Origin of the sequence: Halomonas colorata (assembly GCF_014897985.1) — a bacterium.
Lineage (GTDB): Bacteria > Pseudomonadota > Gammaproteobacteria > Pseudomonadales > Halomonadaceae > Vreelandella > Vreelandella colorata.
In genome coordinates this window covers 1-57,671 of sequence record NZ_JABUZA010000022.1, presented here as the reverse complement: position 1 = coordinate 57,671, position 57,671 = coordinate 1, and the positions used below count along the sequence as shown (strand labels likewise).

47 protein-coding genes (1 of these 47 running past the window's edge) are annotated in these 57,671 nt (G+C 55.4%); 23 read left to right on the top strand and 24 right to left on the bottom strand.

From position 1 onward, the window contains the following. Both INT33_RS12170 and INT33_RS12165 read left to right on the top strand, forming a co-directional pair. Positions 1-795: the 3' portion of an NADP-dependent oxidoreductase gene (locus tag INT33_RS12170; protein ID WP_018917924.1), read on the top strand. 210 nt of this gene lie to the left of the window's left edge; only the last 795 of its 1,005 coding nucleotides appear in the window; its start codon lies off the left edge, out of view; it ends in the stop codon at positions 793-795. A gap of 253 nt (positions 796-1,048) precedes the next feature. After that, positions 1,049-3,574: a glucose/quinate/shikimate family membrane-bound PQQ-dependent dehydrogenase gene (locus INT33_RS12165; RefSeq protein ID WP_192537543.1), complete on the top strand. Its 2,526-nt coding sequence runs from the start codon at positions 1,049-1,051 to the stop codon at positions 3,572-3,574. A gap of 102 nt (positions 3,575-3,676) precedes the next feature. Here the strand turns inward: INT33_RS12165 and INT33_RS12160 are convergent, their stop codons facing one another. Next, positions 3,677-5,725, bottom strand: a complete 2,049-nt coding sequence (locus tag INT33_RS12160) for a TonB-dependent receptor family protein (protein WP_192537544.1) — start codon at positions 5,723-5,725, stop codon at positions 3,677-3,679. Between the two features lie 182 nt (positions 5,726-5,907). On the opposite strand from INT33_RS12160, the gene INT33_RS12155 reads away from it, so the two are divergent. Then, positions 5,908-6,081: a YqaE/Pmp3 family membrane protein gene (locus tag INT33_RS12155; RefSeq protein WP_192537545.1), complete on the top strand. Its 174-nt coding sequence runs from the start codon at positions 5,908-5,910 to the stop codon at positions 6,079-6,081. Positions 6,082-6,221: 140 nt separating this feature from the next. Here the strand turns inward: INT33_RS12155 and INT33_RS12150 are convergent, their stop codons facing one another. Together INT33_RS12150 and INT33_RS12145 are read right to left on the bottom strand one after the other, a co-directional pair. Beyond that, positions 6,222-6,695 carry a nucleoside deaminase gene (locus tag INT33_RS12150; protein WP_192537546.1) on the bottom strand — a complete coding sequence of 158 codons (474 nt, stop codon included), beginning with the start codon at positions 6,693-6,695 and terminating at the stop codon, positions 6,222-6,224. Between the two features lie 26 nt (positions 6,696-6,721). Continuing rightward, positions 6,722-7,996, bottom strand: coding sequence for a dicarboxylate/amino acid:cation symporter (locus INT33_RS12145; protein ID WP_192537547.1), 1,275 nt, complete (start codon positions 7,994-7,996; stop codon positions 6,722-6,724). A gap of 320 nt (positions 7,997-8,316) precedes the next feature. Between INT33_RS12145 and INT33_RS12140 the strand changes: the two genes are divergently transcribed. Then, positions 8,317-9,927: an ABC-F family ATP-binding cassette domain-containing protein gene (locus INT33_RS12140; RefSeq protein ID WP_192537548.1), complete on the top strand. Its 1,611-nt coding sequence runs from the start codon at positions 8,317-8,319 to the stop codon at positions 9,925-9,927. Here the strand turns inward: INT33_RS12140 and INT33_RS12135 are convergent, their stop codons facing one another. Continuing rightward, positions 9,928-10,782, bottom strand: coding sequence for a helix-turn-helix transcriptional regulator (locus INT33_RS12135; RefSeq protein WP_192537549.1), 855 nt, complete (start codon positions 10,780-10,782; stop codon positions 9,928-9,930). A 136-nt stretch (positions 10,783-10,918) separates the two neighbouring features. On the opposite strand from INT33_RS12135, the gene INT33_RS12130 reads away from it, so the two are divergent. Both INT33_RS12130 and INT33_RS12125 read left to right on the top strand, forming a co-directional pair. Then, entirely contained in the window at positions 10,919-12,082 is a 1,164-nt protein-coding gene (locus INT33_RS12130; protein ID WP_192537550.1) for an MFS transporter, read from the top strand. Between the two features lie 272 nt (positions 12,083-12,354). Further along, positions 12,355-12,561, top strand: coding sequence for a cold-shock protein (locus INT33_RS12125; RefSeq protein WP_018917934.1), 207 nt, complete (start codon positions 12,355-12,357; stop codon positions 12,559-12,561). 137 nt (positions 12,562-12,698) lie between these two features. Here the strand turns inward: INT33_RS12125 and INT33_RS12120 are convergent, their stop codons facing one another. Together INT33_RS12120 and INT33_RS12115 are read right to left on the bottom strand one after the other, a co-directional pair. Then, positions 12,699-13,574 carry a putative RNA methyltransferase gene (locus INT33_RS12120; RefSeq protein WP_192537551.1) on the bottom strand — a complete coding sequence of 292 codons (876 nt, stop codon included), beginning with the start codon at positions 13,572-13,574 and terminating at the stop codon, positions 12,699-12,701. Positions 13,575-13,719: 145 nt separating this feature from the next. After that, on the bottom strand, positions 13,720-14,466 hold the full coding sequence (locus INT33_RS12115) for a helix-turn-helix domain-containing protein (RefSeq protein WP_192537552.1): 747 nt from the start codon (positions 14,464-14,466) through the stop codon (positions 13,720-13,722). A 137-nt stretch (positions 14,467-14,603) separates the two neighbouring features. Here INT33_RS12115 and INT33_RS12110 point away from each other — a divergent pair, with 137 nt between their 5' ends. Next, positions 14,604-18,086 carry an acyl-[ACP]--phospholipid O-acyltransferase gene (locus INT33_RS12110; protein WP_192537553.1) on the top strand — a complete coding sequence of 1,161 codons (3,483 nt, stop codon included), beginning with the start codon at positions 14,604-14,606 and terminating at the stop codon, positions 18,084-18,086. A 247-nt stretch (positions 18,087-18,333) separates the two neighbouring features. After that, positions 18,334-18,933, top strand: a complete 600-nt coding sequence (locus INT33_RS12105) for a nitroreductase family protein (protein ID WP_192537554.1) — start codon at positions 18,334-18,336, stop codon at positions 18,931-18,933. A 112-nt stretch (positions 18,934-19,045) separates the two neighbouring features. On the opposite strand, the gene INT33_RS12100 is transcribed toward INT33_RS12105, so the two are convergent. Continuing rightward, positions 19,046-20,941, bottom strand: coding sequence for a mechanosensitive ion channel family protein (locus INT33_RS12100; RefSeq protein ID WP_226940173.1), 1,896 nt, complete (start codon positions 20,939-20,941; stop codon positions 19,046-19,048). A 195-nt stretch (positions 20,942-21,136) separates the two neighbouring features. Next, a complete protein-coding gene (locus INT33_RS12095; RefSeq protein ID WP_193091993.1) occupies positions 21,137-22,792 on the bottom strand; it encodes an FMN-binding glutamate synthase family protein in 1,656 nt (551 codons plus the stop codon). Positions 22,793-23,021: 229 nt separating this feature from the next. Between INT33_RS12095 and INT33_RS12090 the strand changes: the two genes are divergently transcribed. Further along, positions 23,022-24,806 (top strand): S8/S53 family peptidase, encoded by a 1,785-nt coding sequence (locus INT33_RS12090; protein ID WP_193091992.1) that lies wholly within the window; start codon positions 23,022-23,024, stop codon positions 24,804-24,806. A 53-nt stretch (positions 24,807-24,859) separates the two neighbouring features. Here INT33_RS12090 and INT33_RS12085 read toward each other — a convergent pair whose 3' ends face one another. Next, on the bottom strand, positions 24,860-25,597 hold the full coding sequence (locus INT33_RS12085) for a YoaK family protein (protein WP_318782746.1): 738 nt from the start codon (positions 25,595-25,597) through the stop codon (positions 24,860-24,862). A gap of 286 nt (positions 25,598-25,883) precedes the next feature. On the opposite strand from INT33_RS12085, the gene INT33_RS12080 reads away from it, so the two are divergent. The 4 genes from INT33_RS12080 to INT33_RS12065 all read left to right on the top strand — a co-directional run bounded on the left by INT33_RS12080 (position 25,884) and on the right by INT33_RS12065 (position 30,343). Beyond that, positions 25,884-26,102 (top strand): DUF1656 domain-containing protein, encoded by a 219-nt coding sequence (locus tag INT33_RS12080; RefSeq protein WP_192537557.1) that lies wholly within the window; start codon positions 25,884-25,886, stop codon positions 26,100-26,102. A 12-nt stretch (positions 26,103-26,114) separates the two neighbouring features. After that, entirely contained in the window at positions 26,115-27,023 is a 909-nt protein-coding gene (locus tag INT33_RS12075) for an efflux RND transporter periplasmic adaptor subunit (protein WP_192537558.1), read from the top strand. 3 nt (positions 27,024-27,026) lie between these two features. Then, the gene (locus INT33_RS12070) at positions 27,027-29,108 is read left to right on the top strand and encodes an FUSC family protein (protein ID WP_192537559.1); all 2,082 of its coding nucleotides are present in this window, start codon (positions 27,027-27,029) and stop codon (positions 29,106-29,108) included. 98 nt (positions 29,109-29,206) lie between these two features. Then, positions 29,207-30,343: an MFS transporter gene (locus INT33_RS12065; protein ID WP_192537560.1), complete on the top strand. Its 1,137-nt coding sequence runs from the start codon at positions 29,207-29,209 to the stop codon at positions 30,341-30,343. 35 nt (positions 30,344-30,378) lie between these two features. On the opposite strand, the gene INT33_RS12060 is transcribed toward INT33_RS12065, so the two are convergent. After that, positions 30,379-30,957, bottom strand: a complete 579-nt coding sequence (locus INT33_RS12060) for an NAD(P)H-dependent oxidoreductase (RefSeq protein ID WP_192537561.1) — start codon at positions 30,955-30,957, stop codon at positions 30,379-30,381. A gap of 182 nt (positions 30,958-31,139) precedes the next feature. Here INT33_RS12060 and INT33_RS12055 point away from each other — a divergent pair, with 182 nt between their 5' ends. Further along, positions 31,140-32,042 carry a LysR substrate-binding domain-containing protein gene (locus INT33_RS12055; protein ID WP_192537562.1) on the top strand — a complete coding sequence of 301 codons (903 nt, stop codon included), beginning with the start codon at positions 31,140-31,142 and terminating at the stop codon, positions 32,040-32,042. Positions 32,043-32,061: 19 nt separating this feature from the next. Here the strand turns inward: INT33_RS12055 and INT33_RS12050 are convergent, their stop codons facing one another. From INT33_RS12050 to INT33_RS12010, 9 genes are all read right to left on the bottom strand, one after another. After that, entirely contained in the window at positions 32,062-32,958 is an 897-nt protein-coding gene (locus INT33_RS12050; RefSeq protein ID WP_192537563.1) for an NAD(P)/FAD-dependent oxidoreductase, read from the bottom strand. Positions 32,959-33,084: 126 nt separating this feature from the next. Further along, on the bottom strand, positions 33,085-33,534 hold the full coding sequence (locus INT33_RS12045; RefSeq protein WP_193091991.1) for an Rrf2 family transcriptional regulator: 450 nt from the start codon (positions 33,532-33,534) through the stop codon (positions 33,085-33,087). Between the two features lie 218 nt (positions 33,535-33,752). Next, positions 33,753-34,619 carry an alpha/beta hydrolase gene (locus tag INT33_RS12040; protein WP_192537565.1) on the bottom strand — a complete coding sequence of 289 codons (867 nt, stop codon included), beginning with the start codon at positions 34,617-34,619 and terminating at the stop codon, positions 33,753-33,755. Between the two features lie 40 nt (positions 34,620-34,659). Further along, on the bottom strand, positions 34,660-37,056 hold the full coding sequence (locus INT33_RS12035; protein WP_225736095.1) for a TonB-dependent siderophore receptor: 2,397 nt from the start codon (positions 37,054-37,056) through the stop codon (positions 34,660-34,662). Between the two features lie 84 nt (positions 37,057-37,140). After that, positions 37,141-38,115, bottom strand: a complete 975-nt coding sequence (locus INT33_RS12030; RefSeq protein WP_192537566.1) for a FecR domain-containing protein — start codon at positions 38,113-38,115, stop codon at positions 37,141-37,143. 5 nt (positions 38,116-38,120) lie between these two features. Further along, positions 38,121-38,636 (bottom strand): sigma-70 family RNA polymerase sigma factor, encoded by a 516-nt coding sequence (locus INT33_RS12025; RefSeq protein WP_192537567.1) that lies wholly within the window; start codon positions 38,634-38,636, stop codon positions 38,121-38,123. A 204-nt stretch (positions 38,637-38,840) separates the two neighbouring features. Next, positions 38,841-39,593, bottom strand: coding sequence for an ion transporter (locus INT33_RS12020; RefSeq protein ID WP_192537568.1), 753 nt, complete (start codon positions 39,591-39,593; stop codon positions 38,841-38,843). Between the two features lie 285 nt (positions 39,594-39,878). Next, positions 39,879-41,384 (bottom strand): glycerol kinase GlpK, encoded by a 1,506-nt coding sequence (glpK, locus tag INT33_RS12015; protein WP_192537569.1) that lies wholly within the window; start codon positions 41,382-41,384, stop codon positions 39,879-39,881. A gap of 96 nt (positions 41,385-41,480) precedes the next feature. Then, positions 41,481-42,203, bottom strand: coding sequence for an MIP/aquaporin family protein (locus INT33_RS12010; RefSeq protein ID WP_192537570.1), 723 nt, complete (start codon positions 42,201-42,203; stop codon positions 41,481-41,483). A gap of 461 nt (positions 42,204-42,664) precedes the next feature. Here INT33_RS12010 and INT33_RS12005 point away from each other — a divergent pair, with 461 nt between their 5' ends. Further along, positions 42,665-43,093, top strand: a complete 429-nt coding sequence (locus tag INT33_RS12005; RefSeq protein ID WP_192537571.1) for a DUF2231 domain-containing protein — start codon at positions 42,665-42,667, stop codon at positions 43,091-43,093. Further along, positions 43,090-44,529, top strand: coding sequence for a PQQ-dependent sugar dehydrogenase (locus INT33_RS12000; RefSeq protein WP_192537572.1), 1,440 nt, complete (start codon positions 43,090-43,092; stop codon positions 44,527-44,529). The genes INT33_RS12005 and INT33_RS12000 overlap by 4 nt, the downstream gene beginning before the upstream one ends. A 91-nt stretch (positions 44,530-44,620) precedes the next feature. On the opposite strand, the gene INT33_RS11995 is transcribed toward INT33_RS12000, so the two are convergent. Further along, positions 44,621-45,643 carry an SO_0444 family Cu/Zn efflux transporter gene (locus INT33_RS11995; protein ID WP_192537573.1) on the bottom strand — a complete coding sequence of 341 codons (1,023 nt, stop codon included), beginning with the start codon at positions 45,641-45,643 and terminating at the stop codon, positions 44,621-44,623. Between the two features lie 71 nt (positions 45,644-45,714). On the opposite strand from INT33_RS11995, the gene INT33_RS11990 reads away from it, so the two are divergent. From INT33_RS11990 to INT33_RS11960, 7 genes are all read left to right on the top strand, one after another. Further along, positions 45,715-46,146 (top strand): MerR family transcriptional regulator, encoded by a 432-nt coding sequence (locus tag INT33_RS11990; protein ID WP_018917960.1) that lies wholly within the window; start codon positions 45,715-45,717, stop codon positions 46,144-46,146. Between the two features lie 150 nt (positions 46,147-46,296). After that, complete coding sequence (locus INT33_RS11985; protein ID WP_192537574.1) at positions 46,297-46,815, top strand: hypothetical protein; 519 nt, start codon at positions 46,297-46,299, stop codon at positions 46,813-46,815. A 323-nt stretch (positions 46,816-47,138) separates the two neighbouring features. Then, positions 47,139-49,316 (top strand): ferric-rhodotorulic acid/ferric-coprogen receptor FhuE, encoded by a 2,178-nt coding sequence (gene fhuE / locus INT33_RS11980; protein ID WP_192537575.1) that lies wholly within the window; start codon positions 47,139-47,141, stop codon positions 49,314-49,316. A gap of 95 nt (positions 49,317-49,411) precedes the next feature. Continuing rightward, the gene (locus INT33_RS11975) at positions 49,412-50,404 is read left to right on the top strand and encodes an iron-siderophore ABC transporter substrate-binding protein (RefSeq protein ID WP_192537576.1); all 993 of its coding nucleotides are present in this window, start codon (positions 49,412-49,414) and stop codon (positions 50,402-50,404) included. After that, on the top strand, positions 50,364-51,452 hold the full coding sequence (locus tag INT33_RS11970; protein ID WP_192537577.1) for a FecCD family ABC transporter permease: 1,089 nt from the start codon (positions 50,364-50,366) through the stop codon (positions 51,450-51,452). Before INT33_RS11975 ends, INT33_RS11970 begins: the two co-directional genes overlap by 41 nt. After that, positions 51,449-52,492 (top strand): FecCD family ABC transporter permease, encoded by a 1,044-nt coding sequence (locus INT33_RS11965; RefSeq protein ID WP_192537578.1) that lies wholly within the window; start codon positions 51,449-51,451, stop codon positions 52,490-52,492. Before INT33_RS11970 ends, INT33_RS11965 begins: the two co-directional genes overlap by 4 nt. Beyond that, positions 52,489-53,289, top strand: a complete 801-nt coding sequence (locus INT33_RS11960; protein WP_192537579.1) for an ABC transporter ATP-binding protein — start codon at positions 52,489-52,491, stop codon at positions 53,287-53,289. Before INT33_RS11965 ends, INT33_RS11960 begins: the two co-directional genes overlap by 4 nt. A gap of 92 nt (positions 53,290-53,381) precedes the next feature. Here the strand turns inward: INT33_RS11960 and INT33_RS11955 are convergent, their stop codons facing one another. Genes INT33_RS11955 through INT33_RS11940 form a run of 4 tightly spaced genes read right to left on the bottom strand, consistent with a single transcriptional unit; the run spans position 53,382 to position 57,386 of the window. Further along, positions 53,382-54,557 carry a mandelate racemase/muconate lactonizing enzyme family protein gene (locus tag INT33_RS11955; protein WP_192537580.1) on the bottom strand — a complete coding sequence of 392 codons (1,176 nt, stop codon included), beginning with the start codon at positions 54,555-54,557 and terminating at the stop codon, positions 53,382-53,384. A gap of 17 nt (positions 54,558-54,574) precedes the next feature. Then, the gene (locus INT33_RS11950) at positions 54,575-55,846 is read right to left on the bottom strand and encodes a TRAP transporter large permease (protein ID WP_192537581.1); all 1,272 of its coding nucleotides are present in this window, start codon (positions 55,844-55,846) and stop codon (positions 54,575-54,577) included. Next, positions 55,843-56,421, bottom strand: coding sequence for a TRAP transporter small permease (locus tag INT33_RS11945; RefSeq protein WP_192537582.1), 579 nt, complete (start codon positions 56,419-56,421; stop codon positions 55,843-55,845). The genes INT33_RS11950 and INT33_RS11945 overlap by 4 nt, the downstream gene beginning before the upstream one ends. Beyond that, positions 56,421-57,386 carry a sialic acid TRAP transporter substrate-binding protein SiaP gene (locus INT33_RS11940; RefSeq protein ID WP_192537583.1) on the bottom strand — a complete coding sequence of 322 codons (966 nt, stop codon included), beginning with the start codon at positions 57,384-57,386 and terminating at the stop codon, positions 56,421-56,423. Before INT33_RS11940 ends, INT33_RS11945 begins: the two co-directional genes overlap by 1 nt. Positions 57,387-57,671 lie beyond the last annotated feature (285 nt).

Sequence of the window (57,671 nt, the reverse complement as noted above, 5' to 3'; positions counted from 1 at the left end):
GGCGGTGCGATTGGTGAAGTGATCGCCTCAAACGATGAGCGCCTGAAAGAGGGCGACATCGTGAGCCACATGGGCGGCTGGCGCGATATTGCACAGATTTCTTCGGCAGGCGTTTATCCACTGCCTGATGCCAAGGTGCCCGAGCAAGCGTACCTTGGAGTGCTGGGCATGCCGGGCATGACGGCCTGGACCGGCCTTAATCTTATTGCCGAATGCCGCCCCGGTGACAACGTTCTGGTAAGTGCGGCAAGCGGTGCCGTTGGCTCATTGGTAGTTCAACTGGCCAAGGCTAAAGGTTGTCATGTAGTGGGCATTGCCGGCGCCGCACATAAGCTCGCCTGGCTTGAATCGCTGGGCGTGGAGCCGGTTACCTATAAGGATCGGGGCGCCCAAGAGCTCAGCGACGCTATACAGCTTGCAAGCCCGGAAGGCATCGATGTGTATTACGAAAATGTCGGCGGCATTTGCCTGGAAGCGGCGTTAAGCCAGCTAAATGAAGGCGCTCGCATTGCCGTGTGCGGCATGATCGATACCTATAATGCTGAAAAACCCACGCCGGGGCCCAGCAATCTGTCGCAGATGGTTGTGCGTAAAGCCAGGATGCAAGGGTTCATCGTGGCAGATCACTGGGAGCATTACCCCGAGTTTCTTAAAGAAGTGGCACCGCAGGTAGCCGCAGGCGATATCGATTATAAAGAGACGGTTAAAGAGGGTCTGGAACAGACACCCGATGCGTTTCTGGAACTGTTCCAAGGCGGCAATACAGGCAAGATGCTGGTTAAATTGACAGATTAATACCGCTGTTTCTAAGCGTACGCTGCTTGAGTAATGTGCAGGGCCGCCCTCTTGAGGGACGGCCCTGTTTTTTTTGGCCAAGATTAATTCTCAAATCAGTTCGACCAAAAGCGAATTGATAATTAAAATAACCGTCAAGCCAATGTGTTTTAACCCATCGTTTGCACCGACTGATGGGTTAGCGCACGTTGCCAGCGGTTAGCTGGCGCCATCGCCTGCTAACCCTTAATACGTTGCTAACAGGGGAACTCTCATGGATGAAAACAAGCGAACTCGCGGTAAATGGCCTGCCTTGCTGCTAGGTCTTTTGCTTATTGTTGCTGGCTTGGCACTCGCCATCGGCGGCGGCAAGCTGCTTAGCTTAGGCGGCAGCGCCTATTACCTGATTGCCGGCATTGGCATTGCGGCTAGCGGCATGCTGCTTGCCATGCGCCGCGGCGCTGCGCTTTGGCTTTACGCCCTGATTTTAATTGCCACACTGCTTTGGGCATTGTGGGAAGTCGGTTTGGATTGGTGGCAACTGGTGCCTCGGGTCGCCATTCTTGCCCTCATCGGCATTATCATGCTGCTGCCCTGGTGGCGCAAACCGCTCCACTCACGCGGCGGAAGTCTTGCGCTGACGGCCAGCATTGCCGCCGCCATCGTGGTGGCCATTGCCAGTTTGATGGATGACCCGGCCCAGATAGAGGGCACCCTCGCAGAGAACCGCACAAGTGGCGATGTGAACCCGGCCCAGGTAGCCGGTGACGACTGGCCTGCCTATGGCGGCACCAATGCAGGCACGCACTACTCCTCGCTTAGCCAGATTACCCCAGACAATATCGGTGAACTCGAAGAAGTATGGCGTATTCAAACCGGCGATGAGCCCGGCTCCAACGCTCCGCCTGAAATCACTAACCAGAATACGCCGCTGAAGGTTAACGACAGCCTGTATATCTGCACATCACACAGCCGCGCCATGGCGCTTTCCCCGGAAACCGGTGAAACGATCTGGGAATTCGACCCACAAATCAGCACCCAGGGCGCCGACGACTTCTCCGGCTGGGCGCACATGACCTGCCGCGGCCTGGCCTATTATGATGCAGCCAACTACGCCACCAGTGGTGAAAGCGCCGACGCTGCCATTGACACAGATACTACCGACGAGCTTTCCGCGCTGTTTGCCGACAGCGATGCTTTTGACATCGATGTTTCGCTGCTGGGTGGCTTTGAAACCACCGCTGCGAATGAGGGTGAAAATGCTCCCTCGGCGATCATCAGCCAGACTGACGTCATGTGTCCGCGTCGCCTTTACCTGCCTACCGCCGATGCCCGCCTGATCGCGCTTAATGCGGATACCGGCGAACGCTGCGAAGGGTTTGGTGAAAACGGTGAGGTGGAGCTAACGCGCAATATCGGCGGTTTTGATCCGGGCGGCTACTACTCCACCTCGCCTGCCACCGTGACTGAAAACCTGGTAATTCTAGGTGGTCACGTCACCGATAACAGCTCAACCGATGAGCCGTCTGGCGTTATCCGTGCCTTTGACGTACGCACCGGCGAGCTGGTCTGGAACTGGGATAGCGGTAACCCGGATGACACCACGCCTATCGAAGACGGGGAAACCTATACCCGCAACTCGCCTAATGTCTGGCCGCCGATCAGCGTTGATGAAGAGCTAGGCCTGGTTTATCTGCCCATGGGTAACGCCACGCCCGACCAGTACGGCGCGGATCGTACCGAAAACGATGAAACCTATAGTGCGGGCTTGGTCGCGCTTGAGCTCGAAACAGGCCAGGTGGCTTGGGTCTATCAGTTTGTTCATCACGACCTTTGGGATATGGATATGCCAGCCCAGCCCGTGCTGATTGACCTGGCAACCGATGAAGGCACCCAGCCTGCGGTGATTCAGCCGACCAAGCAAGGCAGCCTGTATGTCCTCAACCGTGAAACCGGTGAAGCCATTGTCCCGATTGAAGAAATCCCCGTTCCTCAAGGCGCAGTAGAGGGTGACTGGACGGCAGAAACACAGCCACGCTCAGCGCTGAACCTATTGCCACCGCCGCTTACCGAGCGCGATATGTGGGGCGCATCGCCCTTTGATCAGATGATGTGCCGTATTCAGTTCAATTCATTGCGCTATGAAGGCCAGTACACGCCGCCGTCGCTGGAAGGCAGCATTATTTACCCGGGTAACGTCGGCGTAATGAACTGGGGCGGCGTCGCGGTCGATCCTGAACGTCAGGCACTGTTCACCGGCGCCAAGTACCTCGCCTTTGTTTCACGTTTGATTCCGCGTGACGAAGTGGAAGAGGGCCAGGGCTCGGCCAGCGAACAGGGCCTTCAGCCCAACGCCGGCGCACCTTATGCTGTTGAGCTAGGCCCGCTGCTGTCGATTTTTGATCTGCCCTGCCAATCACCGTCTTGGGGCGATGTAACGGGTATCGATCTGCAAAGTGCGGAAGTCGTCTGGAAACATCGTAACGGCACCACCCGCGACAGCATGCCCCTTGGCTTGCCGATTGGCCTGCCCGTGGGTGTTCCGGCACTCGGCGGCCCGCTGACCACCGCAGGCGGTGTTACCTTTATGTCGGGCACGCTGGATCAGTACCTGCGGGGTTACGATATCACCACCGGTGAAGAGCTTTATAAAGCTCGCCTGCCTGCAGGTGGCCAGGCCACGCCCATGACCTATACCGGCGCCGATGGCCGTCAGTACGTTGTGGTAACGGCCGGTGGTCACGGAACCTTTGGTACCTTGATGGGTGACTACGTGATCGGTTATGCCTTACCCGAGTAAGGCTTACCGACCGATATAGTCGACCGACACGAAAACGGGCAGACCCAAAGGCTGCCCGTTTTTATTGCCACTTTTATTTTCTGAAAACTATTTTCTGAAAGCTTAAAAGCGTACTTCCAAACCGCCGTAAACACTGCGCCCCGGCGCCGGCTCATAAAAACGCCCAAAGGTGCCGTTCAAGCGCACGTTGGCATAGTGGTCTTCATCAAACAGATTACGCACGCCCACGTAAGCGTTTAACAACGTATCGCCACCCAGTTGCCAGCCATCGCCTACCCGCAGGTTGACCAGCCAATAGCTGTCAATCTCCGTTTCATTGGCATTGTCGGCCACCATGTCACCCACGTACTGGGTTTCAAGCGTGGCAAAGCGGTGTGACAGCCCCTCCCAAGTTAGCTGATTGACCCAGGTCTGCTCGGGTAAGCCGGGGATGCGATTGCCGTCAAAGCGCTCGCTGGGCGTGGCAAACTCGTCAAACTCATAGCGAGCCAGGGTTAACGCGCTGTTCAAACGCCACTGGTCCGCTAACTGCCAGCCAAGGGAAAGTTCCAGGCCATCGCGGTTGGTATCGCCCGCATTCCGGTAGAAGGTACGCCCACCTTCATCAAAAGGTACCAGCTCATCGCGTACGCGCACCGAGAACAGGGCGAGGTCGTAATCCATGGCCAGCGGCTCGATATATCCCCGCGTACCCACCTCACGATTCCAGGCTTTTTGCGGCTCAATGGACGGGTTGAACCCACCGCCAGCCGGGTTGGCGAACTCGGAGAACGTCGGCGTTTCAAACGCAGTGCCGGTGTTGATATACACCTGATGCTGAGGGCGATAGCGATAGCTTAGCCCGGCGGAGCCGCTCCACTCATTAAAGGTACGCTCGCCGCTTTGATCACCATCGGCCAAGTACCGATCATCCACATCCAGATCAACACGATCAAAGCGCGCGCCCAGGGAAAGCGTTACTTGCTCGGTGAGTCCCAAATCACCCTGAGCAAATACCCCGGTAGAGGTTGCCGTTTGGGTTTCATCCGCCACCTGCTCACCTACGCCGCCCTGAGCATTGACGTCGCGCCGGAAGCGATCATCGTCCTGACGGGCCACGTCCACCCCCGCCACATAGCTTAACGGCAGCTCGCCCAGGGCGATTTCATGATGATACTCGGCACTCGCGCCCATATAGTCACGCTGGTAGCCGATACGGCTATCGCCCACATAGGGCAGTTGCTGTTCAAAATCACGCCGAGCGATAAAGCCTTTCAGGTAGAACTCACCTGGCCCTGCGGACAAATCCTCGTACTGCAAGCCGATAAGTTGCTGATCGACATTCTGCCCGGCGTCCAGCGCCAGCGAATTCGGCGCGGCCTGATGCCGACCGCTTGCCACTTCACCAGCATTCAGCGCGCCGGGGTCTTCCGAGCGAGGGTTTTCCAGAAGATTCACAATCGCCGTCAGCGCCCGCTCGCTACCCAGCTCGCGACGCAGCTTGGCATTGAGCAGGTATTTCTCGGTTGAGCTTTGATCGCGGTAGCCATCCACATTGAGCGCTGAAAAACTGACGTTGTGCGACCAGTCGCCCTGCGAACCACCGGTTTGCAGGGACGCCTTACGATACCCGTCGCTGCCCGCCTCCACCCGCAGGCGCGTACCCGGGTTTTCGCGCCCATCGGCGGTGGTCACATCGATCACCCCGCCCGCGGCGTTGCCGTAAAGCACCGACGAAGGCCCACGAATGACTTCGATACGCTCGGCGCTATCCAGATCAATCGCGTCCAGCTGCGCCTGACCATCGGGCAAGGTATAGGGAATGCCATCGACCATCACCGTAATCCCACGCACCCCAAACGGGGCGCGGGCACCAAAGCCCCGAATGGCAATCCGCTGGCCCTGGGCAAAGTTGTCGCGATTCTGAATGAAAACGCCGGGCACACCGACCAGCGTTTCATCCAGCCGAACACGCTGCTGGCCCTGGGCGATGGTTTCCTGGTCCACGGTGGAAACCGCCGCCGGCGTTGCGTAAAGCTCACGCGCCAAACGCGGTGCGCTTACTTCAACCGTAGGCAATGCCTGTACCGATGCTGGCTCGTTTTGCGCCCAAAGGGGGCTTGAGACCGCGAGACCCGTCAGCATTAGCGACGGCGGCAACAGTTTATACATGGATTCCCTTCCCTTTTTTTGATAATCGTTTTTTTGATAATCGGTTTTTTGATAATTCGGCGTAACTCTGGATGAACCACAACCTAAACGTTAAGTCTAACTAACGTGGACGCATTCGCTAAGTGTGAACCCTGCGTCTACACTTGCAAGGAGTAACGTATCGATTAAGCAAAGGAGGCTTTATGGCGTTTACTGCAACAGATCCTATCAAGATGATTTTCGCGATTATTTTGCCGCCATTAGGCGTCTTTTTTGAAGTTGGCCTAAAGGGACATTTCTGGCTCAACATCATTTTGACACTGTTTGGTTTTATTCCAGGCGTCATTCACGCGTTTTATGTCATTCTGAAGCATTAGGAACGCTTACCCCGTTACCCACAGCCCGAGCCAATGGCTCGGGCTGTTTCGTTTGGGCGGTATTTAATTACTAGGGGTTGCACGAAAAAACCACTAGGCGAGCGTAAGCCACTTTCTCGTAAAGCCTAGCCTGCGAAAGCTTAGCCTGCGTGGCGGCGCTGATGCAGGACATGAACCTTTTCATCCAGACCGGCGATGGGGCCTTCTACTTCAAGCGCCGGTACTATCTGACCGATAGGCAAGGCCTTGATCGGCGACGGTGCCACCCCCAGAGCCGCCAGCCAGCGTCCTAACTGCTCGGATGAACTGATATAAACGATGCGACCAAGCCCGGCCCATCCGTGAGCGGCCGCGCACATGGGGCAGTGCTCGCCGGTGGTGTAAACCGTTGCGTTGGCACGCGCCTCGGGCGTCATGTGCTGGGCCGCCCAGCGCGCCAGCGTGAACTCGGGGTGCTGAGTGGCATCACCGCTTGCAATGCGGTTGCGGTCTTCCGCTAGAATTTCTCCCTCGGCGCTGACCAGTACACTGCCAAAGGGCTCATCGCCCGCCTCAAGCGCCTCTTCTGCAAGCGCCAGGGCCCGGTTCAGATAGATCTGCTCGTGTGCCTTCATCGCGGATACTCCTGTAGGTTAGCCGCTCACGCCTTGCTGATGACCGTGGCGGAAGTCTCGTCTGTTTCAACAGGCGTCTCGCTGAGCTGCTCACCTTCACTTCGGGCGATCACCGTGGTGCCTACCAAATCGCCGGTCACGTTCAACGCCGTGGCGCCCATGCCTACCAGAGCATCAATGGCGGTCAGCAGCACCACGGTTTCGATGGGCAGCCCCACCTGGGCAAACACCGTGGCGATCATGATGATCCCCGCCCCGGGCACGCCAGCGGTACCTACCGAAACCAGCGTGCCGACCAGCACGATCTGCACCATGCTGACAAAATCGAGCGGCGCGCCGATCACATTGGCGGCGAAAACGGCGGAAATCGCGATGCGAATCGCCGCGCCGTCCATATTGAGAGTGGCTCCCAGCGGCAGGCTGAACCCGTACACGCTGCGCGAAATCCCCAGCCGCCGTGCCGCATTGATGGTCAACGGCAAGGTGCCGGAGCTGCTCTGGGTGGCAAACGCAGTGGCCATGGGCGTGCGCGCTTCACGAAAGAAGGTCCGAAGCTTTACCCCGAACAGGCGCATGATCACGCAGTAGATTAAAAGCTGCAGGGCCAGCGCGATATACAACACCATCACCATATCGCCCAACGACAGCAGCGTTTCCAGGCCCTGCTGGCTGACCGTCTCGGCCACAATGGCGAACACACCGATGGGCACCACGTGCAGCACGCCGGCCATGACCTTGAGCGTGACGTCGTTCAATCCTTCGATTACTTCATACAAGCGCTCGGCACTGCCTGGCTGGGTGGCTTGCTGGCGAAGTTTCAACAGCGCAAACCCGAACACCAGCGCAGTAAAAATGATGCCCAGCAGATTCTGTTCGGCAAAGGCGCCGATAATGTTGCTCGGCACGATACCGAGAACGACATCGACCAGGCCCGGGTTTTCCGGTGCCGTGAAGCTGGCGTTTTCATCCAGCGTCATGCCGCTTCCTGGGCTGAACAGCGAGGCCACACTCAGCCCCACGACAATTGCCAGCGCCGTGGAGACGAGATAGTAGGCAAACACCTTGCCTCCCACGCGCCCTACGCTCCCCTCGCGCGACCGATTGATACCCACCATCAGGGTAAACAGCACGATAGGCACGATAAGAAACGTCAGTAGGCGCAGCAGCAGATCACCCACCGGGCCAAGCCAGGTGGCGACTGCGTCACCGCCAAACAAACCAACGACCAGCCCCAGTAACAGTGCAATCGTGACCCGTAAGATCAACGAAGAACGCATATACCCTTTCAACAGTGCCGTCATGCATTCACCTTTACCAAAAGGGCTCAATAGAGCCCGTCAACTGAAAACGTCACTCTAAGTAGCCGGAGCTAAAATACAACCTCTATATACAACAGAACCATGGAAGCTTGTTTAAAGAAGAGCCAGCTTACGCCGAACCTGAACCCACTGCAGCGCGGCGAAAGGCTTGGAAAAGCAACATAAGTTGACTAGGCTAGAGGCCCTCTCTCTTATTAAAGGTATTCGTCCAATGCGCTATTAATGCCGCCGTCCTGTTTTCGACGGCCACGTTCTCCGTCCCTTATTAAAAGGGGAATGTCAGGCATTGATAGGTACATCCGATGACGAAGACGTTTATCTCGCTCGATCGCGTTTCTTATACGCTACCCCACGGTCGCCTTCTGTTTTCCGAGTTAACGGAAACCTTCGACACCACGCCCACGGGCCTGGTAGGGCGTAACGGCATGGGTAAAACGCTGCTGGCCAGGCTAATGGCGGGCGAAATCGCACCTTCAACGGGGCGCTGCATGAGCACTGGCGAAGTGCGCTATTTATCGCAACGCGTTACCCAAGAAGCCTCCGGCACGCTAGCCGACCTGGCAGGCGTAGGCACCACTTTAGCAGCACTTGCCCGTATTGAGGCGGGCAGCCCACATCCAGACGACTTTGATGCGCTGGGTGATCGTTGGGATATCCGCCAGACCTTACAGCGAGAGCTAGAGCACAGTGGCCTTGCACACCTTGACGCGACAGCCCCGGCCGCGACATTGAGCGGCGGCCAAGCCATGCGCGTTGCCCTGATCGGCGTGCTGTTATCCAGGGCGGACTTTCTTATTCTGGATGAGCCCAGTAATCACCTGGACGGCCCGAGCAGGGAAGCGCTTATCGAGCAGTTGACCCATTGGCCCAAAGGGCTGCTGGTTGTCAGCCATGACCGACAACTGCTTGCTCACCTGCCGCGTATCGTGGAGCTGTCGCCGCTTGGACTACGCAGTTACGGCGGTAATTATTCCTTTTACGCCGAACAAAAGGCGAGTGAACAGGCAGCGGCTCAAACGAACCTTGAACACCATCAAAAAGACAAAAAACGTGCAGAGCGCGCACTGAATCAGCAGCAGGAACGTCAGGAAAGGCGTCAGGCACGTGGCAACCGCCAGCGGCGCGATGCCAATCAGGCAAAAATCCTGCTGGATCGCCAAAAGGCGCGCAGCGAACTTTCCGTCGGCCGCCTCGCCCGCCAGCAGGCAGAAACACACAGCCAGCACCTAAGCGCTATCCAGCAAGCGCGGGAGCAGCTTGCTGAAGATGCTAATATCGCGCTACATGACATTGCCGTGCAGCCTGCCAAGCGGATGATTGCTGAACTAACCGATATCACGCTTTCTTACGTTGCAGGAAAGCTTAACCTCAGCCTGCAAGGACAGCAGCGTTTAGGCATTGTTGGTTCCAACGGCTCGGGTAAATCCACACTGCTTAAACTCCTGGCGGGGCAACTTCTACCCCAAACAGGCGAAAGCCGTATTCATGTCAAAAGCGCCTATCTCGATCAACACCTGGCCCAACTGGATAAAACCCAGAGCGCTATAGAGCAGTTAAAAGCGGCCAACCGAGCGGCACCTGTCAGCCTGCTGCGAACCCGGCTGGTACACCTTGGGCTTACGGCTGAGAAAATTAGCGTTGCCTGCGCAAAGCTAAGCGGCGGTGAACAGCTCAAGGTAGCGCTGGCGTGCGCGCTTTATGCCGACCCGCCCGCGCAGCTATTGCTGCTGGATGAACCCAGCAACCACCTCGACCTGCCCTCGCTACAGGCACTCGAAAGTATGCTGAGAGGCTACCCTGGCGCGCTGGTAGTGGTCTCTCATGACCAGGATTTCTTACGCCACCTGGCACTGACCGATTATCTGCGCGCCACATCAGACGGCTGGGTACTGGAGCCAGCCACGAACCGCTAATCATGCCACTGGCGTTTGGCCTTCCTGAAGCCAGTGGTCAAACGCCTCGTCTTGAACGGTGTCGCGAGCGGCGTAGTAGACCAGCCGTAGATGGCGGTCTTCATCGACGATCAGCGAGGTATGTTCAAAATCGATCGCTCCTAACGGCTTTAGATGAAAATGGCGAATGCCATGACAAGGCCCGTGGATATCCTGCCCTGCCCACCACGCTTTAAAATCCGGATCCACTTTCACCAAGGTCTTGATCAGTTGATTGATTGCCGGGTCTTCAGGCGCACGGGCCGCATCACGTTTGAAGCTGGCAAGCAGTTGCCGTGCCTGCGCTTTCCAGGGGTCGAAAAGAGCGCGCGTAGCCGTATCCATAAACAGTAGCCATAGCAGGTTACGCTGCTCCGGAGGATGCTCGGAGAAGCCAAACAGACGAGCTGCGGCGTGGTTCCAGGCCAGCACATCCCAACGTAAATTCAACACGTACGCAGGCCGCGTGGGCAAGTCGTTCATCAGGCGATGTACCAGCGGCGGTACACTGCACCAGGTTTTCCCCGGTTCAGCGGGAAGACGCTGATGCGCCAGTAAAAAAAGATGACGTCGCTCAATGGCATCGAGCTTTAGCGTGCGCGCAAGACGGTCGAGAAAATCCGCCGAGGCGCGAATATCTCGACCCTGCTCCAGCCAGGTGTACCAGGTCAAGCCTACCCCTGCGAGTGCTGCCACCTCCTCACGGCGTAACCCCGGCGTGCGGCGCCGCTTGCCCACGGGCAAGCCAACCTCTTCCGGTGTTACCTGCTCACGTCGGCTGCGTAAAAACTCCCCTAGCTCTGTGCGGGTGCGTTTTAACGAACGTTCCAGCGCCATCTTATTGCCTTTAGTAATAGTATAAATAGTTAAATTGTACCCCCTTTAAAGCCTCTCCAGAATAGCGCCTTCACCACTTGGTAGCGGTCAGCAACACACGCTAACAAGTACATAATGAGCCTGACTGGAGAGCCTGATGGCGTTTTCTTCTCGACTATCGATTTATCTTATTGCCTTGGGCGCCTTTTCATTAGGTATGGCGTCCTATGTCACCGCAGGGCTTATTCCCCTGATCACCTCTGCATTTCTAGTCTCGGATGCGATGGCGGCACAGTTAGTGACGGCGTTTACGCTGGCATATGGCCTGATTTCGCCCATCGCAGTTGCGCTGCTCCCAGGCAATCAGCAGCGAACGGGGTTAATTATCGCGCTAGCACTTTTCGTTGTGGCGAATGTGGCAAGTGCGCTGGCCGCAAGCTTTGCAATGCTAGTGGCTTGGCGAGCGCTGGCGGGCGTGGGAGCCGGGGTTTATCTGGCATTGGGAATTGCGGCCTCAGCGACGCTGGCGCCTGAAGCGCAGCGCGGCAAAGCCATCGCGGTCATTATGGGCGGCATGGCAAGCGGCACGGTACTTGGCGTGCCGCTTAGTCTGTTACTCGCCGAGCAACTGGGCTGGACATCAGCCATGTGGCTGATTGCACTGCTCGGCGCGACTTCCCTGGCAGGCCTTTACCTTAAGCTACCCGACATTCCCGCTGCGCCTTATGTTTCACTGTGGCGCAAGCTGCCTATTTTGAAGCACCCCGCCACGCTGACCATTTTGGCCGTCTCGCTCTTGGGTGCCATAGCAAGCCTTGGCATGTATACCTTTATTGCTCCGTTTATGGCGGCATCCCCTTCCGGCGAAACCGCGTCTATCGCGCTCTACCTATGGGTTTGGGGCGTCGGCGGGATTCTGGGCAGCTTTTTAATTGGCCCGATTGTGGATAAAAGCCAAGGCTCCAGGGTTGTGCTGGTGATTATGCTGTTATTGGCAGTTTCTCTGATTAGCCTGCCAGTCGCCGCCTCCCTGCACCCATGGCTTGCGCTTGTGCCTATCAGCTTATGGGGAGCCGTTGGCTGGGCGTTACAGGTACCGCAAAATAATGCGCTAATGCGCGTTCGCCAACAGCATGGCGATGGTAATCTCGCGGTGGCGCTGAATGAATCAGCCCTATACCTGGGTAGCGCTATTGGGGCGGCAGCTGGTGGGCTTATGCTTTCCAGCGCGCTACCTGTCTGGATACTTGCTGTAAGCGCCAGTGCGCTAGCAGCCGCTGGGGCACTAGTGCAGCTCACCATGGGCCCGCGGAGTCATTAAGCAATTAGTATTAAATACTTAGCGCACGGCAAGCCGTCAGCGGATAAGAAAGAAGGAAATATTGCCTCGGCCTGGAAAATAAATACAAAAAGCCTTTGACGCGCGACGCCAATCGTGACACTGTAGCGTCAGTTGGTTAGCAAGCAGCATGGTTTCAGAAGTGTACGATCTTTTTCGGCAAGCCTGATATTGTATTCCTTGTTTCACCCGCTACTTAATCTGGGTAATACCAGGAACATCATTACAGCGCATATGCGCGAAAGGATTTAATCATGGCAACTGGCACAGTTAAATGGTTCAACGACACTAAAGGCTTCGGTTTCATCGCTCCTTCTGACGGCAGCGACGACCTGTTTGCACACTTCTCCGAAATTCAGTCTGACGGCTTCAAAACCCTTCAAGAAGGCGCTAGCGTTTCTTTTGACGTTACCCAGGGTAAAAAAGGCCTTCAGGCTTCTAACATCAAGCAAACTTCTTAATATTTATTATTAAGTGTTTGTTCAGACCTTAGGGTCTGACTGACAAGGCCCGCTTCGGCGGGCCTTGTTGCGTTTGGGTTCAGTAAAGTTGTAACCAAACCAAACAAGCCGCCAACCACGGCTTGCCTGCCCTTCTTCTATGCGTTTTTAATCCATTTATTCACTCGCACATCAACACTCACGGTGAGTGTCTCCAGTGCTGCCGCTCTTTCGCGGCCCTCAGCGCTTGCCCGATAAAGATGCGGGGTCATGGCCAGCAGATCCGCAATGGACTCTTTACCATTCAGTGTGAGCGAGTAACTGACCGTTTCAGCTACTTGCGCAGTGAATCCTTCCGGCACTAACTGCTCACCACTGCGCTCAGGCTTGAGCGTTGGATAAATGATTTCGCGCAGCTCGCGCAAATGATTTGCGCCTGCTTCTACCTGTAACAGTATCCCCCCCGGCTTGAGCACCCTGGCAAACTCGCTCATCACGTGAAAGCCGAACATGCATAGCAGCCTATCCAGCGAGGCAGATTGCACAGGCAAGTTAGCGTTACTGCCTACTACCCAAGTGGCAGACGGGTCTTTTTGACGACCCTGCTCTTTATGAAAACTCTGTTTGGCCGAGGCCATGGCCGCCCATTTGGAAATATCCAGGCCAATCAGCTCAAGCTGGGTATTATCAGATGCCGCCTGGGCCAGCTGGCGCAAGTAATAGCCCTCACCACAACCGGCATCCAGACAGCTAAGCGGCATATCTTCCGGCGCGCCGCTCAAGGCAGCGTGATTGATAGCGTCTGCAATGGGCTGATAATACCCGGCATTCAGAAAACGCTGTCGGGCAGACACCATGGCCTTGCTATCGCCTGGGTCGTTTGAACGCTTGTTTTGAACCGGCAAAAGGTTCACATAGCCCTGTTTGGCAATATCAAAACTGTGCCCGGCCGCGCAGCGCCAAGCGCCTTCGGCTTGAGTCAGCGGGTCGCCATCAAGCGGGCAGGCCAGGGCTTTAAACGCGGTTCTATTCATAAAGAAAGCTACGGTTGCTGAAAAGATAACGGGTCATGATGAGTCTCTGCGAACAAGGCAACGATAAAAGGTGGGCAGTTTACCTGACCGCGTCAGTACGTACTAACACGCCGTCGTTGCTTGTTGCCCACTCGCCTTCATCACTCTATTGTTGCGGAAGCTTACGCGCATAGCCCTTGAACAACCCATGCTGCCACTGGCGCACCGCGAGCACCGAGGTAGTACCAAAGCGCTGAGTGATGGGCAGGCTGCTTTCCCGTTCACAGAGTTCATGGAACTCCTTGGCCAGCCGCTGCATGATCTGTTGCCACTCGTCGTTACCCGCCCGGGAGAGCAGGCCGTTGAGGACCAGCAGCTTTTCGCTTTCGCTGTCAAAACGTGAGCGAAAAAAGTCGTTGGCAATATGTTGCTGGAAGAACTGCTGAATAGGGCCGCCAGGCCGCCAGCGAAAATTAGGCGCTACTCTGCGTTTAATTCGGTTACCCGGCAACAGCTGGATAAGGGCAAGCCGTTCAAGCTTAAGCAGTTGCTGGGTGCATTCCGCTTCGCTTAGCTGATACTGATGATGAATCTCAGCAAAGCTATAACCATTGATTACGCAAACGGCAATCAAGAATAGCTTGGGGTCGTCAGCAATACTCTGCTCTTGTGCCTGGGTAAGCTCTTGCAGGCGGCGCTCTTCGGTTTGCATGGTCTGCACCAGCTCGGCAAATTCAAGGTTGAGCTGCTCACAGATGCATTCAAGGCGTGCTAACGTGATATTGCGTTCAGCAAAAAGCCGCTTAACTGAGGCTTCGCTTAATCCAAGCCACTGAGCCACATCGGCGTAGGTTTTTCCCTGCATTCGCAGTTGGCGCTTTAAAGTATTAAGCAGTGAGTCGGTTTGAGACACAGCGACCTCCTGGCGTAAAGTATCGAATAACGATACTTTACCGCACAAATAACGCAACTCATCTTTAAAAGGTTGCGTAAACCAGAGCTATAAAGGAAAGTCCGATGACTTCGAGACGCAAACAAGGCTAACGAACCATGCAACGACTGCTCCGCACGCCAGGTGCCTGGCCTTATCTCATCGCTATCTTTCTCAATGCCTTTATGGATTTAGGGCATAAGATTGTGATTCAAAATACAATCTTCAAAAGCTACGATGGCACCGTCCAGATAGTCTTGACGGCGCTGGTGAACGGGCTGATTCTGCTGCCCTTTATCATGCTGTTCAGCCCTGCCGGTCATGTCGCCGATACCTACCCCAAAGTGCGCATTCTACGCTTTTCGGCGTGGGCAGCGGTGGCCATTTCACTGGGTATTACCGCCGCTTACTACCAAGGCTGGTTCTGGCTCGCCTTCGCCATGACGCTACTTCTGGCGATTCAGTCAGCTTTCTACTCCCCGGCCAAATACGGCATGGTCAGAACCCTGTTTGGTAAGCCGCGTCTGGCAGAAGCCAATGGCCTTATCCAGGCGCTTACCATCGGCGCTATTCTGGCCGGCACAGTGATTTTCACCGCCTTCTTCGAAACCTGGACACCTCTTGCGAACCAATCCCCTGACCAACTGTTGCGCCAAATTGCCCCGCTAGGCTGGTTGCTGGTGGTTAATAGTGTGATTCAGGTGCTGGCTCTTTACCGCTTGTCACTGGATGCCCCACCCACGCCAGGCACGCCGCTTACCTGGCAGCGCTACATTAAAGGCAGCGCTCTAAAATACAATCTACGCCTGGTGGCATCGCAGCCCGTATTAAAGCTTTCGATTATTGGTCTGGCCACGTTCTGGTCGGTCGGCCAGGTGCTGCTGGCGGCTTTCCCCGCCTATGCCAAAGGTGCTCTAGACATCGGTAACACGCTGGTGCTTCAAGGTATTCTCGCGGCCAGCGGTATCGGCATCGCACTGGGCTCGGTACTCGCCAGCAAGCTTTCCCGCAATCGGATTGAAACGGGTTTGATTCCCGTTGGTGCCCTGGGCGTGGCCGTTGGCTTGTGGTGCCTGCCGCTCCTCACGTCGCCGCTTGGTCAGGCGCTGAACTTTGTGTTTATCGGCTTGATGGGTGGGCTATTTATCGTGCCGCTCAATGCGCTAATCCAGTTCCATGCCGCTGACAATGAGCTGGGTACCGTGCTGGCCGCCAATAACTGGATTCAAAACCTCGCCATGCTGGGCTTTTTGGTGCTCACGGCGCTATTCGCTTTAGCGGGCGTGGATAGCCACTATCTACTGCTATTGATTGCCAGCGTAGCGATGATCGGTGGCGGCTACACCATCGTTAAGCTGCCCCAGAGCCTGGTGCGCTTTTTACTCGGTTTTCTGCTTACCCGACGCTACCGGGTGGATGTTCACGGCCTGGAAAACATGCCCGCCCAGGGTGGCGTGCTGCTACTGGGCAACCATATCAGTTGGGTGGATTGGGCCATGGTGCAGATCGCCAGCCCCCGGCCGGTACGCTTTGTGATGCTTAAAAGCATTTATCAACGCTGGTATCTACGCTGGTTCTTTAAAGCGCTGGGCTGTATTCCGATTGAACGCGGCGTTGGTGCCGAGCAGGCGCTGACAGCGGTCGCCGATCAGCTCAACGCCGGTGAAGTGGTGTGTCTGTTTCCGGAAGGCGCCATCAGCCGCACGGGACAACTGGGCGAATTCCGCAAAGGCTATGAGCGCGCCTGCAAGATGGCCAACCCCGACGTCAAAATCGTTCCGTTTTATCTGCGCGGACTATGGGGCAGCCAGTTCTCGCACTCCTCCAGCAAATTGAAAGAGCTGCGCTATGCGCCGCTGCACCGCTCAATCGTTGTGGTGTTTGGCCGCACGCTACCTAAAGAGACCCCGGCGGACGTGCTTAAACGGCGCATTTTCGAGCAGGCTACCCGCTCCTGGCAGCTTTCGATGGAAAACCTGCATACCCTGCCGGATGCCTGGATACGCAGCGTCAAGCGCCGCCCCGGCCAACTAGCCCTGGCTGACACCATCAGTCGCCCGCTGAGTGCCGCGAAGGCGTTAACCGCCAGCATTCTGATGGCCAAACGTATTCGCAAGCAAAGCAAAGCGCAAAACGTTGGCCTGCTGCTGCCCACCAGCAGCGCTGGCGTACTTGCCAATATGGCGTCACTACTGGCGGGTAAAACGGTAGTTAACCTCAACTACACCGCAAGCCAGGAGGCGCTGGCGTCTGCCTTGGCACAAGCGGAGATTGAAACCGTTTATACCTCGCAGCGCTTTGTCGAAAAGCTTGAACAGCGCGGGCTGAATATTGCCGAGCTGCTTGCCAAGCAGAATGTTGTCTACCTGGAAGCGCTGCAAGCCTCAATGGGTCGGGGTGAGCGCCTGTTTACCTGGCTTTCAGTGCGCCTACTACCTACGGGGCTATTGCGCCTGCTTTATTGCCGAGCGCATGACGCCGAAGCCACCGCAGCCATTCTTTTTTCCAGCGGCAGCGAGGGGCAGCCGAAAGGGGTAATGCTCAGCCACCGTAACCTGATGGCCAACGTGAAGCAGACCTCCGACGCGTTGAACACTGAACATAACGACGTCATGCTGGCCTCACTCCCGCTGTTTCACGCCTTTGGCCTAACGGTTACCCAGTTCTTGCCCTTGATTGAAGGTCTACCGCTGGTGTGTCATCCCGACCCGACCGATGCCGTGGGTATCGCAAAAGCAGCAGCCAAGTATCAAGCGACCATCATGTGCGGCACATCCACGTTCCTGCGCCTGTTTACGCGTAGCTCCAAGGTTCATCCGCTGATGCTGGATAGCATAAGAGTGGTGGTGGCCGGGGCGGAAAAGGTCGACGACAGCGTACGCAGCGCGTTCCAGCTTAAGTTTCATAAGCTGATTTACGAGGGATACGGCGCAACGGAAACCTCCCCCGTGGCGGCGGTCAACCTGCCCGACGCACTGGATATCAACTATCTGCAGGTTCAGCGTGGCGCCAAGGTAGGAAGTGTGGGCATGCCCTTGCCCGGCACGAGCTTCAAGATTGTTGACCCGGAAAGCTTTGCAGAGCTCTCCACGGGTGATGCGGGCATGATTCTGATCAGCGGTCCCCAGGTCATGCAGGGCTATTTGAATGACCCGGCACGCACCCACGCTGCGCTGTGCGAAATTGACCATCAGCAGTGGTACGTGACTAACGATAAAGGCTATCTAGACGAGGATGGCTTTTTAACCATCGTTGACCGCTACTCGCGGTTTGCCAAAATCGGCGGCGAAATTGTCGGCCTTGCCGCAGTAGAACAGGCCGTGAAAGCCACGCTGAACGACCCGGACACGGCCATCATGGCGGTCAACATACCGGATGCAAGTAAAGGCGAGCGAATTGTGCTGCTATCCGAGACACCGCTGGATGCTAAAACGGTCAGGGCCGCGATGCTGGAAAATAGCATATCGCCCATGATGTTACCCAGCTACTGGCTAACGGTAGATACCCTTCCCCGCCTGGGTTCTGGCAAGCAGGATATCGCTGGAGCCAAGCGCTTGGCACAGGAAAAACTAGCCGAAAATGAGAAGCAGCCAGCGCCTTAGCCCAGGCAACCGTGTGTCGGCAGTTTAAGAAGTAGCACGTGTTCACCCCGAACACAGACAGCGCTTCAGCCTTGAGGCGCTACCTGATCTTATCGGCTGAACCTCGGTGTAAATTAGTAGATTTTATTCACTGAAAGCGCTGAGTTTTATCCATGGTTTCTAAATTGATTGTGTATTAGATTGCTACTGGCTATTTCGAGGTAGGGTGTTTCCTCGAAGCCCCATACCCGAAACTAAGGAACGCGTTATGCCCAACCCCGCGATCAATATTTACAAGCAGCGCCGCAGTCAATATGTCATCGGTAAAGATATCCCCATTAGCCAGACTGTAGTAACCGCGCTGATCAAGGAAGCCGTCAAGCAGGCGCCTACCTCGTTCAACTCACAAAGCTCGCGTGCGGTGATTTTGTTCAATGAACAGCACGACAAGTTCTGGCAGCTAGTCATGGATACGCTGCGCAAGATCGTACCGGCTGACTCTTTTGAGCCTACCGAGAAAAAAATTAATAGCTTTGCCGCCGGCGCGGGCACCGTCCTGTTTTTTGAAGACCAGGATGTGATCAAAGGGCTGCAAGACAAATTCCCGCTCTACGCTGACAATTTCCCTGTTTGGTCAGAGCACGCTACGGGTATCGCCCAATTTGCCGTGTGGACAGCGCTTTCAGAAGCCGATATCGGCGCCAGCCTGCAGCACTATAATCCCATCATCGACGACGCCGTATTTGAAGCGTGGGATCTACCGTCTTCCTGGAAGCTGCGTGCCCAGATGCCTTTCGGCTCTCATGAAGCGCCGTTCGGTGAAAAGACCTATATGAATGACGAAGAACGCTTCCGCGTCTTCTCCTAAGCAGCAAAGCCTCCCCGTATAGAAGCGCCTTACCGCCCGCTGGCGTATTCAAACCAGCGGGCGGTAACGTTTAAATACGGCATTTATACCAAGACGTTAGCCGCCCCTGACCTTACGAAGCGGGCTTTTTATTTGAGCTGTCCGTATCGTTAGAACTTTCCGACTCATCTGTATAGCGCGCGCTTTCTGTCTCGCCCGAGCTTTCTGATTCGTCGGAACGTTCTTCGTCTGATGAATCGGATGCTGCATCCGCGCTTTCTTCATGCTCAGACTGGTCCTCGTCTGAATGCTCTTTCTGCTCGGCATCTGCCTTTGACGCAGCCTTCTTGGGCCTTTCACCTTTGGCCACATCGTTATGGCTGATCACCATAACTTCGCGAGGCCACCACTCTGGATGTTGATCGCGAATAAATGTCATCAGCTTTTCTCGAACATTCATTTCCGCGGTCCAGCCGGAAAGCGGGTCAGACGTCATCAAATAGCAGGTAATGGTCTGGGCCGTGGCAGTCTGCCCCGTGACATAGCAGAGCAGCTTATGGTGCTCGACCACACTGTCCTCTTCCTTGGCAACAGCCAGAAACTTTTCTCTGATCACTGAAATATCGGCGCTTAAGTGAAGAATCAGCTCCAGGCCGCGGTATATTTTGGCGCTTTTAACCGAGAGGTTTTCAAAGGGTTTGGAGGTAAAGTAGGTGACCGGCACGATCAGCCGCCGATCATCCCATACCCTCAAACGGATAAACGTATAGAAAATGCCCTCTACATAGCACCACTGCCCTTCGAACATCACCAGGTCGCCGATACGAATCGGTTTAGCAAGCGACAGCTGAAAGGAAGACAGGATATTGCCCAGCACCGTTTGCCCGGCAATACCCACGAGTACCGCCAAGACGCTCGCCGAGGCTAAAATCGATAACCCCAACGTTTCAAAGAGCTGGATCTTGCTTAAAACATAAATCGAAACGCTGATTACCGTAAGCAGAATGATGCCCCGGCGTAAGGCGTATAACGAGGTTAAAAGCTTACGCTCATCCTTGGGTTTGGTGTCGTCAATTTCCCCCACCAGGCGGCGCGTCATGCGCAGCATAATGGTATCTATCAGGCGAAGCGCAATGGTACCGAGGCTCCAGGCCAGTATGGCGATCAATACAATCCGAAAAGTGGTTGTGGCGACAGCGGAAAACGATACGACGTAGTCGAGCAGCGTTTGGGTCACCAACGACATCATGATCAAGGCCATCGGACCTTTAATTCGCGCAGCGAAGATGCTTCGTGCCCCGCTCGGCAGCAAGCGTGCCATCAGCTCAACCAAGTGGTAGCTTCCCCAACCCACGAAGGTAATCACCAACAGAAAAATCGGAATGGCGATCCATTCCCATATCTTGAGCATCCCAAACGAAGCCTTTAAGCGGCTGGGGATATACTCTTCCAGCATTGAAGGACCGTACTCTTCATAAAGATCCGGGATGTAGGTAATGCTGTCTGGCATGATCAACCAGACGGGGTCCTGGTCATCTAACCGGTAGCGCCCCAGGCGAATATCGTAGTCCTGGCCTTCTATTTTCAGCGACGCAAGCTCAATATCTCGGCGCGGCTGGCCCGCCAGGGGGTTTTGACCGGTGGGGTCTTCAACAGCGGCGTCCTGACGACCGGAAAGGTTTGAGGCATTCATCCACTCACCGCGCCGCAATACTTCGGCTAACTGACGGGTCAACAACGCGCCTTGGCTCTGCTGCTCTTCCGCTGACAGGTCATTAAGATTCAGCATGTGTGCCGCTTCGGCAAACTTTTCCTCGTTGGTTAACCTCAAAAAACTGCGTATCGACTCACGCGGGGTTGCGCGCCGAACGTCGTCAGGCGCCTCATCCAACCCTTCATTTAGCGTACTAATCGCGAACCAACGGCTATCCTGGTCTTCTTCTCCCTGAGATTGCGCCGTGCAGAGGCTGGAAAATGCCAATGCTATTACCAGCACTATCCATGTAGGCCACGAGCCGTGTGCTTTCATAATTACTTTATCCATAGAGGTGAGCCGACGTTTGTCCACCAACGATCAGTAGGTAACACTGTTTTATCCGTGTCAGTGGTGAAACGAATTACAGCCTACCTATGTGGATCAAGCAAGCCAAAGCCTGACCGTCTTATCAGCTCAGTCAGGCTTTAGTCTTACCCAGGCGGCGCTAACGTGCCTTACGCCTAAGCTTTACTCCAGCTTGGTAAGCCGCAGCCGGGAAATTCTGGAAGAGGGCAAAAATGAGTCTGACCGCGCTTCTTCCCAGTACTGCTGAAACACCGTGTGCTCGCAACGGCCACTGAGCAGTTCATCAGGCTTTAAAAAGGTAAACATCTGATCGTAAGACTGAATCTCGTTTTCAGACACCCGCCGAATAATGTGCTCAGGCCCCAGCTCACTAGGGTGGCTAAGCCCGGCGGCGCCCAGCATTTCCGCCAACGCTTTTAAGGTATTGCGGTGGAAGTTGTACACGCGGTCTGTTTTGTCAGCGATATCCAGATGGCGGCTGCGGTTGGGATCCTGAGTAGCCACGCCGCTTGGGCACTTATCGGAGTGGCAGTTGAGCGCCTGGATACACCCTAGAGAAAACATGAACCCCCTGCCCGCATTACACCAATCGGCCCCCAGCGCCATGGTGCGGGCAATATTAAAGCCGGAGGTAATCTTGCCTGCCGCGCCAATTCGAATCTCCTCGCGAAGCCCAGCGCCCACCAGCGTGTTGTGCACCAGCGTTACAGCTTCGGTGAGCGGCACCCCCATACGGTTGATAAACTCAAGCGGCGCAGCGCCGGTTCCGCCTTCACCGCCATCCACCACAATAAAATCCGGCCTTTCACCGCTTTCCAGCATGGCTTTAACAATCGCAAACCATTCCCAGGGGTGACCAATCGCCAGCTTGAAACCTACCGGTTTGCCGCCGGAAAGCGTGCGCAGCTGGCCAATAAAGCTCATCAACTCCAGCGGGGTTGAGAACGCTGAATGGGCGGCAGGAGAAATCACATCCTGGCCCATAGGTACTTCTCTTGCCTCAGCAATCTCGGCGGTTACCTTGGCTGCGGGCAATATGCCCCCGTGGCCTGGCTTGGCGCCCTGAGAAAGCTTGATCTCGATCATCTTAACCTGATCATCCGCTGCGTTGGCGGCAAAGCGCTCGGCGTTAAACGTGCCGTCCTCGTGACGACAGCCGAAGTAGCCGGAGCCTATTTCCCAGACCAAATCACCGCCATGCAAGCGGTGGTAGCGAGAGATCGAGCCTTCGCCCGTGTCGTGATAAAAGCCACCCTTGTAAGCGCCGGCATTCAGCGCCTCGATGGCATTACCGGAGAGCGAGCCAAAGCTCATCGCCGAAATATTAAACACGCTGGCAAAGTAGGGCTGGCTACAGCGACTACCGCCCACCTGAACGCGAAAGTCAGCGTCTTCAATGGTATGGGGAAGCAGCGAGTGATTAATCCACTCATGGCCCGGCTGATACATATCCCGAAGCGAACCAAAGGGCTTCTTGTCGCTCTCGTTTTTAGCGCGCTGATAGACCACGGCACGCTGCTCGCGGGAAAAGGGCCGTTCATCCAGATCCGACTGAATAAAGTACTGGCGTATTTCCGGGCCGATCGACTCCAGAAAATACCGAATATGGGCAAGCACAGGATAGTTACGGCTTACCGTGCGCTTGCGTTGGCGCACGTCGTGTAAACCCAGCAAGGCAAGGCTGCCAAACACCACCACGCCCAATAACCATATAAGCGAGAAGGACAGCCCTATGAGTGAAATAGCCAACAGACACCAGCAGGCAACAAAGGCAACGTTACGCAGTGGCAGGCGGGTGAGTCCTCTTGCTTCAATCATGTGCGCTAAAACTCCTTGGGGGGCGGATTAATCATTAGCAAAGTAATGACTAGCATAACGTACGCGGCAACCATAAAGGTAAGTTGAGCATTAAGTGTCGTACGAATGCAGCTGCTGGGAGGACAGCGTATTCATGTTCCATTCAGCGAATACGTTTATGCTACGTGCAGCCAATCGAATACCCATTGGGTTGAATGCCATTGTGTTGAATGCCGTCTGGAGCATGAGTATGACAGTAAAATATTGTGGCGCGGGCCGCCTGGTTGCCGCGCTGACATTGGTGTTAATAGCGACTAGCGCAGCTGCTGAGCAGCCTTCACAGGGTGAGCAACCTTTACGAGTTGAACAACTGCAACGCTGTGGCAATCTGCTGGCGATGGATATTCAAGAATTCTGCCTGCGTGTCAGCGGGCTGGATGACACCGATTTTCAAGTGAAGCTCAACGGCACCCCACTTCACGCAGAAGGCCTTGACCACGATGGAGATCGAGTGCGGGTGCGCATCAATAGCGCCGATGCGCAAAGCGGTCCTCTGTGGTTCGAGCAGCACGAACAGTCCAGCAATCCGGTTTGGGTCAGCCTCAGAGGCAGCCATGTGCTGGCGGCCACGGATCAAGAGACCGCCAAGAACATGGATGACATTACCACCTACGTGGATCTGATCAGTCTGATCATTGAAGAAGACTACGACGGTGCCGAGGAGGCCCAGCGGCTGGCAGAAAAATACGGCGCTGAAGTCGTCGGCATGATCCCGCCGCTCAATACCTATCAATTGCGCTTACCCGTCGACAACCTGGAGGAGCGCGATGCGTTAGTACTCAGGTTAGGCAGCGAGGTCAGCATCGATGCGGTCGTCGTCGAAGAATCCGGCGCAGAAGAAACCGCTGAGAGTGAGGCAAACAACCTACCCAATGCAGATGACCAGCGATGGGCATCCAATCGCTTTCTGGATGCCGTGAACTATTACCAGCGGCGTCTGCCGCAGAACGGGGATATCGAAACGCAGCCCATACGCATTGGCGTCATTGAGAGAGAAGTCGACTTTGATTCGCCGGATTTTGCCGATTACCTGGGCGACTGCCGTAAAGATTCGTCAAGAACCTGTGTTTATGCACGCGATGCCGCCACGCCCGATGGGCACGGCACCACGGTTGCCGGCGTTTTGGCCGCGGCCTGGAATGAAGGCGGCAACAGTGGTTTTCTACGCGGCTTGGACGAGGTAGGCCCTGGCTTTGATGTGATTGTGGATCGCAATTCAGATGCAGGCATTACCGCCAATGTCGCCGCCTCGGTGAACCTTGTGGAAGACGGTGTCCGAGTGCTCAACTGGAGCTGGGGCATCCACCGGGTAGGCGCTACCGATATTAACGGCGACGAGGTTGATTCATTAGTGCGCTCAGGCATTGCCATGAGCGGTTATGAAGAACTGCTTGAAGAGTTCTTCTTATGGCTGCGCCGAGAACATCCGGATGTAGTGGTCGTGAACTCAGCGGGCAACGCATCATCGTTTTCTGGGAGTGATGATTATCGGCTGCCCTCCTCGTTCGTGACCGAGCAGCTGTTCGTAGTGGGTGGGCATGAGCGCAGTGATGAGGACGTCCCGGTGGAAGATCCCCGTTACGTGATCAAACGTGAAGCATCGAATATCGATATGCGCGTGGATATCACTGCGGCGGCCTGTGTGCGCGGATCTTCCCTGATAGAGGGCGAGCAAGGCGAAGCCCACTGTGGAACCTCCTACGCAACCCCATTGGTGGCCGGCCTGTTGGCCGCAATGATGTCGATAGATCCAGAACTCACGCCAGCGCAGTTACGCATTCTGCTCCGCCGCGGCGCCATGACCATCGGTGAAGAGTACGATTTCGAGCCGACTGATGCCGATGACCTGACCGCACCAATTTTACCGTCAGAACGCGCCAATGACCTGAATCATCCGGATATTGGCCTTTCCGCTCGGCTGAATATGTACAAGACGCTGGATCTAACGGTGCAGAGTCTGGAACGAGACCGCTAGGCTATCTAGACCGACGCAGAAAAGCCCACCCCACGGGGTGGGCGATCGCCGCATCATACTCTTTTAGGAACCATCAACTTGCTTGCCGTACGCACCGTGATAACGATGGCGCTTGCGGCAACGACGATCAAAAACGCTCCTAACGTCAGCATCGCCGTGAAGCCGAATAAATCGAACAGTATGAGTCCGGCGACACATCCGCTCAGGAATGAAAAAATCGTTATTAAATGGGTATGTAACTGCTTTTGAAAAAAGCGCCGATCAAGCGATCCATCACGTGACACGAAGGATGACAAGAACGAGCCTAGCGCGATGCCCGCATCGGTCAGTGTGCCGGTCACATGCGTCGATCTCACCCGACCATTGGACAGTTGCGTTGAGGTCGAGTTATGCACCCCCATCAAAAAGCCCAGCATTATCAGCACTTGCGAGTTGAAGTGCGTCGAATACACCAGAATTTCAAAAAGTGATACGGCGACCAGAGCCGCGCCTTCAACTAGAAGTATCAGACAGAAGATGGTTCTTATTTTCTGACCTGCGATCACCGCAATACGGGCAAGCATCCCTCCCATTACGAAGGCAATGAGCAGAGTTGCCAGAAACAGAAACCCATGCGTATCGGAGCTTGCCACTTCGCTTGGCATTTGCGAGACGTTGCCACTCATATGCGAGGGGAGAAAACCAAAGGCGCCCAATGCCATGGCATTGAGAATACCCGCAGCCGTCGCCAGCACCATTGCCAGATAACGATCTTCGGTATGAGATCGAGCTTTCTTCTTTTTGATTAGCACAATTGCGTCTCCAACTACCGGGCTGACAGTGAGTAGTTACGACACTAATACTAAAGAATAATTCTCATTTGTCTAATTAAGTAAGTACTTCCCTATTAGCACCTGGCGCCAAACCTTAAATAGCCAGCAAACACTGCAGACGAAGACTCTCTTGTCACTCCTCCCCTGCAAAGCAAGATTCGTTTAAGCTCTCTATGCTATAAAAAGAGTGAAACATCTGGCATCTATCAGATAACTCACTAAGCTCTTGTCTCTTTACATGACTTCAGGCCACGTTAAGGATGTTATGGGTCTTCAAGAAATCGCTTTTGGCGGCATTTATCTCAGCCCTCTGCTGATTTACGCATTGATTGGGTTTGTCGCCACTCTGGTGACCCGCTCCTTGCTTCATTGGATAGTCGGGCAGTACGCGCTGTGGTACGAGGCATGGTTCGACATCTCTCTTTTTGTCATCTTTACCGCAGCCACCACCTTCATCTTTACCATTTTGCTTGAAAGCCCTTAAGAGAGACCCTTAATGCGCCCTTCGCTTCGTATTCTGCTGACCCTTATTATTGTCGCGATTGCCGTTGCCGCCGGTGCCTGGCTATGGCGCTATTACCTTTATACGCCCTGGACGCGCGACGCCCGCGTGCATGCAGAAGTCATCACCATTGCCCCGGATGTCTCCGGCTGGGTACGCACCCTTAACGTGGCCGACACCGATTACGTTGCCCAGGGTGATACGCTGTTTGAGATCGACGATGCACGCTATCAAGCGGCAGTGAATAAAGCCCAGGCAACGGTAGAACATCGTCAGGCAACGCTTGAGCTCAACCGGGCCGAAGAGGGCCGCCGCAATCAGCTGCGCAATAGCCGCGCGATTAGCGCTGAGGATCAGCAGGTTGCCCAGGTAAATTCGCGCATTGCCGCCGCTGACCTGCAGCAGGCTGAGGCTGATCTGGCAAGCGCCCAGCTTGACCTGGAGAGAACCCAGATTAACGCGCCGGTAAGCGGTCATGTGCTGAATGTGCAGCTTTCGGCCGGTAACTACGTCAACCGCGGAAGCTCAGTACTGGCGCTGATCGCCGCCAATTCTTACTACGTGGTGGGTTATTTTGAAGAAACCAAAATGGCCACAATTCACGTGGGCGACCCGGTCGATGTCGTCTTAATGAACGGCGATACGCACCTTAACGGCCACGTGGTAGGGATTGGCCGGGGCATTGCCGACAGCAATACCAACCTGAACCAGCAACTGCTGCCTCAGGTTGCGCCTACGTTCAACTGGGTACGCCTGGCGCAGCGCATCCCGGTACGTATTGCCCTGGATGAAATCCCCGATGAAACGTTGCTGAGTGTCGGCATGACGGCCACCGTTCATGTCCGTCCTGTCGAGCGTCCTGCCGAGCGCGCTACCGAAACCCAAAACGCACGGCCTGAGTAACCCATGTCGCCGTTCGTTCAAACGTATTTAATGCCCAACGCCACGGCGGTCAAATTTGCCATCAAGACCACCCTGGCGATGATGCTCGCGCTCTATGTGGCGCTCTGGTTTGACTTGGAACGCCCCTACTGGGCGCTGATGTCGGCGGCGTTTCTTCAGATTCGTCCGATGAGCGGCATGGTGATCGAAAAAGGCATCTGCCAGCTTGGCGGCACTTTTATCGGCGCCGTGGCGGGCATCATTATCATGGCCCTGTTCGCTCAAGCGCGTATACCCGCGCTGATTACCCTGACCGGCTGGATCATGCTGTGTACCTATGTCGGCTCGCTATGGCGTAACAACTACACCTACGGTTGCCTGATGGCCGCGGTGACCGCCATGCTGATCGTGGTTATTTCCAGCGGTAGCACGCCTGCGGGGATTTTCGATATCGCGGTGGCGCGCCTTTCTGAACTGGGGCTGGGCGCGGTCTGCGCGATGCTGGTCAGTTCGCTGCTATGGCCATCCCACGTGGGAACGCACCTGGCGACCCAAGCAGACAGCGTCATCAATGAAGCTTTTGAGCATGCCGCCCTGCGCCTGGAAGCCAGCGACGACATTCCTGCGATGCAGAAGGCCCTGCGCGGCAGTTTAGGGCCATTAACCTTACTTGAATCCGATAGCCAGGCGGCCCGCTTTGAAGGCCCGGTCGGCCCTGGCCGAGTGCGCGCGACCCATGTCCTCACACGGCGCACGCTGCGCTTTTTCGCCAATTTGCAGGCGCTCCATCAGCTCATGCACGATCATGCCGACCGGCTTGATCCACAAAGCCTGAAGCTTGCCTGTCAGGTGGCTCAGGGGTTTCGGGAGGCCGAGCACGTTAAAGGCGTTGCTGACGCCAGAAAAACGCTTCAGGCGCTACGCCATCTGGTGCATGAAAATAACGACGAAACCACCTTGGCACCGCTGGATCGTCGCCTGCGCCTGGGGCTACGCGAGTCCATTGGCCACGCCATGGTGATGCTTGACGCCCGCGAAGCGATAGCCTCCCCGGGGCGCTATCAATTGCGCTCATCGCCGCTGGCCTGGCACCGCGACCACCTCGCCGCAAGTATCAACGCGATACGCTCAGGGATTGTGTTCTCGCTGCTCGCGGTCTTCTGGATTGTTACCGCCTGGCAAAGTGCCATGATCGCCATGATGCTGGGCACCCTGTTTTCGGCCTTCTTTGCCAGTCGTGACAACCCGATAGCGATTACCATGATGTTCTACAAAGGCATGCTGGCGGCCATTCCCAGCGCCTTTCTGTTCGGCCATGTGCTGCTCTCTCAGGCCAATAGCTTTCCATTGCTGGCACTCATTTTCGGGACACCGCTATTTTTAGGCCTATTAGGCGCGACTAACCTGGCCACGATGGGCTACTGCCTGGCCTTTACCATCTTCAACATCCTGCTGACGATGCCCGGCAACGGCATGGACTTCTCGTTTGACAGCTTCGCCAACCGGGTAGTCGCGGTGGTAATCGGCCTGAGCTGCGTGGTAATGGGCTTTCGCCTACTGCCAGGGCTGGGGACTCGGCTTAGGCGGCGGCGTTTGATCAAGGCAATATCCAATGATATTCACGAGCTAAGACGCCGTTCAATTCGCGATGCTGAAACCCGCTTTAGCGGCCATATGGCCGACCGCCTTCTGCATCTGGCCCAGCACGACGATATGCTGCCCGAAGAACAGCGCCACCTGTTTATTCTTGGCCTGACCGGGCTTGATTTAGGCACCGCCACACTGCGGCTGCGCGACCGGCTTGACGATGCGCCGCATCCACTCATTCGTGAAGCGCATCAAAATGTGCTGCGTGCCTTAGCGGTGGGTTTTGAAGACAGCGCTACTGGCCACCTGCCAAAAGGCATTCGTGAAGCGGGAAAACAGCTGGAAGACGCCATTACCACCCACGGCGATATCTCCGCCGACCGCCGCGTCCTGCTGGAAGGTCTGATTGAGCGCCTGGAACTCTCGCTTGAGCGCCTGGCGCGCATTATGGCAGAACGTCCGCAGCGTAAGCCTAAACCGCAGGCCAAGCACTTTGCTCAAGAAGCACAAGACCCCTAGCTACTTGGTGAAAACCGGCTCTTTTAGAGCGGTGGAGGCCCCTGGGGCTATATCGGAAGACGTGAAGGAATTTAGCCGCTTGGCAATGGAGGTGCTACATGTCTCGTCCACGCAGAGTCTGGCTTGCGGTCGCCGCCATGTTCTTTCTCAACGGCGGGCTGTTCGGCACCTGGGCTTCGCGCATTCCTACGGTGGCGTTGCACCACGACCTGGATGGCGGACGGCTCGGCCTGCTGCTACTCGTGCTGGCTTTTGGCGCTCTGATCTCGTTTCCGTTGGCGGGCAGAGCTTCGGATACCTTCGGCGCCGCGCGTGCGACCCTCGCGATTGCTCTCGCCTACACCCTTGCTCTAGTGATGATCGCTTGCGCTTTCAACCTCTGGTTGACGGCGGCGGCGCTGTTTCTCTTCGGTGCCGGCCATGGTGCCATGGATGTCACCATGAACAGCTGGGCTGGCGAGGCGGAGCGCTTCATCGAAAAGCCGGTCATGTCATCATTTCATGCCATGTGGAGTTTGGGCGCAGGCGTCGGTGCCGCGGCGGGCTATCTGGCGGTCAGCCTGGAACTATCGCTGCTTACCCACTTTTCGCTTATCGGCATCGCGATGTACGTGAGCATGATCTGGCTTGCGAGTATCGGCTGGAAATCTGAAACAAGGCCCCGTCCGGCGGGGGCGAAACGCTTTCCGCTGCCCCATGGTGTCCTGCTTTGGGTCGGGATCATCGCCCTGTGCGCCTCACTTGGTGAAGGCGCCATCGCCGATTGGAGCGCACTGTTTCTGGTCACCGTCACGTCGGCGACCACGGCCCAAGGAGCAATAGGGTACGCCGTATTTTCGCTGGCCATGGTCATCATGCGCTTGATCGGCGGCGGCGTGATTTCCCGGCTAGGCCCGGCAAACGCGGCACGCTTTGCCGGGTGTTCGGCCACCATCGGCGTGCTTCTCGCCGTCATTCCCGCCAACTTCATGGCCGCGCTGCTTGGCTTCTTCTTCCTGGGTATCGGCTACGCGCTTATCATGCCGCTGGCATTTTCCCGCGCGGCCAACGATCCCGATACGCCACCGGGCGTCGCCATCGCCAGCGTAGCGTCCCTGGGCTATGGCGGCATGCTGCTCGGGCCGCCGTTGATCGGCTTTACCGCTCACTTCATCTCGCTGCACTATGCCTTCGGAATACTTGGCCTGCTGGCAGTGTGCATCGTGTTCATTGCCTCATCACTTGAGCGCTTCTAGCGCCTGTTCAGCCAACGCTGGTTTTCAGCTATCGTTTAGCCGAACAGGCGCGCTAGGTGCTGGGTGTAAGCGGCCATATCGCGCTCGACGTCCGGTGCCTTGATCACATCGTTGGCGATAAAGATGGGCAGCGCTTCCAGGCCAATAAATTCCTGAGACTTGTGGAACGGGAAGTAAACGCCATCAACACCGCGACCCTCAAAGAAGTTATCCGCTTCATCGAAGGCGGCCAGCGGTGCATTCCAGGTAAGTGAAAGCATATAACGACGCCCTTGCAACAAGCCGCCGCTACCGTATTGCTTGGTGGGGTCCTGGCGCGAGCGGCCGTCGCTTGCGTAAAGTGAACCGTGCCCGGCGGTAAAGACTTCATCAATGTAGCGCTTAACGGTCCAGGGCGCGCCCATCCACCAGCCGGGCATCTGATAGACGATGGTGTCCGCCCAGAGGAACTTTTCCACCTCGGCCTCCACTTCGTAGCCCTGCTCAATCACCGTTTCACGAACTTCATGGCCCTGCTCGGCTAACGTACTCCAAGCCACATCATGCAGGGTATTGTTGAGCTCACCGCCAGAATGGGCGAACGGCTTGCCGCCATTGATTAACAGAATCTTCATCGTTAAAAACCTCTTACCCAATAGATAACCTTGCCTGTCGATAGGTGATAACCCTACCGGTATGGCTTGAATGTTGGCTATTATGAGATGCTCACAGGCATGGAAAAACCCGCCCCTTGGCAAGAGACTTTTGATATAAAGTCAACAAACGTGTTTTAACCCAATAGGCGCGAGCCGCAGTTATGAAAACCACCCTTGAAGAGCAGCAGGCATTTATTACCGTAGTGGATAGCGGTTCGATCACCGGCGCCGCCGAACGGTTGAGTATTACGGTGTCGGGCGTCAGCCGAGCGCTTAATCGCCTGGAACGCAAGCTGGGCGCCACCCTACTGCGTCGAACCACGCGGCGCCTGGAGCTGACCGAAGAGGGCGAAACGTTTTTAGATCACTGCCGCCGCATCTTGACCGCGGTAGAGGCGGCGGAAGAGTCGGTTCAGGATCACCACGGCCAGCCTCAAGGGCGGCTGCGGGTAAATGCCGCGCCCAGTTTCATGCAGTTCGTCATTGTGCCAGTGCTTGGTGAGTTTCGCGCCCGCTACCCAGGCATAACGCTACAGCTGGACACCCACGACCGTTTTGTAGACCTGCTGGAACAGCGTGTGGATTTAGCCATTCGTATTGGAGAGCTTGACGACTCATCGCTGCATGCACGGCGCCTGGGCCATAGCCCGCTTCGTATTCTGGCAAGCCCCGCTTACCTTAAGCGCGCGGGCACTCCACAAAGCATTGAAGACCTTGAGCGCCACAGCCTGCTCGGCTTCAGCCAGCTTGACCACCTTAATCGCTGGCCGCTGCGCCGTGCCGATGGTGAATACTTACGCATTACGCCCGCCCTCTCCGCCTCCAGCGGCAGCACGCTGATTGAGCTCGCGCTTAAAGGCGAAGGGATCGTCTGTCTAGCCGACTTCATGACCATCACGCCCCGCAAGGCAGGTGCATTGGTCGATGTACTGCCCAATCATACCGAACGTCAAATGCAGGCCGTCAATGCCGTCTACTACCGTCAGGCCACGCTATCCCAGCGCGCCCGGCTGTTTATGGATTTTCTGGCCGAACGCCTGCCGGGGGAGTATTTGCAGGGTTAAAAGTCTGGGCTAACGATGATTAAAGCCCAAACATCAGCGTTCGATGCGTCGAAAGTCCTGCCATGACACCGTCAGCCACGGCAAAAGTAACGGATCCTCCCGCACGGGCTACATCACCGCAGGCAAAAATGCCTGGAATGGAGGTAGCCTGCATCGCATCGGTTTTGACGATGCACCCCATTGGCGTTTCTTCAAGCTCACACGCCAGTTGAGCCACTAAGGGCCCAAGGTGCAGCGTCGGGGCAACGAAAAGCCCTGCTAGCGAAAACTTACGCCCATCGCTCATCATTAATTCAATGCCCGCACCGGATTGTTCAGCCAATTGAGCAACGGCGCCACGCTCAATATGTGCACCGCGTGCCTCCAACTGAGTCAACTGTTCGCTACTCGGCTCGAAGGCATCGTTCAAAAACAGCGTGGTTGCTCCCCAGTCCGGCAGCATCAAGCCATGGTGCATCGCAAGCTCAGAGGTCGCCAGCACGCCAATCCCTACCTTGCCCAACTCGTAGCCGTGGCAGTAAGGGCAGTGAAAAACGTGTTTGCCCCACAAGCCGGCGAGCCCTGGTAAGCTCGGAAGCTCATCGGTCACGCCAGCGGCCAGAATAATGCGCCGTGCCTGATAGGTGCTGCCATTATTGAGCACTACCAAGAAGTTATCCGCCTGCCCGGTTACCGCCTCCACACGCCCTGCCTGCCACTCAACTGTTGGGTACTCCATTAGCTGACTGCGAGCGTCTGCCGCTATTTCGCCCGGCGGCACACCATCTTGAGCTAAAAAGCCATGCGAATGGGCGGCAAAACGATTACGTGGCTCCCCCGCATCAATCACCACTACGTTTCGCCTTGCCCGCGCCAACTGCAGACCCGCTGCCATGCCCGCATAGCTTCCGCCAATAATCACTGCATCAACACTCATCATCTGTCTCCCGTTGTGCCCGCCAGAGTAAAACCATTTCATGTATCTTTTATTGATACGTTAAAGACCTTACAAGAGCAAGTCCCGTATTCTCAGGAGTAAAGGAGTCAGCGAAATAATGCGCTATCAGAGCGTCGGTAGCTGATAACCCTTGCGCGTGGCGATATTGTCAAACTGTTCGGCAAGCTCCGCGAGAGTAACGGCGCCCAAGCGATTGATAAGCAAAGCCTCGGCCTCATGCATGGCGTCAAAAATCGCCGCGTTGACTACCTGTTCTACCGCGCAATCAGGGTTGGTATGATCCGTGCCAATAGCGAAAATGCGCGGCCCACCCACGGCGTTGTGGATGTCCAGCAGGGTTACGTTGTGCAAATCGCAGGCGATACGCCAACCGCCGTTATGTCCCTTTTCGGATTTCACATAACCCGCCTTGCGCAGCCCCGCCATTGTACGGCGTACTACGGCCCCATTGGTGCCCAGCATGGCGCCGATCTGTTCAGAGGTAATCGGCCGGGATTCGCGGGCAATGTGCAAAAGCACATGCAGCATACAAGAAAGGCGGCTATCGGTTCTCACGGGAAAACATCATCCATGTAGAAACAAGGGAAATGAAGGATAGCCGAACTTTAGCATATTCATTACCGGGCGCTGGCATCCACGTCACGCTTTTCCAACGTGCCCGGCTGTGCATGGAGTTTTTGATAGAGCCGTTGTCGATGATGTATATAAACGCTTAAACCAACACCTCCATGACGAATATTTTACCGTTTTGACGGTTAAGCAGAGCAAGAGTATCAGCCGTGCCGAGAGCCTAGTATCTGCTTCAAAACGCGCGATTCCAGTACAAAAGGAACGGACATATGATCCTCACCCTCGACTGTATAAAAACTGCTGCGTAGGCCGTATGCCGACAGTGGTTCAATTCGCTGATAGAGCTGACTGGCATCCTGCTGGTTCTGAAGAGAGTCGTGGTCAGCCACGATCAATGACAAACTGTGGTGGATAACATTAGCCTCGCCTGCTTCAACCTGCTGCCTGAAATCGCGTTCATGTTTCAGCAGATAGCTATCATCCCACCAAAGGCTCGGGCTGGCGGCAACCAAGTGATTAAACAGATCTGGTCGGGTAAACAGAGCATAAATCGCAAACATGCCGCCAAACGAGTGGCCATAAAGGCTCTGGTGATGAGTATCCACCGGGAAGCGTTCAGCGACGGCGGGCATCAACCTATCCTCGATAAAATCCAACAGCTCATCCTGCCCGCCCTGAGGAGGTGTGTTATTTTCCTCTGGTACCGGCGGTGATAAGTCGTAGGAGCGCCGCAAGAAATTATGGGGCGCCTCGCCAGGATAGGCGATGCCGACAATAATGGCCTGGCGAAACTGCTCTTGCGCCCGCTTGGCCTCATGCAGGGAAGCGAAATACGCGTTGGCATCCAGCACATAGATCACTGGGTAACCACCGCTGTAGGGCACCTCGCCTTCGGGCTTGCTGATCAGAATCCGATAGGCAGCGCCCTCCTCATTTTGCATCGACCATTCCAGCGTCTGGTCAAGGGTTACTGGCCGTTCAGGCACCGGCTCCTGGCTCGGCGCCGCCACCGCTGATACGGGCCCAAGCAGCAGCCCATTAAATATTAAAGTACTGATAAATAACTTCATGGCAGGTTGCCTCCTAACCACTGTAGCCCTATTACTGGATTCACCACTGGTACGAGATGCTGCCAATCAGGCTGCGGCCGGCTCCGCGATAGCAATAGATGCCCTCGCAGGAAATATGCTCTTCATCCGTTACGTTAGACGCATTGAGGCTGGCGCGAACGCCCTGAAATGAGCCGCCGAAGTCATAGTGGGCCGCCAGATCAACGAGGCTGTACGCGCTGTTTTTATAGCTATTGGCATTATCGATGTATTCAGTACCGATATAGCGCACCCCGCCCGACAGATGCAGTCGATCAAGCTCGGGAACCCGATAATCCACCCACAGAGATGCTAAATGACGGGGTGTATTCGCTAGATCACTGCCCTCGTTGCCATCGTTATCTTGCGTTATTTCAGCTTGGTTATAGTTGTAGCTTGCCGTCATACGCAGGTCGTCGGTGACATTTCCAACAGCCTCAAGCTCAAATCCACGGGTACGCACTTCTCCGGTCTGCTCCTGAAATAGCGGATTGTCCAGATTAGTAGTTTTACGATTGGTTTCATGGATTTGGTAGATTGCTGCTGTTAGCAGCGTATCACTGCCCATTGGCTGATATTTCAGCCCCAGCTCGAACTGCTCACCGTCGGTGGGATCGAAGTCATTGCCTTCTGCGTCGGTACCGGCCTCAGGCAAAAACGACTGCGCATAGTTAAAGTACGGCGATAGCCCAAAGTCAAACGCGTAAAGCGCACCAAAACGCCAGGTGTTCTTCTCATCCCGGCGTTCGCTGGTAATTTCGGTAAGATGGTTGTGGGTTTCATCGTGCGCCCAATCGTGGCGAACGCCTGCAGTCAGACGCCAGTTATCGAGCTTAATCTGATCCTGTAAATAAAGACCTTTGCGGTGGTTTTTACCACTGTCATCCGTCCAGACGGTACTCGGCTGGGCCACTGGTTGGCTGTAGTCTGGGTTGTTGATATCGATGGAGGGCGCGCTGCCTCCAGCATAAGTAACATCGTTCTCAAGGAAGGAGTAATCAGCACCTAACATCACCTTGTGCTCCACCTCGCCTTGATTAAATGTTGCCTCAAGCCGGGTATCAGTACTCAGAGACTCCATCTCTTCGTAAAGACCCACACTGCTACGACTCAAGGTTGAGCCGGATAAGGCGCCCGCTGAAAGATACTGGTTGGTAGTATCTACTTGGCCGTATCGCAGGTTTTGCTGCAGCTGCAGATGGTTATTAAAACGGTGGTTCAACTCATAGCCCAAAGCCCACTGCGTTTGATCCAGCTTATCGAAGTTCTCATCACTGGACCAAAAATGGGTCAGGTTTTCACCGTCCTGATAAGGGCGCGGAGAAGCGGAGGTTAGACGCTCCTGATACTGAGTGATAAAAGTGATGTCGGTGCGATCACTAATCTGCCAAGAGAGAGACGGCGCCAGCAAAGCAACATCATTACCTACCTGCTCAATATCCGTTTGCGCATCGCGCATCACGCCCACCAAACGGTATTGAACATCGCGCCCCATATCGCCACCAACATCGAATTGGCCTTGCAGATGATCATGGCTACCTACCTGAAGCTGCACTTCCCGCGTTGCGTCTGCCTGAGGACGCTTACTGACGCGATTAACCAACCCACCCGGTGAAAGCTGGCCATAGCGCATTGAGTCCGGACCTTTGACGACTTCGATGCGCTCCAGGTTATAAGGCACGGTGGAATAGTAAGACAACCAACCGCTATTTGGCTGGCGCAATCCATCAAGGAAATCGCCATGGTAAACCGTCGGGTAGCCCCGTATTGAGATCAAGTCAAAGCGTGGATCCATACCCGCCGCTTCAGTTCGAACCCCAGCAGTATAAGCGACCGCCTGCTCTACCGTCTGTGGTTGACGGTCACGCAGCTGTTCATCCGTTATAACACTGACACTTTGCGCAAGCTCTATAAGCGGCGTATCAGTTTTGGTGCCCGCCGAGGTGCTATAAGCCAAATAACCGCCGTTACTGATTTTGCTTCCCAATACCTCAACGGTATCCAAAACCATGGCTTCTGCTTTATCAGCTTTCTCCATTACGTAATCGGCAGGGCCCTGCTTGACCACCTGCAAACCACTACCCTGAAGTAACTGTGTAAAACCTTCTTCCACGCTATAACGTCCATGCAAGCCATCGCTTTGCAGGCGTTCTGTGAGGCTCGAGGGAAAGGATAGAACGATACCTGCATGACTGGCAAACTGGCTTAATACGCTGCCTAGTGGCCCCGGCTCGATACTGTATGTACGGCCTGCCGCCTGCTGTGTTTGGCCCTCCACTGTTTGTTGCGCCTGCGCTAACGGCGCGGATAGTGGGGCCATCAGCAAGCAGCCCAATATAATACCCAGCACGCGCGAGGGTTTGTTGTAATGCTGGCGAAGAAGCATGGGCGTTTGGCAGAGCTTAAAATGCATTGTCATCGTTATCTCGTTAATTTCAGAGTCAATAAATCTCTCTATGGGTCGAACGAGATCGAAAAAGGGACAAAAAATAATAGAGTTTTTTTAACTAACCTCTTTTATGGTTACCCAGTAGTGGGTCAGACGGTCGATTTTAACCGGCAACGCATTGGCAATAGCCTGTAGTGCCCGGCCAGTATCATCAATAGGAAAAGAGCCGGACACCCGCAGCCCGGCAATCGAGGGGTCACAACGCAGCACGCCTTTGCGATAACGGCTCAATTCGGCCACTAAACTACTTAGCGGCCAATCCACTACCACTAGCAAATCGCGTGTCCAGCTATCTGCTTGCGGGGCGGCGTTGGCAACCTTCACATTACGTGTACTCATCCACGCCTGCTCACCGGCAACAATACGCTGGGTCTTATCACCAGCCGACAAGGGGATCAACTCGACCTCATCTTCCAGCACAGTGACCTGGGTAGACATATCTTGCTTGCGCACCGTAAAAACGGTTCCCAACGGTATAACCAGGCCCTGTTCAGTGCGTATCTGCAACGCTTTATTAGCAGCAACTTTTTTGGCGCGTTCACTTGTGCGTATAAAGATTTCGCCTTCGTAGAGCCGGATCACTCGTGCCGTCGAGGTTTCCACAACGTCCAGTGCAGTGGCAGTATTGAGTATCAATTGCGTACCATCCGCCAAACTATATTTGCGACGTTCGCCTCGTGCGGTACGATGACTGGCCATCCAGCTTTGCGTAGGGGCTTGTCGCCATGCCAACGAACCAATCGCGCCTCCGGCAGCCAACAAAGCAAAACTGCGCAATACTGCCCGGCGGCTATGTCCCTGATACTGTTTAAGCTGCAACGTATTGAGTGACGCGGTGCCGGGCACTGACTGTAGCTGTCGGCGTAATTTTTCCACCTGTTGCCAAGCATAAGTATGAGCCGGATCGGCCTTCAACCAGGCGTCATGTGCCTGCTTTTCTTGCTCGGTAACATCCTCGGAGCGCAGCAGCGCATCCCACCGGGCGGCAGATCTGAGGGTGTCTTTACGGGCTGCCTGATTATCAATCATCGCGGTTATTCACACATAAGCAGCAAACAATGCTCAGTGGCTTTGGCCATATACTTTTTTACTGAGCTTACGGATACTTCCAAACGCTCGGCGATCTCGGCATAGCGCAGCCCTTCCAAATGGCAGAGTAGAAATGTCTGGCTGACCTTATGGCCCAGCCCCTCCAGCATCGCATCGATCTGAAACAGCGTTTCCAGAATAAGCGCCTGCTCTTCCGGAGAAATGACTACAGGCTCGGATTGATGTTTCAGCGCTTCCAGCCAGGCCTTTTCCAACGCATCCCGGCGCACAAAATCTATCCATACCCGACGGGCAATAGTGGTCAAAAAACTGCGCGGTTCATAAATTTTACTAATTTGGGCAGTATTGCCTGGGGAGGTAAGAATGCGCAGGAAGGTATCTTGAGCCAGATCAGCCGCCTGCCAACTACAGCCCGTTTTGCGCTGCAGCCAGCATTGCAACCAGCCATAATGTGTATTGTACATTTCGGCCAGCGGCGTATTTTTAGCTGAACCAGGCATTGCCCTCTCCAAAACAGTCAGCAAACCGAAGTAATTCTAATAATAGTAACTATTTAATGCAAATAATTACCATTTGTTTTAACTGTGTTTTTGGAGGGGTCTTTTTGAGTTCATGGAATGCGCTAAGCCATCGTAAGCGATAAGCCTCTTGATACCGTTGATTACTGTGGCGTGGCAAACGCGAGTTAACGCTCTGACTGGCCTCTACGAGTGATGCTTATTTTGCAGCGCATCGCTAAACGCGGCGGCCAGGATGCCCGTGGGCATGGCGATAATGCCGATGCCTGCCACAGCGGTTAAGCCTGCAAAAAACTTACCCAGTGCGGTGATGGGCGTGACATCGCCATAGCCCACTGTGGTCAGGGTGGCGATGCTCCACCATAGGGCGCGCGGTACGCTGCCAAAAGCTTCCGGCTGGGCGGCGGCTTCTACCACATACAGGCAGCAGGATGAAAACAGCAGTAAAAGCCCTGCCACTCCGGCACTTAGCAACAGTTCATGGGTGCGAGATTTAAGGGCGTCTGCCAGGGCAGACCATGCCTGGCTAAACCGTCCCAAACGTGCCAGACGCAATATGCGCGCTAAACGCAGAAGCCGCAGTAAGAAGGCATTGTTATGGGTCATAAAACCCAGGAAGAAAGGCAGAATGGCGATTAAATCCACCAGCGCCCAGAACGAGAAGATATAGCGAATACGCCCTGTAACACCGCGATAACGCGGATCTTCACCGATCGTATATAGCCGCAGCAGATACTCAATCGTAAATACACCGATAAACACGGCCTCCAGCGCTGTAAATAGCCCTGGCGCCATCGCTCTGAGCGTCGGCTCGGTTTCCAGTATGGCGGTAAGGGATGCAAGCAGTATGAGCAGACAAATAAGCTGGTTGAGTCTCGACAACCCCTTTTCATGCCAGGCTTCTGGTGCTAACTGGTGATAGAGCTTGGCTTTATTCATGCCCTCGCTCCAGCGGGCACCGGTTGACGCACATCAATCGACGTACTGCCACAGTGGCATAAATATTCAGGTGCTTATTCCCTTGGTCGTCTCAGGCTTTGAACCTTTAATGGTTAGAACCACTTTTTATTAACTAAATCCAAGTAAACCCGAAGGCGTAATCGATTGTAAAGAAAAAGGCATGGTGTCTTTTAAATCTTGATTAGTCAGGTATGGGTGTCCTTAACGCAAAGCCCCCGACCTGGGCCGGGGGCTTATCAAATACCTGAGCTTACAGCATCAAGCTTAGGACTCTACGTGGAACGCCATGGTCGCGTTAACTGCCTTTTTCCAACCGGCATAAAGCTCGTCGCGCTTTTCGTCTTTCATCTGTGGCGTAAAGCGCCGCTCTAGCGCCCACTGTTCTACGATTTCATCGCGTGATTTCCAGAAACCGACTGCAAGACCGGCAAGATAAGCCGCACCCAGTGCGGTGGTCTCGTTCACCTCGCAGCGCAGTACGTCCACTCCCAGTATATCGGCTTGGAACTGAGCAAGAAAATCATTGGAGATCGCCCCGCCATCGGTGCGCAGCTCGGTCAGCGCAATGTCGGCATCTGCCTGCATGGCTTTGAGAACATCGGCGCTTTGATAGGCAAGCGATTCAACCGCCGCGCGCACAAAGTGCTCTTTTTGGGTGCCCCGAGAGAGCCCAAACATGGCGCCGCGCACGTTGGAGTTCCAGTAAGGCGCCCCCAGGCCGGTGAAGGCAGGCACCATATAAACGCCGTCATTATCCTTGGCGCGGGTGGCGTACGCTTCTGAATCGGACGCCTTGCCCAGCATTCTCAGGCCATCACGCAGCCACTGGATTACGGAGCCTGCCACAAACACGCTGCCTTCCAGAGCGTACTCCAGCGTGCCATCCACTTCCCAGGCAACGGTAGTGAGCAGGCCGTTTTTGGAGGGCGTGGCGTGGGTGCCGGTATTCATCAGCGTAAAACAGCCGGTGCCGTAGGTATTTTTCGCCATGCCCGGCTTGAAGCAGGCCTGGCCGAACAGCGCGGCGTTCTGGTCGCCAGCGATACCGGCAATCGGTACCTCCTGGCCCATCAGGAACTTAGGCAACACGTTGCCATAGATTTCACTGCTGGATTTAATCTCGGGCAGCATCGATTCGGGTACGCCGAACAGCTCGAGTAGCTCCGGGTCCCACTGCCGATCACGAATATTAAACAGCATCGTGCGGGATGCATTGCTGACATCGGTCGCGTGTACGGCACCGCCGGTCAGGTTCCACACCAGCCATGAATCAATGGTGCCGAACAGCAGATCGCCCTTTTCGGCTTTCTCCTTAACGCCCGCTACGTTCTCGAAAATCCACTTCAACTTGGTGGCGGAAAAATAAGCGTCAATCACCAGGCCGGTTTTATCGCGAATCATATCGGCGTGGCCCGCTTCACGCAGCTCATCGCAGATCTCGGCGGAGTGACGCGACTGCCAGACAATGGCATTGTGCACGGCCTGCCCGGTATGTTTGTCCCATACCACGGTGGTTTCACGCTGGTTGGTAATACCGATGGAGGCAATTTCGGAAACATCCACGCCGCTGTTATTAATCACCTCGGTCAAGGTGGTCAGCACGCTGGTCATGATCTCGCGGGGGCAATGCTCGACCCAACCTGGGCGCGTAAAAATCTGTTCGAACTCATGCTGCGCTACGCTGGCTATCCGGCCTTCATGGTCAAATAGCATCGCCCGCGAGCTGGTGGTGCCTTGATCAATAGCGAGGACGTAGTTTTTCTGGCTCATGAAATGCCTCTCAAGCGTTAACGTTAAACGATTATTTTAAAATCAAATCAGCATGCTGGCTTAATAAACCCGGCTGACTTAATAAACCCGGATAATTTAATAAACATAGGCGGCAAGCCCGGCGAGGATGCTGCCGACAGCAGGCCCCAGGATCGGCACCCAGGCGTAGGACCAGTTGCTCGTCCCTTTATGCTTAATGGGAAGTAGCGCGTGAGCAATGCGCGGCCCTAAATCCCGAGCGGGGTTGATCGCATAGCCTGTTGGCCCGCCTAGCGAGGCACCAATGGATACTACCAGCAGCGCCACTGCCAGCGGACCAAGCCCTGACGGCGTATGGCCAAACATGATAATGACAAACACCAGCACAAAGGTACCAATGATCTCGGTGACCAGGTTCCAACCGTAGGAAGGGATAGCCGGGCCTGTGGAGAACGTCGCCAATATGCTTGAAGCATTTTCAGTAGCGTCGTAATGCTTTTTATAGGCCAGGTAGCAAATGGTTGCACCCAACCAGGCGCCAATGACTTCAGCCGTAAAGTAGGCGACGGTGGTCATAGCGTTGATAGGAATACCGGGGGCGTACTCGTTCGCCGGGCCTACCAGCAACGCAAGCGTAACGGCAGGGTTGATATGGGCGCCGGTGTCATAGGCAACATAAACCGCACAAAAAACCGCGAGTCCCCAACCAAAGAAGATAACGATGCCATCACTACTGTTACCGTTGGTTTTATTCAACAGCACATTAGCTACCACTCCGCACCCCAATAACGTTAATACGGCCGTACCGGCTATTTCGTGTAGAAAAATTGTTTCAAGCATTGCTACTCAGCTACCCCGTTTGACCGACTCGTCACTCTTTGAAGCAGCCGGATGTTCTTTTTAGAAAATTTCGTTTTCTTTTTGGCATCCTATAGCGGGCATTTTAAAAAACAATATAAAAAAACGAACTTTTACATAATCACAATATAAGAATATGATTTTAATATAATTATATGCAAATATAGACATTAGTTTAATGCGTGTTCGCTTATTATAAACAACCACTAACTCGATCACACAAAGATCCTAAATTGTCAACTAACGAACATTTTATTTTGGATAGTTATTGAATAGTTTTCTTCTGTGCATATTTTTTAAAAAAGTATAACCGTAGTGATTTTTGGGTTAGCAAAACGTGACCTATACTCAGGGTGGCAGCGATTGAGCTGGCCATCCTAAGCCCGTATTAAAAGCGGGCCTGACCACGTTTTTTGGGGTCACTTATCAAGGAGGAACGTACTATGTCGAGGTCTTCACCGACGACCTATCTAAGCGGCATCCACCCGCTTCATGCCTTATTACTTGCAAGCACCTTTCCACTTTTTCTTGGCGCTACGCTAAGTGATTACGCCTACTCGAAAAATTTCCATATCCAGTGGAGCACGTTTTCTTCCTGGTTAATTGCCGGGGGGCTTGTTTTTGCGGGACTGGCTTTTCTATGCGCAATTATCGGCCTCTTTCGTGCCGAACATCGCCGCGGGCTTGTCCTGGTCTATCCATTGATTTTGCTGGTCACCTGGATACTCGGCTTTATCAATGCGCTAGTTCATGCCCGTGATGCATGGGCCATGATGCCTACCGGCCTTATTCTTTCGATCATCGTTACCGTACTGACCGTCGCGGCGATTTGGATCGGTTTTTCTCGGCGCACCGTCGGAGCAACGTCATGAAATATTTTGCACTTCGCTATACAACGCCTTTGGCACTGCTGCTGACTGCCAGCGGCGCTTACGCTTTTGATGTCGAACAGCCCTTCGGCCCCAACCCTACACTCCCTGAACCGCAGCGCGGGCTGCTGCCAGATATGACGGTTCCCGAACCTGCCGAATGGGGCGACCAGCTGCCTACGGTTCCCGAAGGCTACACCATCACCAGGATCGCTTCTGATCTCAAGGTACCCCGGCAAACCATCATGCTGCCCAACGGCGATATTCTGGTAGCCGAAGGCAGTGGCGGTAATGCGCCAGCGTTAAAGCCCAAGGACGTAATCGCCGGCTATATCAAGGACCAGGGCAACACCTCTGTAGAAAGCGGCGACCGCTTAACCCTGCTGCGCGATGAAAATGGTGACGGCAACTACGAACAGATGATCTTCGCGGAGGATCTGAACGCGCCGTATGGACTAGCTCTGGTAGATAACAACCTCTATGTGGCCAATCAGGACGCGCTGGTGCGTTTTGATTATGAAGAGGGCCAGACAGAAGCCAGCGGGCCGCCTGAAGTCATTGCGCAGCTACCTTCAGAGATCAATCACCACTGGACCAAGGCGATGACCGCCAGCGCCGATGGCCAATATCTTTATGTGGGTATCGGCTCTAACAGCAATATTACCGAGCGCGGTATGGAGGCTGAGGTTAATCGCGCCGAAGTGTGGGAAATCGATGCCGAAACGGGCGCTCACCGGCCCTATGCCACTGGCCTGCGCAACCCGACAGCGCTTGCCATTCATCCTGATACCGAGCAGCTCTGGGCAGTGGTGAACGAGCGTGACGAGTTGGGCTCGGACTTGGTGCCGGATTATCTCACCTCCGTTCAGGAAGGCGGCTTTTACGGCTGGCCCTACAGCTACTGGGGGCAACATGTCGACCCACGCGTACAACCGGAAGATCCTGAAAAGGTAGAATCCGCCATTGCGCCTGACTACAGCCTGGGCTCTCACGTGGCACCGCTTGGCTTGGCGTTCTCTACCCCAGCCATGGGCGAAGAATACGCTGAGGGCGTTTTTGTCGGCGAACACGGCAGTTGGAACCGTGCCGATCCGGTTGGTTACAAGGTAAGCTTCATCCCCTTCAACAACGGCCAACTCTCTGACAGCGATCCGATTGATTTTGCCAGCGGGTTTCTTACCGATGATGGTAGAGCACTCGGCCGCCCTGTGGGCGTGACGGTTGATCCGGACGGCGCGCTGATCATCGCCGACGATCTGACCAATGCGATCTGGCGGGTGACACCGGATAATCCGCCCGCTCAACAGGCGTCCGAAGCAGACGACGCTGAGACAGAAGATCCTGAAGCAGCAAGCCCTGATATAGAAGGCTCTAACACAGAAGACCAGGAAAACGAAGATCTGGAAACAGACGAGTCCGTGACAGAGACCACTGAATAACCCAGCCAGTTGTCAGCGCCTCAAGTGGCTAAGGGCCAATCAAACGCCGGGTGGGCATTCCCCATCCGGCGTTTTTACCTACTGAAAATGCTTAAAACCCCAGTAGCCGCTTACGCACTGGCCGAATAGCCACCAGTGCCAGTATGCCGAGCGCCAACCACTCCAGCCAAACAGGCAGCAGCTCCTGCACCTCGCTTGCCTGCTCGACAGGGTTCCAGCCTGTCATACCCAGCACCGTGTCAAACACCCAGCCCACCAGCACGGTCACAGCAAGCACGCTGGTAAGGTATACGGCCAGTGCCGGATTGCCCAACTCGCGGCGCAGAATGGCCAACGTCGCCAAGCTGGTGATCGGCCCCGCCAGTAAGAATACCAGCGCCATGCCGGGTGAAATCCCGGCCAACAGCAGCCCGGCGGCCACCGGCGTAGCCGCCGCTGCGCAGATATAGAGTGGAATCCCCACTACGGCCATCAGTACCAGCGCCAGCAGGCCGCCCGAGTAATAAGCCAGCGTATCCGGCGGTACCAGGCTAACCAGCACGCCGGCCAGGAGTAGCCCGGCAAACATCCACGTACTGATGTCGTCCAATAAATCGCTGAATGCATAACGCAATCCGGCTTTCAGGCCAACGGGTTCGCCGGTGTCTGAATCGGGCGTATGGCAACCCGATGAAGCGCAGCAGCCACCGGACGTGGCCGGCACTGGCGTTTCAGTTTCACGCGTAAACCCGACCAGCAGCCCGGTCACAATGGCGGTTACCAGCGCACCTGCGACCCGCACTACCGCCATCAGTGGGCCAAGCAGTACGCTGGTAAGCAAGATGGAATCAACCCCGACCCCAGGCGTGCTGATTAAAAACGACGTGGTGGGCCCACGTCCGGCACCGCCACGGTGCAAGGCAATAGCAGTGGGAATTGCGCCACATGAGCACAGCGGTAACGGCATGCCAATGAACGCCGCCCGTACAATGCTGCCAAGGCTGCGGCCGCCCATCCAGCGCTGGAGCAAATGTTCCGGCAACCATGCCTTGATCAACCCAGCAATTAGCAGCCCCAACAGCAGCCACGGGGCTGCCGTTAGTGCGATTTGCATTAGTTCGAATATCAGCGTCATGTCATCATCTACTTGTCCACAGAGGGAATAGGGTCTAGCCTAAACCCTGTAATCGTTACAGGGTCAAGCTGATGAAAAACGCTTATCGCATTGGTGAGGTAGCTACCCGCACCGGCTGCTCACCGGAGAGTATTCGCCATTATGAAAAGCTGGGGTTATTGCCTGCTCCAAAACGCAGCGAGCAAGGCTATCGGCACTACGATCAAGCAGCGCTAGAGCGTATAGGTTTTATTCGTCATGGTCGCAGTCTGGGGCTTGATCTACATAGTATTCAGGAATTGCTGGCACTTTCTGACCACCCTGATACCGACTGCGGCGCAGCTGACGACATCGCCACTCGACATCTTCAGCATTTGGAAGCGCGCATTGCCAAGCTGCAAGCGCTCGCCGCTGAGTTACGCCAAGTGGTACAACAGTGCCGGGGCGGCAAAGCCGCCGACTGCCAGATTATTCAAACGCTGTACGACCACACCCACACCTGCAGCGAACGCGGCTGTGGGTAAAGAGATGCTGGTAATAAAGGCATAGGTAATAAAGGCATAGGTAATAAAAACGTAGGTAAATAGGGAGGTGGCACGCGGAATTGAATTCCCTCATTTTCACGCAGCGTCGTCTACGCTGAGGTTAGAGTAATCGTAAACAAGGAGTAGCACATGATCGAAACAAGGGAAGAACTCGACGAGATCAGAAAGACTTGCCGCACAATGGTAACCAAAAGCTCAAGCCTTTCGGCGGGCACGGCGATCATTCCCATTCCCGGTTTAGATATCGGCTCAGACGTTGCCATATTGTTAAGGCTGATTCCCAAAATTAATGAGAAATTCGGTTTAACGCCCGAACAAATCGAAAGCCTGGATACAGAATCCAAAGTAATGGTGATGACTGCCATTTCCAACGTGGGCAGCAAGATGGCCGGAAAATACATCACCAAAAAACTGGTTGTATCGCTGCTGCAAAAGATGGGCGTTAAGGTTGCCGCGAAAGGCGCTACTAAATTTGTGCCCTTTATCGGCAGCGCCGTGGCCGGAGGTATCAGCTTTACAGCGATGAAGTATATGGGCAATAGCCATATCGACGACTGCTATGAAATTGCCTTGGCGGCGATGGAGAACGACCTTCCTGCCAACGCGACAGAGCCTATGTTTGAACCCAAGCCATCCGAGCTTGATTAGAGCAGTCTGTTACCATCGTAGCGCTTACCGTTATCGCTCCCCCTATAAGTAAGCGTCAACCTCGCTCCACCGTTTAAACCCTAAACGGTGGACGACCAACAGCGCCAATACCCCCTATTGCTTGGCAAAAGCCAGTAGATACATAATTATGCTGTGCTTTTTCAAGAACATAACTGTCCCTTCAGGCATGCCAAACAGATCCTGCCACGAATATTAAACATTCTCATGTACATTTACATTTAAGAACCGTTTTTATATGATCCTTCGCCATTAATCGACACAAAACCAGCGAACAAGCGCCGTCAAGGCGTGCAAGGGATCCTATGAAAACGTCATCACTTCATGTCTTGAACACGGCCCGGCGGCCAGTGCAACATGCCACGCTAACCGCGCTTGTTTCCGCCTCTTTACTCGCCTCTGGTAGCGCTTTCGCGCAAACCACTAGCGCCGATAGTCCTGAAGCGCTGAGTACCGTCACGGTGACCGGCACCAATCTGTATGAAAACGTTGGCTACACGCGGCGCACCACCAGTGCAGGCACCGGTTTAACGCTTACCCAGAAAGAGCTGCCGCAAGCCATTAGTATCGTTACGGAACAACGCATCCAGGATCAGAATCTGGATTCCATCGAGTCGGTGTTGAGTAACACTACCGGTATTTCGGTGCGCAATGTCGATAGTGATCGCGTTAGCTTCGCATCGCGCGGATTTCGTATCAATAGCTTCCAATACGATGGGATTCCTACGCTCAATCGAGATAATCGCTGGTATTTTGGAGAGGGACGGCTAAATACAGCGATCTACGACCGTGTGGAAGTAATCCGTGGCGCCAACGGCTTGACCACGGGCTCGGGCAACCCCGGAGCATCGATCAATTTCGTACGTAAACACGCCGACAGCCGCGAACTTACTGGCTCTATTTCCGGCACCGTGGGCAGTTGGGACAAGCGTGGCACAACCGTCGATGTCACCACGCCGCTCACGGCCTCTGGCAATGTACGCGCTCGCTTTATCGGCGGTTATGAGGAAGGTGGTGCCCACCTTGACCGCCAGGACAAGCGTCGCACCTTCGGCTACGGTATTATCGATGCCGACGTAACTGAATCTACAACGCTCTCCCTGGGTTTTGACTATCAGGATAGCCACACCTCCTCGCCCACCTGGGGTGGTTTACCGCTATGGTTCAGTGACGGGACGCCCACCAACTATTCGCGCTCGTTCAGCGTGGCGCCGGACTGGTCCTATTATGACTTCGAGTCCGAGAAAGTTTTCGCGGAAATCAGCCACCGGTTCGACAACGACTGGCAGGTGCGCGTAGTCGGCGCTCATGAAAAAACCGATATGGACGGCAAGCTGGCCTACCCCTACGTGGAATCAACCCTACCGGATCAAATGGGTGCTGGCGGCGTTACCTTCTTTACCGGGTGGAACCGTGGGCACCGTGAAGTCGACTCTGTAGACGTGCAGGCAAGCGGCCCATTTGCGCTTTTAGGCCGTGAGCATGAGCTGGTCATCGGCGGCAACTACAGCGACCAGACCAATAACTACGAAAACACCTTTATTGATGGGTTTACCGTCGATGATTTCAATAGCTGGGACGGTTCGGCCCCCAACGAAGGCTGGGCGCCCTTTACTCCCTCTGAAGCATCCAGCACCCGTCAGAAAGCCGTTTATACCGCTTCCCGCTTCTCGCTTGCTGACCCGCTAACACTGATTGTCGGCGCACGCTATACCGAGTGGGAAGGCATGACCCAATTCCGCAGCCTTGATCAACAGAGCAAGTACGAAGTCACGCCTTATGGTGGTCTAGTATACGACTTCAACAATACCTACTCGGCCTTTGCCAGCTACACCGAGATTTTCGAGCCACAGAATTACCTCAATGTTGACGGCACTTACCTGGACCCGGTGGTAGGTAAGAACTACGAAACCGGCCTCAAGGCGGCCTGGCTCAACGGCTTGCTTAACGGCTCCTTCTCGGTCTTCCGTATTGAGCAGGAAAACGTTGCCGCAGCCCTCCCGATGGGCCCAGGCCAAACCGAGACGTTTTATACCGCCGCTGAAGGTGTCGTGAGCGAAGGCTTTGAAGTAGAGCTGAGCGGTGCAGTGACTGATGATCTGGATATGACCGTTGGCTACTCTCACTTCACCGCGAAGACCGAAGACGACACGCTCAATATTAACCAGCCGCGCTCCTTGTTCAACCTGTTTGCAAGCTACAACGTGCCGCAGAAACCTGAGCTGACCGTGGGCGGCGGGGTTAACTGGCAAAGCAGCCTTTTCGCCGGCAACCTGTCTACACCAGCAGGTATTCCTACCGAATACGAGCAGGATAGCTACACTCTGGCCAACCTTTTCGGTCGCTACCAGTTCACGCCGGAGCTATCGCTTCAGGTTAACGTGAAGAACCTGTTCGACGAGAAGTACTACAGCAATGTGGGTGGCTACGGCGTTTATGGCGAGCCACGCAGCATCTCCTCAACGCTGCGCTACGCGTTCTAACTTGCTGGCGCAAGCGTTAGCACCGTGCTGACAAGATCGCCTCCATTCGGTACTTATCGGGTGGAGGCGCTTGCATAATTGAACCGGAGAACCTAATGACCTGGTTACGTAACCGCAAAACGCTCGGCTTGGCAGCTCTTGCCACCCTTACGCTTGCCTCAACGCTGGCAAGCGCACAGCAATACCCGCTTGAAATCGAACATGCCCTGGGCACGACGGTACTTCAGGAAAAACCCGAACGGATCGCGACGGTAGCCTGGGCCAACCACGAGGTGCCGCTGGCGCTTGGCGTGGTACCGGTGGGCTTTGCTGCCGCCAACTTTGGCGCCCCCAACGGCGATGGCCTGCTTCCCTGGGTCGATGCCAAACTTGAAGAACTCGAAGTATCACCCCCGGCGCTCTTCGATGAAGGCGACGGCATTGATTTTGAAGCCGTGGCTGCCAGCCAGCCGGATGTCATCCTTGCCGCGTACTCAGGCCTTAGCCAGGCGGACTATACCACCCTGAGCCAGATTGCCCCGGTAGTCGCCTACTCCGAAGGGCCCTGGGCGACGGACTGGCGCGATATGATCCGTCTCAATAGTGCAGGCATGGGCATGAGCGATGAAGGCCAGGCGCTGATCGAGCGCCTTGATGCACAGATTGCCGATACCGCCGCGAACCACCCCGAGCTTGCCGGAAAAACGGCCATGTTCGTTACCCACCTTGACCCCACCAATTTGGGCCGCATCTCGTTCTATACCGACAACGATGCGCGGGTGCGATTTTTCCATGATCTCGGGCTGACCTCGCCTGAGGTAGTCAAACAGAACTCGGCCCCCGGAAAATTCTCGGGCGAAATCAGCTCAGAGCTGATCGATGAGCTTAATGATGTGGATATTCTCGTGACCTATGGCGGGCAGGCGCTGATTGACCAGCTCGAAGCCCACCCGCTGACCTCCCGGCTTCCGGTGGTTGAGCGCGGCGCCATCGTGTTGCTCGACAATAGCCCGCTGGGTACCGCGGCCAACCCTACTCCGATGTCGATTTCATGGTTGTTAGACGATTATGCTGACCTGCTCTCAGAAGCCGCCCACCACGCAGAGTAGCGGTGTTACAGCGCCTCACCTCAGGCCAGCCACTCGCACCACTCAATCGCGTAAAAAGCTGAGCACGCGCTTTGCGGGTGGCCTACTGCTGCTAGCGTTGCTTGCCCTTGCGTTAATGCTTTCCGTAGCGTTCGGTGCCCGCGAAGTTGGCTGGCCAGAGATTATTGCAGCGCTCAGCGGACAAGTTGACACCATTGGCGACGCCGCAGTGGCCAGCCGTTTGCCGCGTACTCTGCTGGCAGTGCTTGCTGGTGCCGCGCTGGGCGTATCGGGTGGCGTTATGCAGGGCCTTACGCGTAACCCGCTCGCAGACCCCGGCCTTTTAGGCGTGAATGCCGGGGCGGCGTTGGCGATTGTGATCGGCATCGCCTGGTTTGGGATCGATGAAACCACCGCCTATATTTGGACGGCCATTCTGGGGGCCGGGCTTGCCGCCGTGGCGGTTTACGCGATAGCAAGCCTCGCCCGTGGTGGCGCCACGCCCCTTAGGCTGGCGCTTGCCGGAGCCGCTACCACGGCGGCATTAAGCTCGCTTGCCACCGCCGTTATATTGCCACGTGGCGATATTGGCGGGCTGGTGCAGTCCTGGCTGGTAGGCGGTGTCGGCGGCGCCACCTATGAACAAATCACGCCCGTGCTGCCCTTTTTGGCTGCTGGTTTTGTAATCACCCTACTGGCCGCGCGTAAGCTCAACCTGCTGGCGCTGGGCGACGATACCGCCGCCGGGCTGGGCGAAAAAGTCGCCGTCGCCCGGGCCATGTCGGCGGTGGGCGCAGTACTGCTGTGTGGCCCTATCACCGCGATATGTGGCCCGATTGGTTTTGTGGGTTTAGTCGTGCCGCACGCCTGCCGACTGCTGGTCGGGGGCGATTACCGCTGGTTGTTGCCGTTCTCCGCCTTGGCAGGCGCTGTTCTGTTAACGCTTTCAGATGTATTTGGCCGACTGGTGGCGCACCCTTCCGAACTTGATGTGGGTATCGTCACCGCTTTTATTGGCGCGCCCGTGTTTATCTGGATCGTACGCAACCGCAAAGTAGGCTCCCTATGAACCGCCTGACGCTTCAACCAGCCGCCAGGTTCAGCCAAATGCGCCGGGTGCAAGCCAGACAGCGCGTGCGTATGCTGGCGATTTTAGGGGCTATCCTGCTAGCCGGTGTAATGTTGACCCTAACGCTGGGGCAGTCATTCACACCACTTACAACGGTGCTACGCATTCTCGGTGGTGCCGAGGTGCCCGGCGCAGGTTTTACCGTGCGTGAGTTACGCTTGCCACGCGCGGTTATCTCAATACTTACCGGCGCCTGTTTCGGCCTGGGGGGTATCGCCTTTCAAACCATGCTGCGCAACCCACTCGCCAGCCCCGATATTATTGGCATCAGCACCGGGGCGAGCACCGGCGCCGTGTTCGCTATCGTGGTGTTTTCCATGAGCGGCCCAGCCGTATCTGTCGTGGCAATTGTTGCCGGGCTAGGCGTTGCGCTGTTGATCTATATGCTTTCCTGGCGGCAAGGCGTCACCGGCGGGCGGCTGATCTTGATCGGGATCGGGCTCGCCGCGATGCTGCAAAGCGTTACCGCTTATCTGCTGATGCGCGCCCCCAGCTGGACGCTACAAGAAGCGCTGCGTTGGATTACCGGCAGCGTAAACGGTGCCCAGCTTGATCAGGCGCTGCCGTTGTTGATCGCCCTGCTGCTGTTCGGCGGGCTGCTGTTAAGCCGCAGCCGCGATCTTGAAACCCTGCGCATGGGGGATGATATCGCGGCGGGGTTGGGCGTTCGCTTAGCCACCACGCGTATTACCATTGTGATCTCGGCCGTGGCGCTGGTCGCCTTTGCCACGGCCGTTTCAGGCCCGATCGCTTTTGTGGCGTTTCTATCCGGCCCTATTGCGTCACGCCTGATGGCGCATCGCGGCTCGCTGCTGATACCTTCTGCGCTGGTAGGCGCCCTGCTCGTTCTACTGGGCGACTATGCGGGCCAGTTCTTGTTACCCGCCCGCTATCCGGTCGGCATTGTGACCGGCGTATTAGGCGCACCCTATCTGGTTTATCTGATACTTCGCGACAACAAAAGCAGAGGCACCCTATGAGCGCTTCGTCGCTACTCGCCCAGAGCCTGGTTGCAGGCTATGGCGAACGTACCATACTCAATGACGTCAGCCTGACGGTTCAAGCCGGGAAAACGACCGCCATTGTGGGCGCCAACGCCTGTGGAAAATCGACCCTTCTGCGCGTGCTCTCGCGGCTGCTTACTCCTGAACAAGGCGAGGTGCTACTCGATGGCAATGCCATTCACCGACTACCCACCCGCCGTTTAGCGCAGCAGCTGGGCTTTCTACCCCAATCTCCCATCGCGCCAGAAGGCATTACCGTGCTTGAACTGGTGAGCAGAGGCCGCCACCCGCACCAAGGGCTTTTCAAGCGGTGGAGTGCTGCCGACGAAGCCGCCGTGGCAGACGCCTTGAGTGCTACCCATATGACTGCTCTGGCCGAATGCGCGGTGGACGAACTCTCCGGCGGGCAGCGCCAGCGGGTATGGATCGCCATGGCGCTGGCCCAGCAAACCGACGTACTGCTGCTGGATGAACCCACCACCTTTCTGGATATCAACCACCAGATCGAAGTGCTCGACCTGCTTACCGACTTAAACCAGACCCGTGGCACAACGATTGTGATGGTGCTTCATGAGCTCAACCTGGCCGCCCGCTACGCCGATAGACTGGTCGCCATGGCGGGCGGCAACATCTACGCGGTTGGCGAACCGGAAGAAGTATTTACCGAACAGATGGTCCGTGATGTATTTGGCCTGGAAAGCCGAGTCATCGACGACCCGGTAACCGGCAAACCGATGATGATACCGCTGGGGCGGCATGGAGCGTGTAAATAAAGCAATACCCCTCTTTTGCAGCTAAAGAGGGGTATTTAATGTAGTGGCTGGCCTGAACAGGCGGGTAGAACATTACCCGCCTGACTCAACTCTTAGCAATCGATCTTGAGTGCTTTCAACCGCTCATTGTCGATTTCTATCCCCAGCCCCGGTAATTCAGATAAGGCCAGGCGGCCCTGAGAAAGCGTTAGCGGCTCCGTCAGAAGCGCTTCACGCAGCGGGTTGTCTGCCGACACGTCGAACTCAACCCAGGTCGGGGTGTGGGCTCGGTCCGGGTGCGGCTGCGGCGGGATCGCGGCCGCGAAATGCGCCGCCGCCATAATCCCAACGGCACTTCCCCAGACGTGAGGCGAGATTCTTAACCCGTTGAGATGGGCCATATCAGCGATGCGCAGTGCCTCTACATAGCCACCACACAGGTTGAGGTCCGGCATTAGAACGTCAACGCCTCCCGTGGCGGCCAACTCACGAAACTCCACTGCATTGACCGACGCCTCGCCCGCTGCAATGCGGCCTGCACGGCGAGCTGCAAGGCGGCGAAAACCGGGAAGATCCTCCGGCGCTACCGGCTCCTCAATCCAATAAGGACGCAGCGGTGTCAAAGCAGCCATCGACTCCAGCGCGATATCCGCCGTGTAGGCACCGTTAATATCCGCCATGATCGCTACATCATCACCCAGAATTTGGCGGGCACTCTGCATCCGCTCAAGGTCACTTTTGACGCCATGACCGATTTTAATCTTGTAGCCTTCAAACTGTCCGGCAACGCGTTCGAGCTGCGCTTCCAATGGCAGTGCCGCGGGCTCATGGAAATAGCCGCCAGACGCATACACCTGCACCGACTCTTGCTCTTCCCCGCCCAATAATCGGTAGATCGGTAGTCCCAGCAGTTTGCCCAAGGCATCGTGTAGGGCGATATCCAAACCACTAACGGCAGCAGCAAGCTGGCTTTGGGCACGTACGTGATAAAGCACGTTCGTCATACGCCGCCAGATCACTCGATGATCAAACGCGCTTTTGCCCACGTAAGCCTCGCGAAGGATATCCAGGTAGGCAAGTGTGGTCTTTGGCGGGCCATAGCATTCGCCAATACCTATAATACCCGCCGATAGACGCACGAAAACGAGAGTTGCCATTCGCGCATGGCCGATTTCCCGAGCGCTTCCATAGCCCCCGTCCGCCGGTAGATAGCTACCGATGGGCACCATATCAATCGCCTCTATAACAGCATCCTGGGCAACCGAGCGGTTATTTTGCAGATGGTTCATACGACTAAATCTCCAGACTAAATCAGGCTAGGCAGCCATAGCGTCAAAGCAGGAATAAACGTGATCAACAGCAGTGACACCAGAAGCGCCGCGATAAAGGGAAGCGTTGCCTTTACCGCACGGGGGAATGAGATATCGGCGACGCGAGCCAGAATGAAAAGCACTAGCCCAACCGGGGGCGTGAGTAGACCAATCATCAGGTTCAGCACCATAATGATGCCGAACTGAACGGGGTCGACGCCCGCTTGAATAGCCAGTGGCAGCAGCACGGGTGTCAGGATGGTGATGGCTGCAACCGTCTCCATAAAGCAGCCGACCACTAACAAAATCAGATTGATCAGTATCAGAATAACGATAGGATTATCGGCTACCGTCATCACCGCTTCTGCGAACGCAGCAGGAACGCCTTCACGCGTCAAAATCCAGGCAAAGATCGAAGAGGCGGCAACGATAAGCAGCACCACAGAAGTCATTTCCACCGTTTCGCGAAAGACGGTGATGATCTGACGCCAACCTGCGCTGCGATAAACCAGCGTTGCCAATACCAATACATAGGCCACGGCCGCAATAGCGCTCTCGGTTGGGGTAAAAATCCCCAGCACGATACCGCCTACGATAATGACGGGGATAAGCAGCGAAAGCGCTGCATGTATAAACGTAGAAAGCAGACGGCGTAGCGAGAAGCGCTCGCCAATCGGATAGCCACGCCGATGAGAGATCACTGCGACCATCGCCATCAGCATCGCCGCAATCAGTAAGCCAGGCACAATGCCGGCAATGAACAGCTGGCCAATGGATGCAGACGCCACAACCCCATAGACCACAAGCGGAAGCGACGGCGGAATAATCGGCCCGACTGTCGAGGAAGCCCCGGTAATTCCCACGGCAAAATCAACATCGTAGCCTTTATCGCGCATTGCCTTGATCTCAACGGCACCCAAGCCACCAGCATCAGCGATTGCCGCACCCGACATACCCGCAAATATCACCGAGGCGCCTACGTTAACGTGCCCCAGGCCACCGCGCGTCCACCCCACCATCGCATCGGCGAAGCGGAAGATTCGCTCGGTTACCCCGCAGACATTCATCAAGTTGCCTGCCAGGATGAAAAAAGGCACAGCGAGTAGCGGAAAGCTATCGACACCACCCACCATGCGCTGAATCAGAATAATATCCGGGATCCGGCCAGAGGCCAGTAGATAAACCAGCGATGACCCAGCCAACGCTACCGCGACCGGCGCACCGATCAATAGCAGACACGCCAACGCTACGAAAAGCAGAATGATCATTTCTCCTCCTTGCCTCGCCAGAAAGCAATGCCCTGGCGGGCCAAACGAAATGCCATCGCCGCGCAGGCTACGGCAACCACGGTATAAAGCCAGCCTTTCGAGATCGGCAGCGTACTCATGCTGGAATGCCAAACCCTTTGGCCGACCTGCCATGCAAGCCATGCCACGTAGCCAAAAAATGCTGCGCTAAGCAGGTTATTGAATCCTCGCAGCCAACGCTTCGCCTTATCCGGCAAGATGAGCTCAAGGATTTCCACGTAAATATGGCCACGTCGGGAAGCAGCGCCCGCCGCGCCAATGAACACCAGCAGCACCAATAGCATGCGGGCGCCCTCTTCAGTCCAGCCGATGGAGTGGTTAAATACATAGCGCGACAAAAACTGCGCAAAAACCACGCCACCCAGCAGCACCAGAACCCCTAGTGCCACATGATCTTCAAACACCCATTTGGGCGGCGGACTATCCGCGCAGACGCCAAGCGGTTGCTCAAGATCACTCCCGGCCACGCTCTCGCGGCCGGGTTGTGCTGACATCGCCGCTACTTCACCACGGTGATCGCCTTTATCCCCCATCATTACTCAATCGCCTCCAAACGCTGGTATTGATCAACGGTCCAACCGGCGTTCTCATCGGTCAGTTTCGGCCTTACCATTTCAGCGAAGGGTTCGCGGTCTACCTCATGCACTTGCGTTCCCTGCTCCTGGAACCAAGGCACCAAGTCTTGCTCTTGCTGGTGGATATCCAGGCTGCCCTGCTCGGCAGCTTCGCTGAAAACGTCCTGGAATAGCGCCTGATCCTCGGCGGAGAGCTGTGACCAAGCGCTACCGTTCATAATGATCGGCTGGCTATCAAAGATATGCCCGGTCAACGAAATATCGGACTGTACTTCATCAAACTTCATCGCCTGGATGATGGGCAAAGGGTTCTCCTGGCCATCAACCACACCTTGCTGAAGCGCCAGGTAGACTTCCGAAAAGGCGATTGGCGTAGGGTTGGCCCCCACCGCTCTGGGGAACATCAGTAACAGCGGAGCATCCGGCACACGAATTTTCATGCCCTGCATATCATCTGGGGTAAGGATCGGCTTATTGGCGGTGACGTGGCGCTGGCCGAAATAGATCAAACCAAGCGGTACATGCCCGGTAGTATCTTCATACCCCTCGGCAAGTTCCTGGAAAAGGTCGCTTTTTGAATAAGCCATCCAGTGATCAAAGTCTCGGAAAACGAAAGGCGCACTACCCAGCGCAATCGGCGGATAAGCATTCCCCGCGAATGCATTACCGGTATAAATGATGTCTACCGTCCCCAGGTCGAGGCCTTCGTTAAGCTCAACCTCATTACCTAGCTGGGATGAAGGAAAAACCTCAATACTGTGCCGCCCCTCGCTGCGCTTTTCGATTTCCTCAGCCGCCCATAGCGCCCATTTATGATGACTATGGCTTGCCTCATAGATATGACCAAACACAAAGTCATTAGCTTGAGCTAAAGGTGCTAACGACAACGCAAGAAGAAAAGTTGTTAGTTGATGACGTGCTCGCATTATTAACTCCTTATTAGTTTTCAACCCGCCCTTGACAGTACACTCCGGCTAAACAAATTTATCAATTTGTTTGTTGTGAGCTTAGAAAAATGGAAATATGGCTTTGTTTTAAAAGTAGAATAAATAAAATAAGGAGTTATTAAACGTGACAACAAAGACTAAGGTAGAAAAGACTAAAGACTTACATGAGGACATGCGAAGCTGGATTCCTGAATTCATAGAATAACTGCAGCACTTTGGATCATACGGTAGAGGCAGGAGGGCCAGCAGCGGTACCCTCTCCGC

Coding starts and splice junctions, on each gene's coding strand:
- INT33_RS12135 (WP_192537549.1), bottom strand. CDS start 10,782: ATGGCGCTGGAACGTTCGTTAAAACGCACCCGCACAGAGCTAGGGGAG.
- INT33_RS11985 (WP_192537574.1), top strand. CDS start 46,297: ATGATCGAAACAAGGGAAGAACTCGACGAGATCAGAAAGACTTGCCGC.
- INT33_RS12010 (WP_192537570.1), bottom strand. CDS start 42,203: ATGCTTGAAACAATTTTTCTACACGAAATAGCCGGTACGGCCGTATTA.
- fhuE (WP_192537575.1), top strand. CDS start 47,139: ATGAAAACGTCATCACTTCATGTCTTGAACACGGCCCGGCGGCCAGTG.
- INT33_RS12030 (WP_192537566.1), bottom strand. CDS start 38,115: ATGATTGATAATCAGGCAGCCCGTAAAGACACCCTCAGATCTGCCGCC.
- INT33_RS12080 (WP_192537557.1), top strand. CDS start 25,884: ATGGGTCTTCAAGAAATCGCTTTTGGCGGCATTTATCTCAGCCCTCTG.
- INT33_RS12165 (WP_192537543.1), top strand. CDS start 1,049: ATGGATGAAAACAAGCGAACTCGCGGTAAATGGCCTGCCTTGCTGCTA.
- INT33_RS12160 (WP_192537544.1), bottom strand. CDS start 5,725: ATGTATAAACTGTTGCCGCCGTCGCTAATGCTGACGGGTCTCGCGGTC.
- INT33_RS12155 (WP_192537545.1), top strand. CDS start 5,908: ATGGCGTTTACTGCAACAGATCCTATCAAGATGATTTTCGCGATTATT.
- INT33_RS12035 (WP_225736095.1), bottom strand. CDS start 37,056: ATGACAATGCATTTTAAGCTCTGCCAAACGCCCATGCTTCTTCGCCAG.
- INT33_RS12050 (WP_192537563.1), bottom strand. CDS start 32,958: ATGAGTGTTGATGCAGTGATTATTGGCGGAAGCTATGCGGGCATGGCA.
- glpK (WP_192537569.1), bottom strand. CDS start 41,384: ATGAGCCAGAAAAACTACGTCCTCGCTATTGATCAAGGCACCACCAGC.
- INT33_RS12025 (WP_192537567.1), bottom strand. CDS start 38,636: ATGCCTGGTTCAGCTAAAAATACGCCGCTGGCCGAAATGTACAATACA.
- INT33_RS12120 (WP_192537551.1), bottom strand. CDS start 13,574: ATGAATAGAACCGCGTTTAAAGCCCTGGCCTGCCCGCTTGATGGCGAC.
- INT33_RS12040 (WP_192537565.1), bottom strand. CDS start 34,619: ATGAAGTTATTTATCAGTACTTTAATATTTAATGGGCTGCTGCTTGGG.
- INT33_RS12060 (WP_192537561.1), bottom strand. CDS start 30,957: ATGAAGATTCTGTTAATCAATGGCGGCAAGCCGTTCGCCCATTCTGGC.
- INT33_RS12100 (WP_226940173.1), bottom strand. CDS start 20,941: ATGAAAGCACACGGCTCGTGGCCTACATGGATAGTGCTGGTAATAGCA.
- INT33_RS12005 (WP_192537571.1), top strand. CDS start 42,665: ATGTCGAGGTCTTCACCGACGACCTATCTAAGCGGCATCCACCCGCTT.
- INT33_RS12090 (WP_193091992.1), top strand. CDS start 23,022: ATGACAGTAAAATATTGTGGCGCGGGCCGCCTGGTTGCCGCGCTGACA.
- INT33_RS12140 (WP_192537548.1), top strand. CDS start 8,317: ATGACGAAGACGTTTATCTCGCTCGATCGCGTTTCTTATACGCTACCC.
- INT33_RS11960 (WP_192537579.1), top strand. CDS start 52,489: ATGAGCGCTTCGTCGCTACTCGCCCAGAGCCTGGTTGCAGGCTATGGC.
- INT33_RS12000 (WP_192537572.1), top strand. CDS start 43,090: ATGAAATATTTTGCACTTCGCTATACAACGCCTTTGGCACTGCTGCTG.
- INT33_RS11975 (WP_192537576.1), top strand. CDS start 49,412: ATGACCTGGTTACGTAACCGCAAAACGCTCGGCTTGGCAGCTCTTGCC.
- INT33_RS12125 (WP_018917934.1), top strand. CDS start 12,355: ATGGCAACTGGCACAGTTAAATGGTTCAACGACACTAAAGGCTTCGGT.
- INT33_RS11940 (WP_192537583.1), bottom strand. CDS start 57,386: ATGCGAGCACGTCATCAACTAACAACTTTTCTTCTTGCGTTGTCGTTA.
- INT33_RS12150 (WP_192537546.1), bottom strand. CDS start 6,695: ATGAAGGCACACGAGCAGATCTATCTGAACCGGGCCCTGGCGCTTGCA.
- INT33_RS11990 (WP_018917960.1), top strand. CDS start 45,715: ATGAAAAACGCTTATCGCATTGGTGAGGTAGCTACCCGCACCGGCTGC.
- INT33_RS12070 (WP_192537559.1), top strand. CDS start 27,027: ATGTCGCCGTTCGTTCAAACGTATTTAATGCCCAACGCCACGGCGGTC.
- INT33_RS11950 (WP_192537581.1), bottom strand. CDS start 55,846: ATGATCATTCTGCTTTTCGTAGCGTTGGCGTGTCTGCTATTGATCGGT.
- INT33_RS12065 (WP_192537560.1), top strand. CDS start 29,207: ATGTCTCGTCCACGCAGAGTCTGGCTTGCGGTCGCCGCCATGTTCTTT.
- INT33_RS12020 (WP_192537568.1), bottom strand. CDS start 39,593: ATGAATAAAGCCAAGCTCTATCACCAGTTAGCACCAGAAGCCTGGCAT.
- INT33_RS12110 (WP_192537553.1), top strand. CDS start 14,604: ATGCAACGACTGCTCCGCACGCCAGGTGCCTGGCCTTATCTCATCGCT.
- INT33_RS12145 (WP_192537547.1), bottom strand. CDS start 7,996: ATGACGGCACTGTTGAAAGGGTATATGCGTTCTTCGTTGATCTTACGG.
- INT33_RS11970 (WP_192537577.1), top strand. CDS start 50,364: ATGCTGACCTGCTCTCAGAAGCCGCCCACCACGCAGAGTAGCGGTGTT.
- INT33_RS11995 (WP_192537573.1), bottom strand. CDS start 45,643: ATGACGCTGATATTCGAACTAATGCAAATCGCACTAACGGCAGCCCCG.
- INT33_RS11945 (WP_192537582.1), bottom strand. CDS start 56,421: ATGATGGGGGATAAAGGCGATCACCGTGGTGAAGTAGCGGCGATGTCA.
- INT33_RS11965 (WP_192537578.1), top strand. CDS start 51,449: ATGAACCGCCTGACGCTTCAACCAGCCGCCAGGTTCAGCCAAATGCGC.
- INT33_RS12105 (WP_192537554.1), top strand. CDS start 18,334: ATGCCCAACCCCGCGATCAATATTTACAAGCAGCGCCGCAGTCAATAT.
- INT33_RS12075 (WP_192537558.1), top strand. CDS start 26,115: ATGCGCCCTTCGCTTCGTATTCTGCTGACCCTTATTATTGTCGCGATT.
- INT33_RS11955 (WP_192537580.1), bottom strand. CDS start 54,557: ATGAACCATCTGCAAAATAACCGCTCGGTTGCCCAGGATGCTGTTATA.
- INT33_RS12055 (WP_192537562.1), top strand. CDS start 31,140: ATGAAAACCACCCTTGAAGAGCAGCAGGCATTTATTACCGTAGTGGAT.
- INT33_RS12095 (WP_193091993.1), bottom strand. CDS start 22,792: ATGATTGAAGCAAGAGGACTCACCCGCCTGCCACTGCGTAACGTTGCC.
- INT33_RS12130 (WP_192537550.1), top strand. CDS start 10,919: ATGGCGTTTTCTTCTCGACTATCGATTTATCTTATTGCCTTGGGCGCC.